The following is a 57,671-nucleotide window of genomic DNA, read 5'->3' as shown; positions in this document are numbered from 1 at the left end:
GACGCCATCGACACGGCGGATGTTTACGCCCGCTGGGCCGACGGTAATCAGGGCGGCGAGTCTGAGACCATTATCGGCCGCTGGTTACAGGCGCGGCCAGGCATGCGTGAGAAGGTGAAGATCTTCACCAAAGTGGGGGCCGATTTAGGCCTTCCTGGTCATAAAGGGCTGAAAAAGGCGTGGATCCAGCAGGCGGTAGAGGATTCATTGCGTCGCCTGAATACCGATTATATCGATCTTTACTTTGCTCATTGGCCAGACCCGGAAACGCCGGTAGCCGAAACCCTGGAAGCGTTCCACGCCTTACAGCAGGCAGGGAAGATTCGTGCGATGGGGGCGTCTAATCTTGATGCGCAACAGCTTTCCGCCGCTCTGGAGGTGTCGCGTAAAAGCGGCCTGCCGGCCTGGCAGGTGCTGCAACCGGAATATAATCTTTATCATCGTTCAGCCTTCGAAGGGGCGCTGGGCGATCTGTGCATCAGCCGTGATATTGGCGTGGTGACGTATTACAGTCTCGCGTCGGGCTTTCTGACCGGAAAATACCGCCAGCAGTCCGATCTGGCGCAAAGCCTGCGTGGCGCAGGTATCGCTAAATATCTCAATCCGCGTGGGTTGCGCATTGTTGATACGCTGGTTGACGTGGCGGAACAACTGGATGCCAAACCGGCGGAAGTGGCATTAGCCTGGCTGATGAGCCGTGAAGGCGTGACGGCGCCTGTCGCCAGCGCCACCAGCATTGCTCAGGTAGAAAGTTTTGCCCACGCTGCGACGTTGAGCCTGAACAGTAAACAACGGACGCAACTGGATATTGCCAGCGCGTAACCCTGTATGCCGGGGCCACCACGGTTCCGGCGTTTTTTATTCGTATTTTTTATTGGATATTTCCCGATTATTTTCCGCAAATCCCCGTCTTCTGACTGGCTATCCCCGAAAAATAAAATGTTTTCGTCCGGGACAACGCCGGGCTTGCTTATAACAATGTAATGCGTATAGTTCTCATTCTTCTTTTTGTTTGCAGGGTTTCAGGGAGCTACCTGCCTCAGTGGCGCGATCACAGGGAAACGGCGAAGGCACAGGGTGGGACTCGTTCGCGCAGGACCGAAAAGAGAATCTCGGCCGCGGAGTTACCATCGGATCATTGATTTTGTCCAGGATTGATCTATGAAACACACACTCCCGGCGTTGACGCTGGTTATTTCTGCCATCTTAAGCGGCTGTGCCGCCACCCACACCACTCCCGTTTCTCAACCTGTTGCCGCCAAAAGCGCGGAAACCACCGTACAGCCACTCAGGCGCGAGCTGGCGGACGGGCTGTATGAGATGGCGCTGAGTCCGAAAGGCGATGCGCTATACGTCGCCAGCGCCGATAGCTTTAAAGATGTGCAGGGCGGGGCGGTATATAAGCTGGATCCGACCACGTTGAAAACCACCGGTATGACCCATACCGATCTGAAAAACTTTGCTGTACAGCTTAGCCCGGACGGTAGCACCTTGTTCGTCACCAATTCGCTGGATGGCGGTATCAGCGCCATTGACACCGCGAGTGGCAAAGTAAAAAAACGCCTGCTGTTTAGCGAGCGTAATGAGAAAGATCGCCCCTACGGCGCACGGCAGATCCTGCTGGTTGATAACACCCTTTATGTTGGCGCTGTTGCCGATCCGGCGCTCATCTGGGTGGTCGATGCTAAAAACCTGAAGCTGAAAGCGCGCATCAAAAACGCGGGTAAATGGGTGACCGGCCTGCACTATTCCGCGCAAACCCAACGTCTGTATGCGGCAAACGGCAGCGGAGAGATCCTGGTGATTAACCCGCGTAATAACCGCATCGAACACCGCTGGAAGCCGCTGGGCGATAAACCGGCCTTGCTGCTGAATATCGCTGAAGATAGCGCCACCGGTCGTTTGTTCGTCACCGACAATTCAAAAGCTAAAACCACGCTGGTGCTTGATATCCACAGCGGCAAGGTGATTAAGCAACTGGATGTGGGCGATTCGCTGGCGGTGCTATTCAACCCTGAGCGCAACGAAATTTATATCTCCCGGCGTGAAGCAGGCAAGGTTATCAGCCTTGATGGCACCAGCTATGCGCTGAAAAAGACGTGGGATCTGCCGGTGAATCCCAACAGCTTGCTGATTTCTGCCGATGGTCAGACGCTGTATGTCACCGTTAAACAGGCGTTTAATAAAGATCACTCGACGAAAGGACCGGACAGCGTTGTCCGTATTGATCTGACTGCGAAATAAAAGCCAGCCTGGCGATGGGATAATGCTAATGGGTTTAGCGCCATTCGCCAGGCGGGTCAGTCACGCGCTACGCCCGGCGGCGTAAAGCTTTAAAGGCGACAAACAGAAACAGTATCCATATTGGCAGCAGAATCGCCGATGAACGCATACCGTCAATCGTGCACATCAGCGCCAGAATCAGCCCCAGAAAGGCGATACATAAATAGTTACTGGCCGGAGACAGCAGCGCTTTAAACTTCGGCTCGCGCCCTTCTCGCCGCTGAGCGGCACGGAATTTCAGGTGCGCCAGGCAAATCATAATCCAGTTCAACAGCAGCGTCGCCACCACCAGCGCCATTAACAGACCAAAGGCTTTCTGCGGCAGCAGGTAGTTAAGCAGCACCACCAGCGAGGTAATCACCCCGGAGAGCAGCAGGGAATTTACCGGCACGCCACGCTTGCTGACGCTGGCAAGGAACTTCGGCGCATTACCCTGCACCGACAGGCCGAACAACATGCGGCTATTGGAATAAACGCCGCTGTTATAGACCGATAGCGATGCTACCAGGATCACGAAGTTCAGCGCTGAAGCCACCGCGTTGCTGTCAAGATTATGGAAAATCATCACGAATGGGCTACTGTCGGACTTGATTTCCACCCACGGGTAGAGGGCCAGCAGAACCACCAGAGAGCCGATATAAAACAGCAGGATACGGTACACTACCTGGTTAACCGCTTTGGGAATGCTCTTCTCAGGGTTGTGGGCTTCCGCAGCGGTAATGCCGATAAGCTCCAGACCGCCAAAGGAGAACATGATCACCGCCAGCGACATCATCAGGCCGTGCCAGCCGGTGGCGAAAAAGCCGCCGTACTCCCACAGATTACCGAGCCCCGCCTTCCTGCCGCCGTGGCCGTTGAACAGCATCCACAGACCAAAGCCAATCATGCCGATAATTGCCAGCACTTTAATGAGCGCGAACCAGAATTCCGCTTCACCGTACAGGCGAACATTAACGAGGTTAACGGCGTTGATAATGATGAAGAATGCAGCGGCCCAGATCCATGTCGGAACATCCGGTAGCCAGTACTGCATATAGATACCCGCGGCGGTCAGCTCCGCCATTCCCACCAGCACGAACATGACCCAGTAGTTCCAGCCGGACAGAAAGCCGGCAAACGGCCCCCAGTACTTATACGCAAAATGGGCAAAAGAGCCAGATACCGGCTCTTCGACAACCATTTCGCCCAGTTGACGCATAATCAGAAAGGCGACGATCCCGGCGATGGCATAGCCGAGCAGGACTGCCGGTCCCGCCATTTGAATTGCCGGTCCAATACCGAGAAACAGGCCGGTTCCGATGGCGCCGCCGAGAGCGATAAGCTGGATATGTCGGTTCTGTAAACCACGATGAAGCGCCGGGCCGTTTCCCTCTACGACATCCGACGACGTTAGTGCGTTTTTCACGTCACTCCCCTGTGTGTTTTATGAAGGGCACCTTTTAACATTTATTTCACCCCAAGATAGCCGTCAAGATAGGCGCCAGCCAGTTCGTTACCGAGTAACACGGCATCTTTATTCTCCATCTCGTTTTCCCACTTATCGCTGGCGTTACCGTTGAACGTGTGCTGTATTCTGGTGCCCTGCGCCATTTGTTGCTTAATGCCGTCGGCGATACGGCGGGCGTCGCTTTCGCTTACGCCTGACTTTCTGTCCTGTTGGCCCCTGGCATAGATCCCGGTAAAGTTTGGCAGGTTTAAGCGGTAATTTTCCTGACGGTTAGTGGCGAAATTACCACCGACAAAATCAGAACGGTGCGAGACGAAATAGTACGCGTGGCGTTCCGGTGAGGATTTTGATGAACTGCAGCCGACGAGCGCGGCAAGAGCGCAACTGAGTGCGATAATTGCTATGTTTAATTTCATTGTTGATATCATCCCTAATCATTAATTTTAAAAATGAGCAGAGATGTATTTTGAGCATCCTGCTCGTATTTTTGCATTATGACGTGCTGACCAGATAAAGGGTCGATGCTGAAATGGACTGGCGCGTAATTTCTGCGCCAGTATCTCAGTCTACCTGATTAGCTCTCCCGCAGAGAACGAATATCGTTGCCGGTTGGCGACTGATGAATCCGCAGGCCAAATTCGTCAACCACGGCAAAGACATGGTCGAAGATATCCGCCTGGATGCCTTCATATTCCGCCCACACCACAGTATTCGTGAAGCAGTAAATCTCAAGCGGCAGGCCGTTGGCGTCTGGTGCCAGTTGACGCACCATCAGGGTCATATCTTGTCGAATGCGGGGATGGTTGCGTAAATACTCCTGTAAATAGGCACGGAAGGTGCCGATATTGGTCATTTTGCGCTGGTTCAGTATCGATTGGTCAGCGGCATTTTGCTGGTTCCACAAGCTGATTTCCTGATGACGCGAATCCATATACGGCTTTAACAGTCGGGCCTGAATCAAGCGCTGCTGCTCCTGCTCATCAAGAAAATGAATGCTGGTGGTATCGATATTCAGGCTGCGCTTGATTCGCCGACCGCCGGAGGCGGACATCCCGCTCCAGTTTTTAAACGAATCGGAAACCAGCGACCAGGTCGGAATGGTGGTGATGGTATTATCCCAGTTACGCACCTTTACCGTGGTCAGGCCGATATCAATCACCGCGCCGTCAGCGCCATATTTCGGCATCTCCAGCCAGTCACCGAGTTTTAGCATATCGTTGGCGGAGAGCTGAATACCGGCCACCAGGCCAAGGATCGGGTCTTTGAACACCAGCATCAGGACCGCCGCCATCGCGCCAAGGCCGCTAATCAGGATCGCCGGAGACTGGCCAATTAATAATGAGATAACCAAAATGCCGACAATAATCGCACAGACCAGCTTAATTCCCTGGAATATCCCTTTAAGCGGAAGCTGAGAGGCGGAGGCGAATTTTTGCGATAAGTTAAGCACGACATCCAGCAGCGAAAAGAAGGACATTAACGCGTATATCATCACCCACAGCTGTGCGCAGGTGGTGAGTATTTCTGCGGCCTCGCTACCTTTTTGTAGCCATAATACCGCCTGCACGTTGACGATTATCCCTTGCAGGGTAAAGGCCAGACGGTGAAAAAGTTTGTTCTGCGTAATAATTTGCAGCCACAAATGGCTACTGGCCTGCGCCCGTTTTTCGAACGTGCGCAGCACCACTTTATGCAAAATAAGGTGAACGACAGCCGCCGTCAGAAGAATAATGCCGAAGATAATAATAAGTGAGGTGGTTGGGGTTATTTCGATGCCTAACGCGGCGATTTCCGAGATTAATTCCTGCATAACGTCTCCTTTACATCCAGCGCTTATGATGACCGCTGGATGTCTATTATGCAAATCTCAGGTTACGCAGAGGTGAATTACGACGTTATCGCCGTCGGGCATGCGTTAAGGTGACGGCGGAAGCGCAACGCGATAATCCCCAGCAGCACCATCATCACCATCTCTACCGCTAAAAAATCAATAAAGGCGAGGGGATAACTTCCTCCGCTGCGTCGGGCGAAGCTTAAAAAGAGCGATCCCAGCAGTGCTGGCCCGAGGCCAAATGTTGCCTGTTGCAGAGTACTGAGGATTGCGCTCCCGGCCCCGGCATCATTCGCGCTAATGTCGCGCATGCCAATGCGGTAAAACGTATTCACAATCAGCGCCTGCCCGTAGCCAATAAGCGCTGTCGACGGTATCAGGCACAGCGTCGTGGTGTGGATACCGAAGCGATAAAACGTGACGCTCAATAGCAACAGACCGATAATCTGTACCGCAAGACCCGTCAGTAATATGCGCCCGATGCTGTAGCGGGCGATCAGCCTGGGGGCGTAAAGCGCAGAGAGGAAATAGGCGATGCCGAGAGCGATAAAGCTATTGCCTGACTGCCAGGGGGCCATTCCCAGCCCGGATTGCAGGGTTAGCGCCATGCAAAACATAAACGCCGACCAGGCGCTGAAAAAGAGCAGGGCAATCGCGATACCAAAACGCATACTGCCCGTTTTCAGCAGGCGCGGCGGTAGCAGCGGTTGTTCGCCTCGCTGTTGTTTACGCTGAGCGCTAACGCACATCCAGGCCAGCAGCGGGAATACCGCGATGAGGGAGAGACGCAGGGTTAAAGGCCAGTGCAGCTCTGGCCCCAGCGCCATCGGAAACAGCAGGCAACAGAGGATGAGCGCGAGGCTAAAGGTGCCCTGCCAGTCAACTGGCGAATGCTCGTCACGCCGGGTTTCCGGGATATAGCGGCGGCTAAAGGCCAGCACCAGCAGGCCAATTGGCACATTGATAAAAAAGGCGTTTCGCCAGCCTAAGCCGGCAATATCCGCCGACACCAGCCAGCCGCCGCACATTTGCCCGACGATAAAAGAGATACCGCCGATACCGCCATATAAGCTGATGGCCCTGGCATGCGCGGTACCTTTTAGCGTGACGTGCAGGGTGGCAAGGATTTGCGGCACGATCAGCGCCGCGCTGGCTCCTTGTAACGTTCGGGCGATCAGCAGCGTGGTCATCGATGTGGCCAGCCCGCACAACAGCGAGGCTACGCTAAAAACCGCCACGCCCCACATAAACAGACGGCGACGACCGTAGTTATCGCCAAGTTTACTCCCCATTGCCAGACACACGGCGAAGGCGACGCCGTACAGGGCGACAATCAGTTCCAGCTGCGTGGCGCTGGCTGCCAGCGACTGAGTGATGGAATCCAGGGCGACGTTCGTTATCGATGTATCGATTTGTGGCAACATCAGGCCAGTTAACAGGAGGAATAAACCGGCGTGACCGGGTGAAACAGCAGACGAATTCATCGGAGACTCTCCATTGCGTCATTCAGCGGATGGTCGTAGCATCACCGATAAATTAAACGGGTACCAGTTCCTGTCTATACTGGTATCAGCACTACCATGCTGGAGATGTTATGGCCACAATACCGCAACGTGAATCGGGGGGATTCATCACCGATGACAGTCGTAAACAGCTCGGGGCATTTTTGCGCGCCCGGCGCGAAAGCCTTGACCCGCAGCGCCTGGGGCTGCCTCGCGTCGGGCGGCGGCGCACGCCGGGGCTACGGCGGGAAGAGGTGGCGATGCTGGCGGATGTCGGTGTCACCTGGTATACCTGGCTGGAGCAGGGACGGGAAGTGAATCCGTCGGAGACGGTGCTGGCGGGGGTGGCGAATGCGCTACAGTGCAGTCAACTGGAAACCCGGCATCTGTTTGTGCTGGCCGGGCTGACGCCGCCGGAATCCACAGAGACCACGGTATGCGAAGGTATTAGCCCCGGCGCCAGACGAATGCTGGATAGCCTGATGCCGCAGCCCGCCAGCATTCAGACGCCGGGCTTTGATATTGTCGCCTGGAACGACAGCTTTTGCCGCCTGATGGGCATCGATTTCGCGACGATCCCGGAAGACGATCGCAACTGCATTTATCTGTATCTGACCAATGAAACCTGGCGAAGCCGCATCGAAAATCGCGATGTACTGGCGACATTTGCGTCTTATTTTCGTGCGGCAATGGCGGAGCACCGTGGTGACCCGGCGTGGGAGAATAAGCTGGCGCGTTTTTTCGCCGCGTCGGCGGAGTTTGAGGCGTTGTGGCACCAGCGCTATGAGGTGCGCGGCGTGGAGAATCAGGTTAAAAATTTTAAACATCCGCAGATTGGGCGATTTAGCTTACAGCAGATGTACTGGTATTCCGCCCCGCGTAATGGCTCGCGTCTGCTGGTCTATTTGCCGATGGACCCGGCGGGGGAGCAGGCGCTGGCGTGGCTGAATAAGCAATAATGACAAAGCGGGCTGATGAACGTTACCCGTCGGCAACAGCGTATTATTCCGCGCGCGCTGGGGGCGTGGCAGGCGCTGGCGGTCCCCGATATGCGGAGCGTATCTGGCATGCCGGAGAGCGGATCGGTAACCCGGGCGGGACGCATTCACGCCGCAGCCCGGGGGCAGAAGGAGAGGATTAAATCTCGGTGATGGTTGTCGCCTGCGGCAGGCGAGATTTCGGCAGGGCGGCGTTAAAATCTTCAACACTATGGTGGCCGACCGGCACGACGACCACACTGGTGTAGCCCTGTGCTTTCAGGTCAAATTCGGCGTCCAGAATGGCGAAATCGACGCCTTCAATCGGCACGGCGTCCAGGCCCATCGCCGCGACGCCAAGCAGGAAGTTGCCCACGTTCAGATAGACCTGCTTTGCCATCCACTGGTCGTCATCGTGCAGATCTTTGCGGTGCATATCAGCAAAGAACGTACGGCCTTTATGGTTTGCCGCTTTGGCTTCCGCATTGGCGAAGCGGCCATCGGCCTCTTCCTGGTCAACGACGCGATTCAGCCAGGCGTCATCCATCGCGGTTTTGGCACAAAAAACCACCACATGGGACGCGTCGAGAATTTTACGTTCGTTAAACACATAGGTGCCGCTGGCCGCTTTGGCGACGCGCGCTTTGCCTTCATCGGTGCTGGCAACGATAAAGTGCCACGGTTGGGAGTTGGTACTTGATGGGCTGTACTGAAGCAGCGTTTTCAGGTTTTCTGCCTGCCCGGCAGTCAGTTTTTTAGTGGCGTCAAATGCCTTGGTGGAGTAGCGCTTTAAGGCAACTGATATGATATCCATACTCTTCCTCACTATTTACAACCCCTTGCGGGTGCGTCTGGTGAGGGAAGAGTACAGCGATGCCGGGAAAATGATAAGGGGTAAAAATGCGATAACACTTATCGCGCTACGCTGAAAATCAGGCCGGGCGCAATCGTAACTGCTCTTTTTTGCTGAGTTTATTGACCACCAGATGCCACGAATCGCCAATAAGCTCAGCCAGCAGGTCCTCGCTGATATCACTGCCGGGTACCACGGTGATCCAGTGTTTTTTATTCATGTGATAGCCGGGCTTAATGCTGCGGTAAATCTCCTGATACAGCAGCGATTTTTGCGGATCGCATTTCAGGTTGACCAGCGCCCGGCCCCGTACCGTCATGGTCAGCATAAAAATCCGCCCGCCGACCTTAAACACATCGTACTCCGGGCCAAATGGCCAGCAGTGATCGGCAAAGGGAAGCGCCAGCGCGATACGGTGCGCATGGCGGTGGAGCGAGCGGGGATCCATCAGCGATTGTCCTCGGCAAGCGCCTGCCACATCGCCTCAAAACCCAGTTCAACAAAACGTACGGCGCGTTTCGGCTCGTGGCTGGCATATTCAATGGTGGTTTCAGCGAGCGAAAGGAATAACGCGTCGCCGAAGGTACGGTACTCGTCAGACTGGAAAACGGTCTTGATTGAACGCTGGCACAATTCGTTTAGCTCCGGGAACATCTCTTTGACGCGGTTGCGGGTTTCGTCAGTGATCCTTTCGCTGAGCGCCATCCGCCGAATCGCTTTATGCTCCATCGGATTACGCACGCCCCAGTCGATATAGCTGTTCCAGATATTGCGCGTGTTCTCTTTTGGCCGACGTTCGTCAGGATTGAGACCGGCAATCATTGACTTCACCAGGTCGGATTTTATTGTCAGGTACAGCTCATTGAGCAGATCGTCCTTGGTGGCGAAATAACGAAACAGCGTTCCCTCGGCGACGCCCGCGCTACGGGCAATGGCCGAGGTCGACGCCGCGATTCCCGATTGGGCAAAAGCGGCAGTTGCAGCCTCCAGTAACGCTTGTTTTTTATCTTCACTCTTAGGACGAGCCACTACACTTTACCTCACAGGTTATAAAACGACGATCTAAGCATGTCTGATACAGGCACTGCAACGGTGTCTGTCAAAATTTGAAAATCGTCTTGACGACTTTCAGCTTTCGCCCTAATAATGAGTGCTTACTCACTCATAATCAAGTCCTGCCGCGAAAACCGTCAGAAAAACGGTTTCCAGGGGGCAGGATATAAACCCTGTCATCTTTAGCGTGGTCGCCATCATGTTATTAGCGTCAGCAACAACTTTGCCGTTTGCGCTCAGTGCCGGATTTGGGCAGGCGCCGCATGGCGAGCAGCTCAGCCTGGTGGAACAGTCGCCTCACTATCATGACGGTCAGTTTCATAACGCGCTGCCAACGCCGGGGTTTACCGGGAAAAAGAGTATGCTGGCCGCGTGGTGGACATTTCTTGTCGCCAGGCGAGAAAACGCCAGGCCCGCCGGTCCGCTGCCGCTGGTGAAAACTGACCTGGCCCGCCTGCCGCCAGGTCAGGACGTTCTGGTCTGGCTGGGACACTCCTCCTGGTATCTGCAACTGGCGGGCCAGCGCATTCTGATTGACCCGGTGTTTAGTCACTATGCTGCACCATTCTCTTTTATTAATAAGGCGTTTCCTGGTGATTACCCGTGGCACGCTGAAGGGATGCCCGATATCGATCTGCTGATTATTTCGCACGATCACTACGACCATCTCGACTACGCCACCATCAAGGCGCTGATGCCGAAAATCAAGCGGGTGGTGACGCCGCTGGGCGTCGGGTCGCACCTGCGCTACTGGGGAATGAATAGCGCGATTATCAGCGAAGCGGACTGGAATCAGTCTTTGCCGGTGAGCGATGAGCTCACGGTGTACGTGTTACCTGCGCGCCACTTTTCCGGCCGCGGCCTGAAACGTAACCAGACCCTGTGGGCCAGCTTTATGCTGGTTACCTCGCAGCAGAAAATTTACTACAGCGGCGATAGCGGCTACGGGCCGCACTTTAACGCTATCGGCGAACAGTTTGGCGAAGTGGACCTCGCCATTATGGAAAATGGTCAGTATGACGAGGACTGGAAGTACATCCATATGACGCCGGAAGAGACGGCGCAAGCCGCTGACGATGTTCATGCACGAGCGGTGCTGCCGGGCCATGCCGGGCGCTTCGTGCTGGCAAAACACACATGGGATGATCCGTATAAAAGGCTGGCGGAGGCCAGTACAGGGCGACCATGGCGGCTGCTGACACCAGTGTTGGGTGAGCCGGTCTGGGTCGCTGATAAAACGCAATCATTTAACGCCTGGTGGCGGTAACGATGAGAGTGGTTCTGGAGGAGAGAGGACATATGACTATTTCCGCTCAGGTTATTGATACGATCGTCGAGTGGATTGATGATAATTTGCATCAGCCGCTACGTATTGACGATATTGCGCGCCATGCCGGTTACTCGAAATGGCATTTGCAACGACTGTTTTTACAGTACAAAGGGGAGAGTCTGGGGCGCTACATTCGCGCGCGTAAACTGCTGCTGGCGGCACGGGATCTGCGCGATACCGATCAGCGAGTCTATGATATTTGCCTGAAATACGGCTTTGACTCGCAGCAAACCTTTACCCGCATCTTCACCCGCACGTTTAATCAGCCGCCGGGTGCCTATCGTAAAGAGAATCACAGTCGTACTCACTGAAAACCCTCCGCCGGCCTTTTTGTCGGCGGATATTTACTCTTAGCGGGTATCTCGGGCGTCGTTTTCCGTCACCGATAGCGTCTTTGTTACCGCTATTCTTTTTAGCGGGGCGTCTGGATCGTCGGTGTGCTGCGACGAGTCTGCGTTGAGCGTTAACACCGTGAAATTCATGGCCATGATTCATCTATCGAAATGTTCTTATGACTATTCCTGGCCGGGCTGTCGCCAAAAACGCGCGCTGAGAGGGGATTACTGCGGTGGCGCCTGTTTACAGTGGTAACACCATTGTAAATGGTTATTATTTGCATTAACGTTATTGGCAAATTCTCACAGGGAGCTATCGGGCAATGAAGACGGCGTGGAGCGGCCTGCTGATTGGCATGAGTGCTTTACCGGCAGCGGCGATAAACTGCGAATCTCCTTCGTTACAGGGGGAACTACAGGGGAAGTTCGACGCCAGCGGCGAAGTCTGTTTTGACCTGCCCAGGCTGGGTGAGAACTACGTCGCGGCGATCATTTCCGGCGTCACCGATGCCCGGTTGCTGGATGAACATAACCGTCGTCTGCGCACACTATTGGCGGGGGGGCCACCGGACGGGGAGCAAACCTTACTGTTTTCTTTGCCGGTGAACCGTGCTTCCTCGCTGGTGCTGCATGGCGAAGAGGGGGCGCGCTGGCGCTTTCAGTGGCAGATGCGCGAAACCATCGCGCTGACGAAAATTCAGATGCAGGACCCGGCCAGCCCGCGCCTGCAGCAACTGATGCGCGAGCTGGCGTCGGGAGGGTCTACGGCACGTTTCTGGCTGGAACGCGCGCAGGAAGGCACGCCGATGGTGGAACCGGTTGATGCGACCCATAAGCGGGTTACTTTCCTGTGGCGCGGAGCGAGCCGGAATGTGTTTATTCTCGGCTCCCCCGCGGGAGAGCACGATGCGCTGTTTCGTCTTGGCGACTCTGATGTCTGGTTTCGTAGTTATGTTGTCCCTGCCGATACCTTAATGCAGTATAAGCTGGCTCCGGATGTGCCGCAGGTGACCGGCAGCGGGCATGAGCAGCGGCGAGCGATTCTGGTCAGCGCTCAGGCGGACCCGCTCAACCCGCATAGCATTAATGCGGCTCACGACCGCTGGAATCGCTACTCGCTGCTGGCGCTTAATCCCGTGCGTTTCTGCACGGCGCAGCGTATGGCACGGCCGTTGCGCCACGGAACCTTAACCCGTCATCAGATGCGCAGCGACTTTTTGCAGAATACGCGCGAAGTGATGATTTACCGTCCGCGTCTGCCCCATCCTGCACGCTGGACCCTGATGTTGTTCGATGGCAAAACTTACCAGGACGAATATCACTTCGCCAACGTGCTGGACAGCCTGATTGCCAGTCATCAGTTGCCGCCGATTAACGTGGTGTTTATCGATAGCCTCGATCATCCGCGTCGGGCGAAAGAGCTGCCGCCGAATCCCCATTTTGCCGATTTTATGGCTCATGAGCTGCTACCGTGGCTGAATCGGCAGGGGCTCCGCCTGAGTCGGCATAAAACGGTGGTGGCAGGCTCCAGCTATGGCGGCCTGGCCGCATCATGGGTGGCACTGCGTTATCCGCGGCATTTTGGCAATGTGTTGAGTCTGTCAGGCTCGTACTGGTGGGCGCCAACGGGGGAAGAGGCCAGTTGGTTGACGCGACAGTATCAGCAATCGCCACGCTATCCAGTACGCTTCTGGTTACAGGCGGGTAAATTCGAAACCCACGGGCCGGATGGCGGTATTTATGTCAATACGCGCGAATTTGAGCAGGTATTGAAGGATAAAGGCTATGCGGTGAGCTTCCATCCCTCTTCCAGCGGCCACGATTACGCCGCCTGGTGCGAAGCGCTGGTGGACGGCATGCGCGACTTTACCGGCTTAGCGCTCAAGGGAAAACCAGCGGCGCCAGATCCAGCGCAGCACCAGGTATTCAATTACGCCCAGCGCTAAGAACCACAGGCAGAAGATCAGCGTATAAAGTTGGTTGAGATCCATCAGGTGGAACGTCTCAACCAGCTTTTGCGCCAGCGTCAGTCCCGGGGACGGCACCGGTAGCAACAGGCAGGAGAGCAAAGCCAACAGGAGAATGCCGGCGGCACTCAGGAGCGTTTCTAGCGGATGTTTCATTATTTGTTAATCATCGGTTAAATACATATTGTCCGGTAAAAGGGAAATGAATGCAATATTGTTTCATACGAAATTAAATTTCGCCTTAAGATATTATATATGATCCCCTTCGTTAATTTCTTTGTTAATTAATTGAGGCTTATTTGTAATTAAGTTAATTGCGCTGAAATGTAAATTAGCGTCATTATTAAGCCAGCGATTTTACAAAAGTATAGGTGCTATATCCCACTAACGTGGCGATAATAATCGCCAGCAGGATATACAGCGCCAGACGGCGTCCGCGGTAGATTCCAAACATAGTCAACCTCGTTTAATTACTGTTTATTCATATTCTGCAATAGTTATTTCATAGAATTAACTTAGCATAGTTTTTGAATTTTGCGAGAGATTAAATATTGCGTTTGCTCAATTTTTCTCGCGCTTATTTGAATTTTCTCACTGCCCGGAATGACGCCAGGCTTTCCGACTCACGGAATTTTAAGGGAGAGATATTTTGACCAAAATGCTCAATACAAATAATACCACCCCCTCGGGAAATGCTGCGCCACGGCAGGTATATCAGCAGACGATTGATGTGGTGCTGGCGCAGAAACAGAGCCATCCCGGCGGGCTCAGCGCCGCCGAGGCGGCTGAGCGTTTGCGGACTTACGGCCCGAATGCGTTACCGGAGAAAAAGGGCAAGCCCGCCTGGCGGCGTTTTCTCGCCCATTTTAACGATGTTCTGATATATGTTCTGCTGGTTGCCGCGGCGCTCACTGCGGTGATGGGCCATTGGGTTGATACTCTGGTTATTCTTGGCGTCACGGTCATCAACGCCCTGATCGGCCATATCCAGGAGAGCAACGCTGAAAAATCGCTGGAGAGCATCCGCAATATGCTCTCCAGCGATGCGCGCGTACAGCGTAACGGTAAGCATGAAACCCTCCCGACGCGCGACCTGGTTCCTGGCGATATCGTGATTCTGCGCGCCGGCGACCGCGTGCCGGCCGATATGCGCCTGATTGAAACCCATAATCTGCGGGTTGAAGAAGCGATTTTGACCGGAGAATCGACGGTAGTGGATAAAACCACCGACGTGCTGGACGGGGAACTGCCGCTGGGCGACCGCACCAATATGCTCTTTTCCGGCACCACCATCAGCGCCGGTAGCGGCGTTGGCGTGGTGACCGCCACCGGCCAGGAGACAGAACTTGGCCACATCAACCAGATGATGGCGGGCATTGAGAAGCATCGCACACCGCTGTTGGTGCAAATGGATAAACTCGGCAAGGCGATTTTCGTCATCATCCTGGCGATGATGGCGGCGCTGTTTGTCTTCAGCCTTGCGCTGCGCGATATTCCTCTCGGCGAGCTGCTGCTCTCTCTGATTAGCCTGGCGGTTGCCGCCGTGCCGGAAGGCTTACCGGCGATTATCTCAATTATTCTCTCTCTTGGCGTCCAGGCGATGGCGCGGCAGCGGGCGATTATCCGCAAATTGCCGACGGTAGAAACCCTGGGCGCAATGACCGTGGTATGTTCGGATAAAACCGGCACCCTGACGATGAACGAGATGACCGTTAAAGCGGTTATCACCGCCGACTGTTGCTATCGCGTTGAAGGCGACAGCTACGAGCCGAAAGGCGGTATCTATCTGGAGGGCAGCGATGCGCCGGTGCAGATTAAAGCGGGCAGCGTGCTGGAAACGTACCTGCGCACTATCGACCTGTGTAACGACAGCCATATTATCCAGGATGAGCGCGGTCTGTGGGGCATTACCGGCGGGCCAACCGAAGGGGCACTGAAAGTGCTGGCGGCAAAAGCGCAACTGGAACCGGTTGACGCCCAACTGGTAGCGAAAATCCCCTTTGATTCGCAGTATAAATATATGGCGACCCGGCAGAAAATCGGCAATGAGGAGCGGGTGCTGATTACCGGCGCGCCGGACGTGATTTTCTCCCTGTGTCGTCAGCAGATGAGCAAACAGGGGCCGGTGGCGTTCGACGCTCACTACTGGGAAGAGGAGATGGCGCGCTTTGCCCGTCAGGGGCTGCGCATGGTCGCCGCCGCATACAAACCAGCCAACGTCGGCAGCACCACGCTGACCCATGACGATCTGCGCGAAGGCCTGGTGTTCCTCGGCATCGCCGGGATGATGGATCCGCCGCGTCCGGAAGCCATTGACGCGATTCACGCCTGTCAGAATGCAGGGATTCGCGTGAAGATGATTACCGGCGACCATCCGCAGACGGCCATGAGCATTGGCGGGATGTTGGGGATCGCCAACAGTCGCCAGGCGATGACCGGCTACCAGCTGGAGCACATGGATGATGCCGAACTGGCGAAAGCCGCCGTTGAGTACGATATTTTTGCCCGTACCAGCCCGGAGCATAAGCTGCGCCTGGTGAAAGCCCTGCAGGATAACGGTGAAGTGGTTGGTATGACTGGCGACGGCGTTAACGATGCACCGGCGCTGCGTCAGGCCGACGTCGGTATCGCCATGGGGATCAAAGGGACTGAGGTGACCAAAGAAGCGGCCGACATGGTGCTCACCGATGATAACTTTGCCACTATCGCCAGTTCGGTAAAAGAGGGGCGTCGGGTCTACGACAACCTGAAGAAGACCATTCTGTTCATTATGCCGACCAACCTCGCGCAGGGGCTGCTGATTATCATCGCCCTGCTGGCGGGGAACATTATTCCGCTGACGCCGGTACTGATTTTGTGGATGAACATGGCGACCTCCGCCACGCTCTCCTTCGGCCTCGCATTTGAAGCCGCCGAGCGTAATGTGATGCACCGTCCGCCGCGTAAAACCGGTCAGCATGTGATGGATGCTTTCGCTATCTGGCGCGTTGCTTTTGTCGGCACGATGATCGCCGTCGCCGCCTTTATTCTTGAAGCCTGGCTGGCACCGCGGGGCCACAGCCCGGAGTTTATCCGCACCGTGCTGTTGCAGATGCTGGTCACCGCGCAGTGGGTCTACATGATCAACTGCCGTAGCAGCGACAGCTTCTCGCTGAACATGGGGCTGCTGCGTAACAAAGGGATCTGGCTGGTGAGCGGCGTGCTGCTGCTGATGCAACTGGTCATCATCTACGTGCCGGTAATGCAGGCGATGTTTGGCACCGAAGGGCTGCCGCTGCGCTACTGGTTTATCACCCTGGCGAGCGGTATGGCGATGTTCCTGGTGGTGGAAGTGGAGAAACGCCTGACCCGTCGTTTTCGCAAAGCCGCCTAGTTCGTCCGCTCCGCCCGGCCTCCCTTCTCCCAGGGGAGGGAGGCCGGGCCATCGTAAGGAATTTCCCATGAACAAGATGATCCGCTCCGCCTTACTGGCCTGCGGCCTGGCGGGTTTTGCGCTAACGGTCGCAGCCGCTCCGGCGATTCCGGTCCGTATCGCCACCGTTGAACACGCGCCGCATGTCAATGAGCGGCAAATTTCCGGCCGCGTTGAGGCCATTCATGCCGTTGCTGTTCGCGCCCGCACCGAAGGGACAATCGTGCTGCGCCATTTTCAGGACGGGCAGTATGTAAAAAAAGGCGATGTACTGTTTACGCTTGATGATGCGCAACCAAAAGCCGAACTGGCGCTGGCGCAGGCGGAACTGAAAAGCGCGCAGGCGTCATTACGCCAGGCCCAACAGCTACTGAACCGTTATCAGCAATTAAAAAATAACCATTCGATTAGCCGCAACGATGTTGATACCGTGCGAATGCAACGCGATGTCGCCGCGGCTGCCGTGGACCAGGCACAGGCGCGGATTACCGCCCGGAAGATTACCCTCGGCTATACCCGCATAACGTCCCCGGTTACCGGCCGTGTCGGCCATAGCCAGTTTCATGTCGGTAGCCTGGTCAATCCCGCCAGCGGCGTGCTGGTCGATGTTGTGCAGCTTGACCCGATTCGCATTGCGTTCTCACTCGATGAGACGGCATTTTTTGCTAAAGCGGGACAATATCCCGATATTAGCGCGCTGAAACAGGCGTGGCTGGCGCAGGTTGATATTGATGGGCAACGTGAAGATGGCGTACTGACGTCCGTCGATAACCGTATTGATAGCCGTACCGCCAGCGTGGCGCTGCGCGCCGAATTTGCTAACCCGCAACACCGTCTGCTGCCCGGCGGCAACGTGATGATTTTCTTCCGGCCGCTGGCGGGTCAGGAAAAACCGATGATCCCTGTTTCTGCGGTACAGCAGGACGCGCAGGGCTTTTACTGCTGGATACTGACGGCAAACAATACCGTAACGATGCGGCGTATTATTCCTGGCGGCCAGCAGGGGCCGCGACTGGCAGTGACGGAAGGACTTCATGCGGGCGAACGTGTGGTGACGGAAGGCGCTCAACGCCTGCGTGACGGCGCCGCTGTGCAGTGGCTGAATGAATGAGGAAGAAAGGATGCTGACGTTTTTTATCCGTCGTCCGCGCTTTGCCATGGTGATTGCGTTGTTGATCACTTTTATCGGCGCGGTGTCGCTGAAGCTGATCCCGGTCGAACAATATCCGCAGATTACTCCGCCGGTTATTAATGTGAGCGCCAGTTGGCCGGGGGCCAGCGCGGCGGATGTGGCTGAGGCCATTGCCGCACCGCTGGAGACCCAACTCAATGGTGTTGACCATATGCTGTATATGGAATCCACCAGTTCTGATGAGGGAGCCTACAGCCTGAGCCTGACCTTTGCCGCCGGTACCCATGCCGATTTAGCCGCGGTTGATGTACAGAACCGGGTTTCGCAGGCGGTGGCGCAGCTTCCTGCGGAAGTGCAGCAGAACGGCGTGCAGGTGCGCAAACGGGCGACGAACCTGCTGATGGGCGTGAGTCTTTACTCGCCGCTCGGTACGCTATCGCCGTTGTTCGTCAGCAACTACGCCAGTACCCAGGTGCGCGAGGCGCTGGCGCGTCTGCCGGGCGTTGGTGACGTACAGATGTTTGGCGCCCGCGACTACAGTATGCGCATCTGGCTGCGGCCCGACCGTATGAATGCGCTTAATATTACCTCCGATGATATTTCCCGGGCGCTGTACGAACAAAACGTGCAGGGCGCGGCGGGGCAGGTGGGGACGCCGCCGGTATTTAACGGTCAGCAGCAGACCCTGACCATCAACGGTATTGGTCGATTGAGCGATGCCGCCAGTTTCGGACGGATTATTATTCGAAGCGGCGAGCGTGGGCAACTGGTGCGTCTGTCTGACGTGGCAACCATTGAGCTGGGCGCGCGCAGCTACCGTTCCGGCGCGCAGCTTAATGGCAAAGACTCCGCGTATCTTGGTATCTATCCGACGCCGACCGCCAACGCGCTGCAGGTCGCCAGCGCGGTGCGCGCCGAGTTGACCCGGCTGCACACGCGATTTCCGGCCGATCTCACCTGGGAAGTGAAGTTTGATACCACCCGCTTTGTGACGGCGACGATCAAAGAGATCGGCGTTTCGCTGATGCTAACCCTACTGGCGGTGGTGGTGGTGGTGTCGCTGTTTCTGCAAAGCTGGCGGGCGACGCTGATTGTTGCTCTCGCGATCCCGGTTTCGCTTATCGGTACTTTCGCCGTACTCTATTCGCTGGGCTATAGCGCCAATACCCTGAGCCTGTTCGCCATTATTCTTGCGCTGACCATGGTCGTGGATGACGCTATCGTGGTGGTGGAAAATGTTGAAAGCAAAATGGCGGAGGGGCTGGAGCGCGGGGAGGCCACCGCGCAAGCCCTGCGGCAAATTGCCGGACCGGTGATTGCCACGACCCTCGTGCTGCTGGCGGTATTTGTTCCGGTAGCCATGCTGTCCGGGATTGTCGGCGAACTGTATCGCCAGTTTGCCGTCACGTTGTCGACGGCGGTGACCCTGTCGAGCGTTGTGGCGTTGACCTTAACGCCTGCACTGTGCGCGCTGCTGTTGCGCCCGCGGCCGGCGCAGCCAGCCGCCATCTGGCGCGGTTTTAACCGCGGGCTGGAGCGCGTGCGAGACGGCTATGGCCGCCTGGTTGGCGGAATGAATCGCCATCCCTGGCTGGCGCTGGCCGCAACAGTTATGGCCGCCGGGCTGGTGGCGCTGAGCTTCACCAGCATGCCGAAGGGGTTTCTGCCGCAGGAAGATCAGGGCTATTTCTTCGCCAGCGTGCAGCTGCCTGAAGCCGCCTCGCTGGCGCGTACCGAAGCGGTGATGGCCCAGGCGCGGGAGTTGCTGTTGATGAATCCGGCGGTGGCGGATGTGATTCAGGTGTCCGGTTTTAATATTCTTAACGGCACCAGCGCCTCGAACGGCGGCTTTATTTCGGTGATGCTGAAAGACTGGCATCAGCGACCGCCGCTGGAGGCGGTGATGGAAAAACTACAAGGGCAGTTGATGGGGCTGCCGGAAGCGACGATTATGACCTTTGCGCCGCCGACGCTGCCGGGGCTGGGCAATGCTTCGGGGTTTAATTTACGTATTCTGGCGCAGGCCGGGCAATCTTCGGCGGCGCTGGAGCAGGTGACGCATCAGGTGCTGCGGATGGCCAATCAGCACCCGCAATTGAGCCGGGTCTTTACGACCTGGAGCAGCAATGTGCCACAACTGACGCTCAACGTTGACCGCGATCAGGCGGCGCGGCTGAATGTACCGACTTCAAGGATTTTCAGTAACTTGCAAACCGCGTTTGGCGGCACCCGCGCCGGGGATTTCAGCATAAATAACCGCGTTTACCCTGTCGTTATCCAAAATGAGATGCAGTGGCGTCAGCGGGCGGAGCAGATTAGCGAACTGTATGTGCGTAGCGACAACGGCGAGCGAGTCCGTTTGAGCAACCTGGTGACCATTACGCCGACGATCGGCGCGCCATTTATTCAGCAATATAATCAGTTCCCGTCGGTATCGGTGAGTGGTTCAGCCGCCGAAGGCGTTAGCAGTCGCACGGCGATGGCGGTGATGGAGCAGATTTTACAATCGCATTTACCGCAGGGGTATGACTATGCCTGGAGCGGAATTTCGTGGCAGGAGCAGCAGACCGGCAATCAGGCGATGTGGATCGTGCTGGCGGCGGTGGTGATGGCGTGGTTGTTCCTTGTCGCCCAGTACGAAAGCTGGACGCTCCCGGCGAGCGTGATGCTGTCGGTGCTGTTTGCCATTGGCGGAGCATTGCTGTGGCTATGGTGGGCCGGTTATGCCAACGATGTCTATGTGCAGATTGGTCTGGTATTGCTGATTGCGCTGGCGGCAAAAAACGCGATTTTGATTGTTGAGTTTGCGCGGGCGAAGCGCGAAGAGGGGATGTCGATAGTCGATGCGGCTCGTGAAGGCGCGACTCACCGTTTTCGTGCGGTGATGATGACGGCGGTCTCCTTCATTATTGGGATTGCGCCGATGATGCTTGCGACCGGCGCCGGGGCGCAGAGTCGGCGGATTATTGGCACCACCGTATTCAGCGGCATGCTGGTCGCTACGGCGATCGGGATTCTGTTTATTCCGTCGCTGTACGTGTTGTTCCAGCGTCTGCGTGAGTGGGGGCATCGCCGGATGTAGGTGCACTGCGGTTTTGTTCCCCAGCTCGCGCTAGGCTACAAAACCGCAGACGATGTTATGCCGACTACCTGCTCTCCACCGCGATCATGGTAACGAACGGATGGTACTGCCACGGCACGCTGCCGCCTTTCTGATACATCCTGGAAAAAGGGTGCCATCGAGATAGAGCATCTGGCGTATGTTGAGCGTTGACTGTGCGTAGCAGGCGAAATCATAGAAGTTGGTTTCGTGCGTGCTGAGCATAAACACGACTTTGCCATCGCTGGTAATACCCACTCCGTTACGCAGTTTGCGCGAGCTGGCGGATGGCTTCAGCCGCCAGTTTATCTTACCGTTTTCAATCAGCATCGGTCCGGATTGTACCGCGTACTCTATGGCTGGAGACGGTTTAAATTTATTGAGGCTGACAATCTCCACGTTTTGTCCTGCCACGTAAAATACCCCGCCAGGACGAATAAAAAAGTTGCCGCTGCCGGAGGCGCGGTTAAGTGGAGCCAACTGTCGTCCTTTTTCGATATACAGTCCCAGCGGCGTGTCGTTTTTTGCGTAAATGCCGCCGTTCATCGCCATCTGCACGCGCCCACGTTGGTTGATGTCCGCCAGCAGCGAGCGTAGCGATCCCCAGGCCTTGCCGTAATGCGGGTCAGTTAAGGGCTGTCAGTTGTGTTTATGGCTGGCTGAGCGGTTCCGTTAATCGGTGGTTTAAACGAAAACCTAATTCGGTTGATTCACTAACTGAGCTGATACGGGCTGAAATATAAAGGATATAACTTTTTTATGATTTTCAGCCTCTGAAAAGCCACTGACGAATAACGGACTCACCGCATGGGGGTTGGGCGCATCAAGGAAACCTGGCGAGAACGCAGGCGCGCATCCAGGACTGGCCGCCAGGACGGCGGCCAGAGGGCGGGTCGAGACAGGGACAAAATTGCCGGGAGCAATTTTGAACAGCGCTTGCGCTGGCCCTGGAAGGGCGAGTCCCAGGGATGGGACGAGTAGCGTCGAGTCCCGCCCGGTCCGCCAGATGAAGCCGGAGTGGAGCGGACCGCGCAGCGGCAGGTTTTCAGCGCAATGCCGGGGGTGCAGGGGGACAGGCGAAACGTCCCCCTGCCCGTTCACACGCTGTGGATATAACGAATATCCGCGAATTTATAGTGAACGGAACAGGCCACTAAGCCAAACCAGGTGAAAACGAAAAATGTCATTTTCGCCAGAACCACCGATAATGCGTTTGCCACAGGCAAATAAAACAAAAGACAACACCGATAATTTGCTTAAGTGAACGGCATTGAGGCCTTGCCGTCCTTTTTTTCCAGTACATAACGATACGCTCCCGCTGCGGATTTACCGTATAGCTTTGCAGCGTCAACGATGGATCGGTGAGGGAGCATTTTCCGCTGGCAAACGCGGGCAGAGATAAAAGCAACAGCGGCAGGAGGGAGCAAAAGCGCACGACGTCAGGATTCCAGGCAAACCACGAGAGCCTGCAGTATACCGTTTATCGCCGCTAGGTCGCCCAGATCTCACACTGCTTTTGTACCAGACCGATTAATGAACCGCCGTTGGCGACAAACTCTCGCATTTGCTGTGGTTCACTGTGAGACTGCTTCGCCTGGCGCGCAATCGCTTCCAGCGCATTGCTGGCATTCAGTTGACGGGCGCTGAGCGCCAGTTTTTCCGTCAGTTGTAAAATCTCTTCGCGAAATGTTCGCTGCTCGCCGCTGTGAACATGGGTATTGATACCGTCCAGGCCATAGCGGCAGGCCTGATAACGATTGAACGGATAGAGTAAATAGTCATCGGGTTGATGTTTAAACGGACGTTCCGTCAGCAGCCAGCAGGCAATAATCTGAATAAACCCGGCAATATTCACCGCCTGATTTATCGTCAACGGCGTATCCATCACCCGGACTTCGACGGTACCAAACTGCGGGCTGGGGCGAATATCCCAGTGCAGGTCCTTCATGCTGTCGATCATGCCGCTATAGCTCAGACGGCGGAACAGCCCGCGAAAAGCCTGCCAGTTATTCACCCACGGCATCGGGCCGTTATCAGGATAAGCGGCAAAAAGGTTTAACCGCGAGCAGGCAAAACCGCTATCGGCACCGTCAAGCCAGGGAGAGGCCGCGCTTAACGCGATAAAATGCGGGACAAAGCGCGACAGACCATGCAGAAGATAAATCGCATCATCCCCGTTTTGACAACCGACATGCACGTGCTGGCCAAATATTGTCGCCTGTTGCGCCAGATAGCCAAAGTGCTCGACGGTTTGCTGGTAACGTGGGTTGTCGCTAATTTGCTGGCGTTGCCAGGTTTGAAACGGATGCGTTCCACCGCCGCATATTTGCAGATGATGGCGGGCGGCGGCGCGCAGAACCGCCTGTTGAATCGCGCTCAGTTGTACCGTGGCCTGATGGATATCGCGGCATATCCCCGTGGCTATCTCCAGCATGCTTTCGGTAATGTCATGCTTGGCTTCGCCCGCTTTCAGCGTGTTTTGCACATCATTAATCAGCGCGGAGGCGTTCTGGCTCAGATCGTAGCCCGGCGGGGTGACGACCTGCAGCTCCAGTTCAATACCGAGGGTAAAAGGCTCGGAACGGCGAAAATCGGGTAAAGGCATAGCGACTCCCTCTTTGGCACAGTCCCTGAAGTATAGAAGGTATGAATTGATTACTGATAAGTTGCATGCAGGGTGACGTTGATTTATAAAATGACGCCGGACGATCATTTTTTTACCGTTGGAAATAGGTTAGTGCAATTGTGCAACAACATTCCCGCTGGTGGTGCAAGAAGATAGGTTTAATTTATTTTTCCATTTAAATCATGATAATAAAATAAGTTTATCTTATTTTATCGGCCGTTTTATCTCTATTTCCCACAAATCCAGAACTGGTATGCATCTTGCCTGTTAAATAGTGACTTATATTTAACAGGGACAATGTGATGCTGAATAAAAAATTACTTTCGCGTAAATGCCATCTCGCCGTTGCTGTTAGCGGGGCATTGGCGTTGTTTGCCTCTTTGTCGACCTATGCCTCAACGTTACGGATCGCCATGACCGCCGCCGACATCCCGCTGACCCTCGGGCAGCCTGACCAGGGCTTCGAGGGGAACCGTTTCACCGGTATTCCACTGTATGATGCGCTGGTTGAGTGGGATCTGTCGCAAGGTGAAAAGCCCAGTGGCCTGGTACCGGGACTGGCGACCGAATGGCACGTTGATCCGCAAAATCAAAGTCGCTGGATTTTCACGCTGCGCCAGGGGGGTAAGTTTCATGATGGCACTGAGGTTAATGCCGATGCCATCGTCTGGAACGTCGATAAGGTGCTGAATAAAAGCGCGCCGCAGTATGCTCCTGGCCAGATTGGCAATACGCTCTCGCGGATGCCGACCCTGAGCGGCGCGGAAAAGATTGATGACCACACCGTGGCGCTTACCACTTCCGAACCGGATGCGTTGCTGCCGTATAACATTACCAACCTGTTTATCGTCTCGCCGACGGCGTGGCAAAAACGGTATGACGCGGTACCGGCCAGCACTGGCGATACCGCCGCCCGGAGTAAGCAAGCATGGACTGAGTTCGCCGCCCATGCGGTGGGCAGCGGTCCGTTCAAAATGGAAAAACTGGTGCCTCGCCAGCAGTTGATCCTCGATAAAAACCCTGATTACTGGAACAAAGATCGCATTCCGCGTGTGGATAAAGTGGTGCTGATTCCTCTTCCTGAGGCTAACGCCCGCACCGCGGCGCTGCTTTCGAAGCAGGTGGACTGGATTGAAGCCCCGGCCCCGGACGCGGTCGATCAAATTAAAGCCCAGGGCTTCAAAATCTACGCAAATAGCCAGCCGCACCTCTGGCCGTGGCAGTTTTCCTTCGAAAAAGGTTCGCCGTGGCGGGATATTCGTGTGCGTAAAGCCGCCAACCTGTGTCTTAACCGCGCGGAACTTAAAAGCTATCTCGGTGGCTATATGACTGAGGCGACCGGCGTCTACGAGGCGAATAGCCCGTGGCATGGTAAACCCACTTTTCAGATCAAATATGACCCGGACACCGCTCGTAAGCTGATGACCGAGGCCGGGTTTAGCGCCAGTAAACCGCTGCATGTTACGGTCGCGACTTCAGCATCTGGCTCCGGGCAGATGCAGCCGCTGCCAATGAACGAGTACATCCAGCAGAGCCTGAAAAGCTGCTTCTTTAATGTCGATATCAAAGTCAATGAGTGGAACACGCTGTTTACCAACTGGCGTCTCGGGGCGAAAGATCCCTCGTCGAAAGGCATCGACGCGATCAACGTCAGCGCTGCAGTGAATGACCCTTATTTCGGCATGATCCGTTTCTCTACCGCCAAAGCCTTCCCGCCGGTAGCCACCAACTGGGGCTATTTCTCTACCCCGGAGACCGAAAAGCTGGCGACGGCGGTGAAACATGCCTTTACCCCGGAGGCCATGGATAAAGCCGCCGCCGAGTTGCATACCGCATTGGTCGATCAGGTGCCGTTCCTGTTTGTCGCCCACGATGTGGGGCCGCGGGCGATATCGCCCGCCGTCACCGGGGTGGTTCAGCCGCAAAGCTGGTTTATCGATTTGAGTCTGGTGAGCAAAAAAGAGTGATCGTAACGGGAGCAAGAGATGATCAATACGCTGCTATATCGCATCCTGCTGGCCGTCCCTACCATGCTCGGGGTCGCGGTGATCTGTTTTATGTTGGTGCAGATAGCACCAGGCGACCCGTTGGTGTCGGTGATGCCGCCGGACGCCTCGGAGGCGCTGCGTCAGACGTTAATGCAAGCCTACGGTTTTGATAAACCGTTGCCGCTGCAGTTTGTTCACTGGCTGTGGCGCGCGCTGCACGGCGATTTGGGTATGTCGGTCGCCACCGGACGCCCGGTTATCGACGAGGTGATGACAGCAGTTGTTTACTCTCTGCGCCTGGCGCTGCTGGCGACGGTTATCGGTTTTGTGCTGGGTAGTTTGTTTGGTTTTGTCGCCGGTTACTTTCGTAACAGCGCAATTGATCGTCTGGCATCGGTACTGTCGGTATTTGGCGTCAGCGTGCCGCACTACTGGCTGGGAATGTTGTTGGTCATCGTTTTTAGCGTCAAATTAGCGCTGCTACCCGCGACCGGCGGCGGGCCGATCGGCGAAGTGGGCTGGCAGTGGGACCGGGAGCATTTGCAATTTATGCTGCTGCCGGCCATTACGCTGTCGGTGATCCCTACCGGAATTATCGCCCGCACTGTCCGCTCACAGGTGGCGGACATTCTCAGTCAGGAATTTATTGTCGGACTGCGAGCCAGGGGGCTCAATGAGTCGCGGATCTTTCTGCATGTGGTGAAAAACGCTGCTCCGACCGCTCTGGCAGTGATGGGCCTGCAGGTTGGCTATCTGATGGGGGGCTCAATTCTGGTGGAGACGGTCTTCTCCTGGCCCGGTACGGGTCTGTTGTTGAATACCGCTATTTTCCAGCGCGATCTGCCGCTATTGCAGGGCACTATCTGGGTGCTGGCGCTGTTCTTTGTGCTGCTTAACCTGCTGGTGGATCTTCTGCAAACCAGCCTCGATCCGCGAATTAAGAGGAACTGACGATGGTGGATACCGCAACGGGCAAAGAGATCCCCGTCTCTTCGACGGCGGTCGCCAGACAAGGTTACTGGCGCGGTGTGTTCGGTCGTTTGCTGCGTGACCCTGGTGGCGTCTTCGTTGGGGCGATCATTTGTATTCTGCTGGCGCTTGCACTATTTGGCCCCTGGCTGATCGTCAAGGATCCCTATCAGACGTCGATGTTTTTACGCCTTAAGCCGATTGGCACCGACGGCTTCCCGCTGGGATCCGATGAGCTTGGGCGCGATATGCTATCAAGGCTCATTCTCGGCACCCGCTTGTCATTATTTATGGGGATTGTTCCGGTGGTGTTCGCTTTTTTTATTGGCGGGGCGATCGGCATTATCGCCGGCTATGCGGGTGGAAAAACCAACACTATTATTATGCGTACCGTGGACGTCTTTTACGCTTTCCCTTCGGTTTTGCTGGCGATAGCGCTCTCCGGCGCGTTAGGTGCCGGGATCGGTAATGCGCTGCTCTCGCTGACGCTGGTGTTTGTCCCACAGGTGGCGCGTATTGCAGAAAGCGTCACCGCGCAGGTGCGGCATATGGATTATATCGATGCCGCCCGGGCCACTGGGGCCAGTGCGTTCACTATCATTCGCGTACAGGTGCTGGGCAATGTGCTGGGGCCCATTTTCGTCTTCTCCACCGGGCTGATTTCGGTGTGCATGATCCTCGCCTCCGGGCTTTCATTCCTCGGGCTCGGCGTTCGCCCGCCGGAGCCGGAGTGGGGGCTAATGCTTAATACCTTGCGCACGGCGATTTATACCCAGCCGTGGGTGGCGGCGCTGCCCGGCCTGATGATTTTTATTACCTCCATTTCGTTCAATATCCTCGCGGACCGCCTGCGCGCGGCAATGGCGATTAAGGAGTAAGCGATGCAACCCTTTATCAATATCGACCTTGGCGGACCGGCTCAACCGCTACTGAAAGTTAATAATCTACTGAAACACTTTCCCGTCAGCGGTAAAGCGCGAGAAGTGGTACAGGCGGTGGACGACGTCAGTTTTTCGGTGATCAAGGGCGAAACACTTGGCGTTGTGGGGGAGTCGGGCTGCGGTAAATCAACCACCGCACGACTGCTGATGCAGTTACTTAAACAGGATAGCGGTGAATTAATCTTTGATGGTCTGGAAGTCGGTTCATCGCGTCTGCCAATGAAAGAGTACCGCCGCCAGGTACAGATGGTTTTCCAGGATAGTTACGCCTCGCTGAACCCGCGCATGACCATGGAAGAGAGTATCGCGTTCGGTCAGCGGGTACACGGCGTCAGCGCCAGAGCAGCCAGTGAATATTCCCGCTATCTGCTGGCGCATGTTGGCCTGGAACCGGAGCGATTTGCCCACCGCTATCCGCATGCGCTCTCCGGCGGTCAGCGGCAGCGCGTCAATATCGCCCGCGCGCTGGCGATGAAGCCCCGACTGGTGATCCTGGATGAAGCCGTCTCGGCGCTGGATAAATCGGTTGAAGCGCAGGTGCTGCAGTTGCTACAGGAATTGAAACGCACACTGGAGTTGACCTATGTGTTTATCAGCCACGATTTGCACGTGGTGCGTTGGTTATCCGATCGTATTCTGGTGATGTATCTCGGTGAAGTCGTGGAGATTGGCCCTGCGGAGCGACTGTTTACCGCATCGGCACATCCTTATACCCGCGCGTTGCTAAGCTCGATGCCGTCGATGGATCCACATAACCGCACGCTGACTTCGCCGTTGAGCGGCGATCCGCCCAGCCCGATTTCCCCTCCTTCCGGTTGCCGGTTTCATACCCGCTGTCCGCACGCCAGAGCTGTCTGCTCCCAGATAAAACCAGTACTGGAAAACGTCGGCGAAGAGCATCAAAGCGCCTGTTTGATGTCGCAGCCGGCATCACCCTGGCATCAGAACATTACAGTACTGGAGGTGGGTCATGTCGCATGAAGCTTATGTCCATATTCGTGATCTGCGGGTTGCGTTTCGTCGCGATGGTCAGACGATCAACGCGGTTAACGGCGTTTCCTTTGATGTGCAAAAAGGTGAAGTGATGGCGTTGATCGGTGAGTCAGGGTCCGGGAAAAGCGTTACGCTGCGCGCTTTGATGCGCCTGCATCCGCCAAAAAGCAGCGTGCTTTCCGGTACGATGCGAGTGGGAGAAGAAGAGGTGCTGACCATGAGCGCCTCGCAACTGCGGCGCTACCGCGGCGCGCGCTGTGCGATGATTTTTCAGGAACCTCTGCTGGCCTTCGATCCGGTTTATACCATAGGCCAGCAGATTGTCGAAGGCCTGCGTCGCCACGAAGGTCTGTCGCGTCAGGCGGCGCGGGAGCGGGCGCTGGAGGCGTTGCGCCAGGTGCGTATTCCGAGTCCCGAGCGGCGACTGGATGCTTATCCGCACGAGATGTCCGGCGGTATGCGTCAGCGGGCGATGATTGCCCTGGCGCTCTCCTGCAATCCGCAACTACTGCTGGCGGATGAACCAACCACCGCCCTCGATGCCACGGTACAAATCCAGATCCTGATCCTGCTGCGCGAGCTGCAAAAGCAGCGCGATGTGTCGATTATCTTCGTGACTCACGATATCGGGGCAGCGGCGGAGATCGCTGACCGGGTGGCGGTGATGTACGCCGGACGCATTGTTGAAGAGGCGTCGATTGAGGATATTTTATACCGTCCTCGGCATCCCTATACCAAGGTGTTGTTAGGCAGTCGTCCGAAAGAGGGGCTGAAAAAGGGCGATGCGTTGTACTGTATCCCGGGGGCACCGCCTGACTTATCTCGTCTGCCGCCCGGCTGCGCGTTTGCCGAACGCTGTCCGCACGCACAACCCGCCTGCGCGCAAAATCAGCCAGCCACGGAACAGGTCGAGGCGCGTCATGTGGTGAGCTGCCACCGCTGGCGGGAGCTGAGTACATCCGTTGAAAACCGGGCGCTTTATGCCTGAAGCCAGGAGAAAACCACTATGCAGGATGATCTACGCGCCTTTATGCCGTATCCGGCTCACCCGGTGGTGCATGCGTTAAACGGCCCGCTGAGCGGCATGACCTTTGCGGTAAAAGATTTGTTCGATGTGGCGGGCTACCCGACCGGCGGTGGCAATCCGCATCTGCTGGCGCTGTCCGGGATAAAAAATCGCACCGCGCCGGTAGTGCAAACGTTATTAGATAACGGCGCGCGCTTTATTGGCAAAACCCATACCAGCGAGCTGGCGTACTCAATGAGCGGGCACAACGTACATTATGGCACGCCGCGCAACGGCGCTGCGCCGAATCATATTCCCGGCGGCTCGTCGTCCGGTTCGGCGTCGGCGGTATCGAACGAGGTGTGTGATTTCGCTCTTGGTACCGATACTGGTGGCTCGGTACGCACTCCCGCCAGCTACTGCGGATTGTTCGGCCTGCGCCCGACCCACGGTCGCCTTTCCCTTGAGGGGTGCCAGCCGCTGTGCGCCAGCATGGATACCTGCGGCTTCTTTGCGCGCTCACCGGAGGTCTTTTCTGCCGTTGCCGCGTGTTTATTCAATGATGCGCGGCCGGATATCGCAAAGGTGCCGCTGGCCAGCCACGATGGGCTGTTTTCCTGCCTGCCGCTGCGCAGTCAGCAGGCTCTGTTACCGGTCCGTCAACGGCTTGGGCGCGTTTTCGGCGCAATAACGCCGCTGAGTGCGCCGCTGCCGGATGGCGATGATATCTATCTCGCCTTCCGCCAGATTCAGGGTTACGAAGCGTGGCAGGCGCAGGGGGAAACCATTGAGCACTACGATCTGCAGTTGGGGCCGGATGTACGCGAGCGATTTTTTTGGGGCAAAGGGGTCACTCGCGCGCAGTTTGAAGCCGCCTGTCAGCAGCGCGAGCGTTTCACTGCCTGGTGGGACGTGCAACTGGGAGAGGCGGTACTGGTGATGCCGACCGTTCCCGACGGCGCGCCGCTGCTGACGGCGCAGGCGGAAGAGATTGAGGCCGTGCGCCGTCTTTCTCACGATTTGCTGTTAATTTCCGTGATGACCCGCCGTCCGCAAGTCACGCTGCCGGTCGCCCGGACGGGGGGACTGCCGCTGGGGATTTCATTTTTAGGGCCACGGGGCAGCGATCGTCTGCTGGTTGAGCTGGCCGCTGCGTTTATGCAGGGAGAGCGAAATGAGCCGTGATCGCCTTATTACTCCGCAGGTGACCCCATAGAGAGAAAACGATTAACTCGGCTGCGGCGGGCGTCTCTGATACCGCGAGGCCCCAGGCCCCGATAGCCCTGCCTGGCCGGGAGATGACCAGCGGAGCCCACAAGGGAGGCGCATAGGATTCCGCTGATAACATTGTGTTCGCACCCGACTCTTAACCCATCTGCGCCAGCTGGCCGCGCAGCACCTCCACGCCTTGTTCAATGGCGTCAGGGTTAATGGCATGAAAGCCCATCCGGAAGAAGTTATCCGGCGGCGCATCGCTGAGAAAATGCCGTGCGCCGGGCTCGATCAGTACCCCGGCATGGGCGGCGCGCCAGGTGAGTTGCTGGGTGTTGATTTGCGCCGGCGTGGCCAGCCAGAAGGCGTTGGCATGTTCGCTACCGGGAATGATCCGGCACTCAGGGAGATGGTGCTGCAGAGCGTTATTGAGGCGATCCCAGCGCTGGGCAGAGTCGTAATGGTAGCGCCGCAGATGCGTTTCATAGTGGCCCTGGGCAAGGAAATGGGCCATTTGATACTGAATATTGGTTGGCGGGTGGCGGTACGCCAGTCGCCGCAGCGCCCGAGCCTCATCGATCAGGTCCGGATCGGCAACCATAAAGCCCAACCGCAGACCCGGCGATAGCGCTTTTGACAGGCTGCTGACGTAGACCACTCTGCCGCTGCGATCGCTGGCTTTGAGGGCCGGAAGCGGATTAAGCATAAAGTTACTTTCTGAGTCGTAATCGTCCTCAATAATGACCGCATCATGGCGAACGGCATGTTCCAGCAACTGATTGCGTCGCGCCTTGCTCATCGCTACCCCGGTGGGAACCTGGTGGCCGGGCGTCACATAGTAATAATCGCAGGGCGTGTCATTAAGGACGATCCCCTGTTCATCCACCGGATGCGGCACAATATCGGTATCGGCGAGCAGGAAGGTATTAATCGCTTCGCGAAAACAGGGATTTTCCACACCGACCCGTGTCGTCGATGACATCAGCAGGCGGGTCAGCAGATAGAGCGCGTTTTGCGAACCGAGGGTAATCAGAATCTCATCCGGTGCGGCGACGATGCCGCGCTTGGGCAGCACCCGGGTGCGGATTTGCTCAATCAGCATCGGGACATCCTGATCGATATGGTCCACTACCCACGCCGGATCGCGCACGCCGCCGTGCAGCCAGTTCGCCGCCGAGCGCCAGGTCGCCAGCGGAAACTGACGGGTATCCGGTTGGCCGTAGATAAACGGATAACGGTAGTTCATCCAGCCAGCCGGTTTAAGAATCGACTCCTGCTGGCTGGGCGTGATTTGCAGCCGGGCGCCCCAGCATGGTGCAGAACATTCGCGCTGCGGTGCAGCCTCCACGGTGGCGGAAGGCGGATGCTGATAATGCGGATGCAGATAATAGCCGCTACGCGGGCGGCTGATCAGGTATCCCTCGTTCACCAGGCTTTCAAAAACCAGGGCGGTGGTGTTGCGCGATACCCGCAACTGGTTGGCCAACTGACGGCAGGAGGGGAGCGGCATATCGGCGGAAAAAATACCGCCCAGAATGGCGTTAATCAGCGTCTCGCGCACCTGCTCCTGCAAACCGCGGCGCGGGTCGAAATCAACATGTAACAGGTGGCGGATCATATTTAGCTCCTTACGCAAACGCACGATGTATAAACCGGAGCAAATTCCATACCACCCTGAGAATGACTGACACATCCACGCAACGGATCTGGCTCTATCCGGAAATTTAAAACGCTCCCTACAGTAAGAACCAGTCCCATCTGGCTATTTTATTTGCCATTTTGGCCCCGGACAGTGCCCGTATCCTCATGTACTGCATGTACATTCTGGGTGTATTACGCCGTCCGTGTCCAAACCGGCTGTAGCGATGGGCGGGTTTTGACAACGCATCCATCAGTCGCGGACCGGAGTTTCCGTCGGCACATATTTTGCAAACCTTTTCATGTTCTGGAATGAACACGTCTGGCGAATTAATTAGGGGTGGATTGATGAAAAAATCATTAGGTTCAATTTGTCTGGGCGCCATTATGGCGATGGCCTTTTCTTATCATGCGGTAGCCGCAGATCTCCCGGAAATCGAAAAATCCGGCACCCTGAAAGTCGCGACCGAAGATGATTACGCGCCTTTTAACTTTATGAATAACGGCCAGGCAGATGGCTTTAACAAAGATATGCTCGATGAATTACGCAAATACGCGAAATTCCATGTCGACCAGAGCATTCTGCCGTGGACCGGATTATTAGCGGCGGTCTCTACGGGCCAGTACGATATGGCTTTAACCGGGGCGGTAATTACCGATGATCGCCTGAAAGTCTTTAATTTTACGCCGCCGTGGGCGTCCGCCCAGCACTATTTTGTTAAACGCGCCGGCGATAATTCACTGAATACGATTGCCGAACTCAGCGGTAAAAAAGTGGGCGTTCAGGCGGGCAGCGCGCTGTTGGCTCGTCTGCCGGAACTGAAAGCGATGCTGGAGAAAACCGGTGGCAAGCTGGGACCGGTGGTGGAGTATCCCTCCTACCCTGAAGCCTATGCCGACCTCGCCAATAAACGCCTGGATTACGTGATTAACGTGGTTATCTCAGTCAACGATCTGGTGAAGAGCAAGCCGAAGGTGTTCGCCAAAGGTCTGGCGGTGTCCGGGCCGGGCTATATGGCATGGCCAATCCCCAAAAGCTCGCCGCAGCTGCTGGCTTATATGACCAAATTTATGAACCACATGAAGGAGACCGGCAAGCTTGCGGAACTACAGAAAAAGTGGTTTGGCGAAACCTATGACGATCTGCCGACGGAGCCGATCACCAGTCCGGAACAGTTCCATAAATTAGCGGGTCTGTAATGTGTTTCGCGGCGGGTAACCGCCGCCTGTTAAGCAGAAGGAGGGTTTCATGGATGCAATTTCCTGGCAGTTACTGATTGAAGGCGCATGGACGACCCTCTGGATTTCGGTCATCGCTATCGCTTTTGGGGTGGCGATCGGCCTGCTGATCGCACTGGTACGGATGTTACGCATACCGGTTATCGACCAACTGCTGGTGGTTTATATCAGCCTTGCCCGCGCCACGCCGCTAGTGACGCTGGTGCTGTTTTTGTTTCTCTCTTTGCCGACGATGGGAATTCATCTCGATAAAAACATCGCGGCGATTGTGGCGCTGACGCTGAATACTTCCGCGTTTAATGCGGAAATCTGGCGCAATGCCTTTCGCACCTTTCCCCGCGAACAGCGAGAAGCGGCGGAATCGGTGGGGATGCGTCGTTGGGCCTATTTCCGCTATATCATGTTGCCGCAAATGTGGATTGAAAGCCTGCCTGCACTGGTTAACGAAATGTCATTCCTGATTAAAGGCAGTCCGGCGATTGCGGTGATTGGCGTCGTGGATCTGACCCGTGTGACCAACCGAATTTCCTCGGTCACCTATGAACCGCTTTCGCCGATTCTGGCGGCAGGGCTGCTGTATGTGGTGATTATTGGCCTGCTGCTAAAACTGCAGGGGATGGCGGAACGTAAAGCGAAACGCCTGGCGCGATAAAAACAGGAGGAGCTATGAATCAGTGGGCCGTTATCTGGTCGGTGCGCGACAGCTTTATTGCCGGTTTATTCGCCACCCTTGAATTATTTATTATTGCAGCGATTAGCGGATTAATTATCGGCATTGTGCTGTGTTATTTCACCGAATATCAAAAGAAAACCCTTAACAGGATCATTATTGGTTTTGTCAGTTTAATGCGGGCGATTCCATTTTTGATTCTGGCCTATTTGCTCTATTACGGTCTGCCGGAAGTCGGTATCAGTATGGAGCCCTGGACCGCCGGATTACTGGCTTTAATTATCTACCATGGCGCCTATTTTTTCGAAATATTACGCAGCCAGCGGCGGGTATTTTCCGGCGGCTACATTGAAGCGGCGGTCGCGCAGGGTTTTTCGCGATATAAAATATTCCGTCGCATTATTCTGCCTAATATTCTGTCTTCCGCGTTACCGCTAATGGGGAATCAACTGATTATTTGCCTGAAAGATACCGCTTTCCTGAGCATTATTACCGTTCAGGAGATCACCGCCGCGGCCAATAGCGTCCAGGCCACTTATTTTATCCCGTTTAACGCTTTTATCGTCGCGATTGGGCTCTATTGGGCGATCAGCATCCTGCTGGAGCTGCTGATTAAACGCCTGAGCGCCTGGGGAGCCAGAAGAGGAATGAGTCATGCATGATACGACTGCTGTAAGCGTCAAAAACGTTTCTAAACAGTTCGATAACGTTGAGGTTCTTCGTGATATCAACCTGACGGTGGAAAAGGGAACCGTGGTGAGCATCCTTGGTTCGTCGGGGTCGGGTAAATCGACGCTATTGCGTTGTATGAACTGGCTGGAGCAGCCGGATCGCGGCGAAATCCACATTAGCGGTCAACGCCTGGGTATTGATGAACAGAATGGCCGGGCGATGTCCCATCGTCAGCTGTCGAAAATCCGCGAGCGGGTAGGAATGGTGTTTCAGAGCTTTAACCTGTGGCCGCACCTGACGGTGCAGCAGAACGTCAGTGAGGCGCTGCTGCACGTGAAGGGGATGAAACGTGACGAAGCGAAAGCTATCGCCATGCAGCAACTGGAAAAAGTAGGGATGGCGCATAAAGCGGACGTGTACCCCATTACGCTCTCTGGCGGCCAGAAGCAGCGGGTGGCGATAGCCCGTTCGCTGGCGATGTCGCCGGAGGTGATCCTGTTTGATGAACCGACATCGGCGCTGGATCCCGAGCTGGTAAATGAGGTGCTGGGGGTAATGAAAGCGCTGGCCGCCGAAGGTTATACCATGGTAGTGGTGACCCATGAGATGGATTTCGCGCGCCAGGTGTCGGATGAGGTGGTGTTTCTCGAGAAGGGCTTGTTGATTGAGAAAGCGCCGCCGGAGAAGTTTTTCACCAACCCGGATTCCGAACGTGTCAGGCAGTTTTTGCAGAGTAGCCGGTAATAAGACGCCGGGCCCCATCCTCTGCGGCCGATCTCCCCGGTGGCGCTGCGCACCGGGGCTACGGATTGGCATGGTCTGCGGTTTTGTCGTCCGGACAGAACCTTAATCCCGATCGATTGCAAACGGCTGCCAGGCCTGACGCACCGGCATCACTTCCACGCGGTTGATATTCATATGATCCGGTAGCGTGGCGATGTAAAACATCTGCTCAGCAATATCCCGTGCGCTCAGCGGGGTGGTACCGCGATAGAGATTATCCGATGCCGCCTGGTCGCCTTTGGTGCGCACCAGGGTAAATTCCGTTTCGGCAATTCCCGGCGCAAGGTCAGTGACCCGCACGCCGGTACCGAGCAGGTCGCAGCGCAGATTGTAGCTAAACTGCTTCACGAACGCCTTGCTGGCACCGTAGACGTGGCTGCCCGGATAGGGCCATTGTCCGGCGATAGAGCCGATATTGATGATACTTGCGCCCGCACCGTGGTTAATCAGCGTCGGCAGCAGGGCGTGGGTCACGTTGACCAGACCGGTGACGTTGGTGTCGATCATCGTTTTCCAGTCTTCCAGCTCTACTTTTTGCGCTGGCAGCGGCGACAACGCCAGCCCGGCGTTATTAATCAGGGTGGTAATATCGGCGAATTCAGCGGGAAGCGCCGCTACGGCGGCGGCGACCGCGTTGCTGTCACGCACATCGAGTTCGATGATATGCACCGGCACCTGAGACGAGAGTTTATCCTGTAACGCTTTTAACCGCGCGAAACGGCGCCCGCTTAATACCAGCGACCAGCCGGCATCGGCGAAAACCTGCGCCGCCGCTTCACCAAACCCCGAAGTCGCCCCGGTAATAAATACTACTTTACTTGTTGCCATTTCATTCTCCTGTGCAGGTTGTCGTGACCACTATAAAAACGCCGCTCTGCGGGGCACAGGGCCAGTCGGGACGTGGAGATGTGACACCGTGTCACATCATTTTCCACGCACTGGCTCTATCGGTTTTGCTTTGACGCGGCCAATGATGAAGCCAACAACAACGACATGAGAGAGGGCAGGGTATGAAGCTGGCAATACAGAACGAGGTCGCGATAAGTAATGATGAAGTTCGGCAGCTGGATCGCGCCTATGTGTTTCATTCATGGTCGATGCAGGGCAATTTACATCCGCTGGTGATCGCCGGGGCCAAAGGCTGTGAGCTGTGGGATTACGAAGGCAACACTTATCTTGATTTCAGCAGCCAACTGGTGAACGTCAATATTGGCTATCAGCATCCTCGCGTGCTGGCGGCCATGAAGGCGCAGCTGGAAGAACTGGTCACCATCGCGCCAGCGACCGCCAACCTCGCCCGTGGCGAAGCGGCGAAGCGTATTGTCGAACTGGCGCCGGAAGGCTTTAGTAAAGTGTTTTTCACCAACGCCGGCGCGGATGCCAACGAGAACGCTATCCGCATGGCGCGGCTGTATACCGGCCGCGATAAAGTGCTCTCCGCCTATCGTTCCTATCACGGCAACACCGGTAGCGCGATTGCCGCCACCGGCGACTGGCGTCGCGTGCCGAACGAGTATTCCCGCGGTCATGTACACTTTTTCAACCCTTACCTCTATCGCAGCGAATTTAACGCCACGACGGAAGAGGAGGAGTGCCAGCGCGCGCTGGCGCATCTGCGGCGGATGATTGAATGCGAAGGTCCGAGCGCGATTGCCGCGATTTTGCTGGAGTCCATTCCGGGCACCGCCGGGATTCTGGTGCCGCCTGATGGTTATATGCAGGGCGTGCGGGCGCTGGCCGATGAGTTTGGCATTGTACTGATCCTCGATGAAGTGATGGCCGGTTTTGGCCGTACCGGTAGCTGGTTCGCATTTGAGCAGGATGGCGTGGTGCCGGATCTGGTCACTTTCGCGAAAGGGGTTAACGCCGGTTATGTTCCGGCTGGCGGGGTACTGATTAGTGAGCCGATCGCCCGTTACTTTGATGATCACTTTTTTGCCGGTGGCTTGACCTACTCCGGCCATCCGCTGGCGATGGCGGCGATTGTCGCCACCATTGATGCGATGAAAGACGAGAAAGTGGTGGAGAACGCGGCGACTATCGGTAATGAGGTGCTACGTCCTGGGCTGGACGCGCTGGCGGAAAAACATGCGATTATCGGTAACGTGCGCGGTCGCGGGTTGTTCCAGGCGCTGGAACTGGTCAGCAGCCGACAGGATAAAACACCGCTGACCGCGGCGGATATGGCGGCGATTAAAGGCGCGTTAACTGAAGCCGGTCTGCTGGCGTTTGTGGTGGAAAACCGTATTCACGTGGTGCCGCCATGCACTATCAGCGCCGAACAGGTGGCGAAAGGACTGGCGATTTTTGACGCGGTATTTGCCCGTTTCGCGAATCTGGCGAAGTAGGGCGTCAGCGCGGGGTGTTTCGCCGGAGGCAATACTGCGCACCTGTTCAGGTTCCCCGATTCCCGGAAGAAGCGCACCCTCTCTCTGTGGAGAGGGTGAGGGGAGTCGGTTAGCCCATCCGGTGTTCGCCATTTACCAGCGCGTTGCGATCAAAGAAGCGCTGAATTACGCCCTCTGCCATAAACGCCGCCCGGTCCGACATATGGGCAATCACATCGGCATCATGGCTGACCAGCAGATAGGTCATCCCATGCTCCTGTTTTAACCGATTGAGCAGATTAAGTATTTCCGCCTGAACCGACATATCCAGCGCCGAGGTCGGCTCATCCAGCAGCAGGATTTTTGGATGCAGTAGCAGGGCGCGGGCGATCGCCACCCGCTGGCGCTGGCCGCCGGAGAGCTGGTGCGGATAACGGCGCGCGGCGTCGGCGGGGAGTCCCACTTGCTCCAGCGCGGTGCTAACCCGCTGCGCAATCTCGTCGAGACCGTGAATTTTCAACGGCTCCGCCAGCGTACGCCACAGCGTGTGATTCGGGTGCAGCGAGGCGTAGGGATCCTGAAATACCATCTGCACGTTGCGCCGTAGTTCGCCCTGAAAACGCGCGCCGGGCGTAATGGCTTGACCAAACAGTTCGACGCTGCCGCGCCAGTCGCGCTGTAGCCCCGCTAACACTCGTAAAATGGTTGACTTTCCGCAGCCGGATGCGCCGATCAGGCTGAAGGTTTCTCCCGCATCAACGGCAAAACGGGCGGCAGACACCGCCGTTTTTTCAGCGAAAACGACCTGGAGATCGTTAAGATTAACGATTGCCATGCGCCACCTCCGTAAAGTCCAGGGTTCTGTCGAGCGTGGGGAGCATCCGGCCATAGGTTTGCGCGTCCGGGCGGCAGGTCCACAGCGTGCGGGTATAGGGATGGGTTGCCGCAGGCAGATCCCGCGCCGCCATTTCATCGACCTTTGTCCCCTGATACATCACCAGCACCCGATGGCAGTGTTCCGCCACCAATGGCAGGTCGTGGCTAATCAAAAGCATTGCCATCTGCCGTTGTTCGCATTGTTCCACCAGCAGTTCGAGGATCTGATTGCGCAGACGGGCATCAAGGGCTGACGTGGGTTCATCGGCAATCAGCACTTGCGGATTGTTGAGCAAGGCGATGGCGATCATCACCCGCTGACCCATGCCGCCGGAGAGCTCTCCCGGATAGCGGTTCAGTACCGGTAAATCGAGGCCGACAGCGGCCACGGCGGCTTTGACCGCATCCAGTCGCCCGCGACGGTTAAGGCGCTGATGTAGCGTTAGCGCTTCCTCCAGTTGGGCCTGAATGCTTTTTACCGGATTGAGCGCATAGCGCGGGTCCTGCAGCACCATGGCGATATCGTTGCCGCGCAGGTTGCGCCAGCCGCGATCGTTGAGGGTTAAGACGTTGCGCCCCAGCACGTTGAGCGTATCGGCGCTTACCACGCCGGGTTTGCGCACCAGCCCCATCAGCGCCCGGGCGGTCATGGACTTGCCGGAGCCGGATTCGCCGACCAGCGCCAGCCGCTCGTTGCCGAGAGTAAAACTTAAATCGTTCACCACCCGTGCGCCAGGATAGTCGATGGCGAGTCCCTTAACGTTCAGTCGGATATCAGTCATGTTGTGGCTCCAGTACGTCGCGCAGGCCATCGCCGAGCAGATTAAACGCCAGGCTGGCGATCAGAATGACGGCGCCAGGAGCGGCCGCGATCCACCACTGGTCGAAAATCACCTGCATGCCGTCGGCAATCATCGCGCCCCATTCCGCCATTGGCGGACGTGCGCCGAGGCCGAGAAAGCCAAGACCGGCGGCGGCCAGAATAATACCGGCTAAGTCCAGCGCCAGGCGGACGATAGCCGATGGCAGGCAGAGCGGCAGAATATGGCCGATCAGCAGTCGCCAGCCGCGAATGCCCATCATCTCCGCCGCCGCCAGATAATCACTGTGGCGCAGGCGCTGAATTTCGCTGCGTGCCTGGCGGGCGTAGGCGGGCCAGGTGGTGAGCGCCAGCGCCAGCGCGCCGTTGACCAGCCCAGGGCCGAGCATGGCGACAAAGGCGAAAGCCAGAATCAGCCTTGGCATCGACATGACAACATCGGTAAAACGCATCAATACCCGTTCGAGCCAGCCGCCGTAATAACCGGAGAGAATCCCCACCAGCAGACCCACGGGCAGAGTAATGACGGTGACCAGCGCCACCAGGCCCAGAGCGGGGCGGGCACCGAAAATCAGCCTTGAAAGCAGGTCGCGGCCATAGCTATCGGTGCCGAGCCAGTGCTGGGCGCCGGGCCCTTGCAGACGCGCGGCGGCATCCTGCCAGTTTGGGTCGAGCGGGGCCAGCCACGGGGCGAAGAGGGCGACCAGCAGGAGCAAGGTAATAATGATCAGGCCGCAAAAGGCGGCAGGCGAGCGGCGCAGACGGTGTAAAAACAGAGTAGTCGGCATCAGCGCACCCTCGGGTCGGTCAACCGCACCAGCAGGTCGGTGAGGTTATTAATCAACACAAAGCTCGCGCCGATCAGCAGCGTGCCGCCCATAATCGCCGTAGTATCCCCGGCAAACAGCGCGGTGGTCAGATAGCGGCCAATTCCCGGCCAGGAGAAGACGGTTTCGGTCAGCACCGCGCCTTCCAGCATCGAGGTATACGCCAGGGCGATCACCGTTAACAGGGTACCGCGTATATTCGGCAGCACATGGCGCAGCAGGATGGTCATCTCGCTGGCCCCTTTGGCGCGCGCCAGCAGGATATATTCTTTGTTCATTTCGCTCAGGCAGGCGGAGCGGGTTAAGCGAGTGATACTGGCCAGCGAGTAATAAGCCAGCAGTAGCACCGGTAGCAGCAGGTGTCCGGCGGCATTTTTGAATGCCGCTTTGTCGCCTGAGAGCCAGGTATCGATCAGCGCAAAGCCGGTGCGTGGCTCGACGGTATACTGATAAATATCGTCCAGTCGCCCCGGTCCTGGCGTCCACTGTAATTTGGCGTAAAACAGCGCCAGCATCAGCAGACCAAGCCAGAAAATTGGCACCGAATTGCCGAGCAGAGTAAAGGTCCGCATCGCCAGATCCCACGGCGAGCCGACGTAGCGGGCGCACAGGACGCCCGCGATGACGCCAAGCAGCGCGCCGATAATTAGCGCCAGGGTGGCCAGTTCCAGCGTGGCAGGGAAGGCGGTGAGCAGATCGTGGAGTACCGGTTGACCGGTGGAACTGGCGATGCCGAGATCGCCATGGGCGAGATTCACCAGATAGTGCCAGAACTGTAGCGGCAGCGGCTGGTCGAGGCCGAGCTGGTGGCGCACCTGGTCATAGGTGGACTGGCTGGCGTGGTCGCCGACGATTTGCAACACCCGGTCAACCGGCGACAGCGCCGAGAGGGCGAAAGTGACCAGCAGGAGGCCGAGCAGGGTCAGCGCCAGCGTCAGCAGTCCCTGAAACAACGCGAGCAGAGAGCGTTTTGCGCGCCGCTCTGCTCTGGTAGGTAAAACAGCAGACATGGTTATTCCGTTGGTAAAAAAGCCGAATTTCCGTGGCCGGGATGTTTCCCCGGATGGCGGCGAACCGATGGCCGCTATCCGGGGTATTTCGGCCAGGACGAAAAGAGTACGTCGCTACTTGGTTACCCGATCATACCAGACCATATCGGCGTTAAGGCCTTGCTGATAGCCCTTCACGTTATCCCGGACCACAATCTGCGTTTTCCCCTGGTCAATAAAGACATAAGGAGAGCTGCGCTGTAGCTCTTCTTGCATTTTTTTATACCGATCCAGGCGTTTAGTCGGATCGGGTTCGGCAACTGCCGCCAGGGTCTCTTTATTCAGCGCCGGGATCTGCCAGCCGTTCAGTCCGGCCACGGTGCTGGATTTACCGTCGTTGTAAGCAAAAGCGCTGGCGTTAGAGTGAGCGTCGAAATAGTCCGGTATCCACAGACGAATCGCCGCCTGATGCTGTCTGGCACGCACGCGGGCATACACCTGGCTACCGGCCGCCGGGAGCAGATCCACCTTCACGCCGCCCTGGGCAAAGCTGGCCTGCATCGACTGTGCGATGGTGATAAATGGCGGTTTGTTCTCGACGTCAAGGGTGAAATGCGCATCCTTGATCCCCGCTTTGGCGAGGATCGCTTTGGCTTTCGCCGGGTCGAATTTAAACGGGTTATTATCCAGCGCGCCCGGCAGACCGACCGGCAGGAAGCTCTGGTGGATGAAATACTGGCCCTTCAGCAGATCTTTGGTAATGCCCTCGTAATCCACCAGCCAGCGTGCCGCTTGCCAGAAAGCCGGGTTTTTTAGCAGCGGGTTGGCGCTGTTGCCGGTGTTAAAGACCAGATAGTTCTGTTCGGCGGAGGGGATGCTGAGAACCTTGACGCCCGCTTTACCTTGCTGAGCGGCAATCTGATCGGCGCCGAGGTCACGCGCCACGTCGGCATCGCCCTGCTGGATCAGCAGGCGACGGGAAGCCGGATCGGGCACATTTTTAATAATGATGCTTTTTAGCTTCGGTGCGCCGGTCGGCGTGCTGTCATTGGCTTCCAGTACGATGGCCTGGTGCGGCTGATAGACCCGCATTTTATAAGCGCCGCTGCCCGCAGAGTGCATTTTCAGCCAGCCGTTGCCGAAGTCGTTGTTTTTAGCGTTCGGCGCGACCCGTTTCTCATCCACAATAGAGGCAATTGGCGTGGAGAGAATATTCAGCGCCACCGCCGGGCTGACGTCGGCGGTCCAGTGTACCTCCAGGGTGTGGTCATCCACTTTTTTTAACTGACTGGCGATATTATCCGGCTGCCAGCCGAGCACATTAAGAATAAATGCCGGAGACTTGTTAAGGGTCACCGCCCGGGTGTATGAGAAAATGACATCTTCCGGGCGCAGCGGGTTGCCGGAGGCAAACTTAGCGTCGGGCTTCAGCCTGAAGGTCAGCGTTTTCGCTGCCGGATCTGCCTGCCAGCTTTCGGCCAGAATTGGGGTGATTTTTTCCGGGTTATCGCGATCCGGCTGCACCAGGCGCTGATAGAGGCTCGGTACTGTCTGGATGCTGGAAAGCTCGTTGGCCTCCGCCGGATCGAGGCTGACAATATCATCGAGTCCCTGGGCGACCACAAGGGTATTCGGCGGCGTGGCGGCGTGGACGGCGGCTGATAATGCGGTCAGTACCAGCAGCGGCAGCAGTTTTTTAGTCATGAACGCTTCCTGAAAAGAGTGATTACGATTCTTGATGTTTCGCTACGTTAGGCCGCTTAATCAAAGGCGTAAAGTCAAAATACGGATAAATTTATGCATAAAAGGCATAAACAAGGCCAATACGTTATTAAGGAGAATTGCGCCAGCTGTCTTCCGGCGACTCTTGCTGCCTGAGATAACAAATTAAAACACGCGCGGGAGATAGACGTGTGCCGGAGATTAATGCATTTGATCAGCAGGTCAACGATGGCGTCTCTGGCTGGTGGTAGGAAATGGCTGATGGCGATGGCGGGCCAATGACAGGCCTGACCCGGGTTACCAAACCCGCAGAGGGATAATGCCCTCTCCCCATCCGGGAGAGGGGGGCAGCCTTTTAACGCCGTACCGGCGCGCCGTTCGCCACATAATACGCCGCCGTGCTTCTCGGCAGCGGCTGACGGCCGCGAATGGCATCGGCGATTTTTTCGCCAATCATAATGGTGGTGGCGTTCAGATTGCCGGTAATAATTTGCGGCATAATCGAAGCATCGACCACGCGCAGGCCTTCCAGACCATGTACCCGGCCTTCGCCGTCGACCACCGCCATTTCGTCGTAGCCCATTTTACAGGTGCCGCAGGGGTGGAAGGCGGTTTCGGCGTGATTACGTACGAACTCATCCAGTTCGGCATCGCTCTGGCATTCCAGACCGGGACTGATCTCCCGTCCGCGATAGTTATCCAGCGCTGGTTGATTGATGATTTCGCGGGTAATGCGAATCGCATCGCGGAACTCCTGCCAGTCCTGTTCGCAGGACATGTAGTTAAACAGGATGGCCGGATGCTCATGCGGATCGCGCGATTTCAGGCGTACGTGGCCGCGGCTCGGTGAGCGCATGGAGCCTACATGGCACTGGAAACCGTGCTCTTTCACCGCGTTGGAACCGTTGTAGTTAATCGCCACCGGCAGGAAGTGGTACTGAATATTTGGCCACGCAAACTCTTCGCGGCTGCGGATAAAACCGCCCGCTTCGAACTGGTTGCTGGCGCCGATGCCGGTGCCGCCGAACAGCCATTCGGCGCCGATTTTCGGCTGATTCCACCACTGTAACGCCGGGTAGAGTGACACCGGCTCTTTGCATTCATACTGCAGATACATCTCCAGATGATCCTGCAAATTCTCGCCAACGCCGGGCAGCGCGTGAACCAGCGGAATATCGAACTGGCGCAGCAGTTCCGGGTTGCCGACGCCGGAGCGTTGCAGGATCTGCGGCGATGCAATGGCCCCCGCGCAGAGCAGCACCTCTTTATTGGCGGTGGCTTTGGACGGTGCGGCGCTGTCGCCCTCCAGCCACTCCACGCCCACTGCGCGCTTGCCGTCGAAAATAATATGATCGGTCAGCGCGTGGGTGCGGATGGTCAGATTGGGGCGCTTGCGGGCCTGGTCGAGGTAGCCGCGAGCGGTACTGGCGCGGCGGCCCTGCGGCGTCACGGTTCGATCCATCGGACCAAACCCCTCCTGCTGATAGCCGTTAAGGTCATCGGTGCGTGGATAACCGGCCTGCACGCCGGCTTCCACCATCGCGTGGAACAGCGGGTTATTGCCCTGCTTTGGCGTGGCGACGCTCACCGGGCCATCGCCGCCGTGGTAGTCGTTCGCACCGATATCGCGAGTTTCCGCTTTGCGGTAGTAGGGCAGGCAGTCAAGATAGCTCCACTGCTCCAGTCCAGGCGCGCTGGCCCAGTTGTCGAGATCCATGGCGTTGCCGCGGATATAGCACATGCCGTTAATCAACGAGGAACCGCCAAGGCCTTTACCGCGCCCGCACTCCATGCGGCGGTTGTTCATATACGGCTCGGGTTCGGTCTCGTAGGCCCAGTTATAGCGTCGTCCCTGCAGCGGAAAGGCCAGCGCGGCAGGCATCTGGGTGCGGAAGTCGAAACGATAATCCGGCCCGCCCGCTTCCAGCAGCAGAACGCTGGTGTGGGGATCTTCTGTTAATCGTGTCGCCAGTACGTTGCCGGCGGAACCGGCACCGATAATGATGTAGTCAAATTGCAAAAATGGCCTCCTGGTTAAAATATGGATTGAAACTGACCCATCTCAACCTGGATGGATTTTACCTGGGTGTAGCTGTGGAGCGTCTGGACGCCGTTCTCGCGGCCTATGCCGGAGTGTTTGTAGCCGCCGACCGGCATTTCCGCCGGGGATTCGCCCCAGCTGTTGATCCAGCAGATCCCGGCTTCAAGCTGATGAATCAGACGGTGGGCGCGGTTTAAGTCCGGGGTGACGACACCGGCGGCAAGACCATATTCGGTGGCGTTGGCGCGGCGGATCACTTCTGCCTCATCGTCGTAGGTCAGAATTGACATCACCGGGCCGAAAATCTCTTCACGGACGATGGTCATCTGGTCATGGCAGTCGGTAAATACCGTCGGCGCGACCCACGCGCCGTGGTCAAATCCTTCGCCTTTCAGCACATCTCCGCCGCACAGCAGGCGCGCGCCTTCTTGTTTGCCGCTCTCGATATAGCGCAGCACGTTGTCGCGATGCGGGAAGCTTACCAGCGGGCCGAAGTTGGTGTTTTCATCAAACAGATCGCCGGGGCGAATACGCGCCACGCGGGCCTGGATTTTCTCTTCAAAAGCCGCTTTAAAGCGCGCCGGAATAAACACGCGGGTGCCGTTGGTGCAGACCTGACCTGAGCTGTAGAAATTAGCCATCATCGCGATGTCGGCGGCGAGGTCGAGGTCGGCATCTTCACAAACGATCAGCGGTGATTTGCCGCCCAGCTCCATAGTCACTTCCTTCAATGATGACGAGGCGGAGTTAGCCATTACTTTTTTGCCGCTGGCGACGCCGCCGGTGAAGGAGATTTTGGCGATATCCGGATGTTCGGTGAGATACTGACCGGTTTCGGCGCCGAGGCCCGGCAGAACATTAAACACGCCCTCCGGAAGTCCTGCTTCGCGGTAGATTTCCGCCAGCTTCAGGGCGCTGAGCGGGGTGACTTCGCTCGGCTTAAAGATCATCGCGTTACCGGCCGCCAGCGCCGGGGCTGATTTCCATAAGGCTATCTGGATCGGGTAGTTCCAGGCGCCGATCCCGGCGACCACGCCCAGCGGTTCGCGACGGGTGTAGACGAATGCGCTGTCGCGCAGCGGGATCTGGCTGCCTTCCAGCGCCGGAATAAGGCCCGCGTAATACTCCAGGACGTCAGCGCCGGTGGCGATATCCACGGCGGCGGTTTCGCTCAGCGGTTTCCCGGTATCGAGGGTTTCCAGACGCGCCAGTTCATCGTTACGATCGCGCAGGATATCGACCGCTTTACGCAGAATGCGCGAGCGTTCCATCGCGCTCATTGCTGCCCAGATTTTTTGCCCTTTTTGGGCGCTTTTTACCGCCCGATCGACATCTTCGCGCCCAGCGGCCTGGACGGTTGCCAGAACTTCCCCGCTGGCGGGGTTGATGGTCTCGAAGGTTTTACCGCTGGTGGCGGAGACATAACCACCATGGATATAAAGCTGCTGTTCGGCCATTCGGGACATGGGTCCTCCATTATTGAGAAGTCAGTGGCAAATATTGGCTGATGAAGTGTCCGGCGAGCGTTTCGGCGCGGGCTTTATCCAGCGGTTTACCGCTCAGCGCCGCGCGTAGCCACAGCCCGTCGATCAGTGCGGCAAGGCCATAACCTGCTTCTTGTGCCGCTTCGCGCGGCAAAACGCGCTGAAATTCATAAACGATGTTCGACAGCAGACGCCTGCTGCTGACCTGCTGCAGGCGATAGAGCATCGGTTGATGCATGCTGCTGGCCCAGAAGGCAAGCCAGGTTTTCATCGCCGCGCCGCTTATCTGGCTGTCGTCGAAATTTCCGGCCACGATGGCGCGCAGTCGTTCAGAGGGGGCGGCGTCGGGCAGGGCGCGCAGGCGGCTTAGTACCGCCTGACGTAGCTGACCGGTGATATCACGCATCGTTGCTTCCAGTAGCCCGTTCTTATCCTTGAAATAGTGGCTGATGATGCCGGTCGATACGCCAGCCCGCCGGGCAATCTGTGCGATGGTGGCATCATGCATACCCACTTCATTGATTGCGGCCAGGGTGGCGTCAATTAATTGCCGCTGCCGTATCGGTTGCATCCCCAGTTTGGGCATTTCTCAGACTCCATTCATCAGATTTGTTTATCTATTAAAGCGGTTTTTGATTGGACGTTCAATATAAAATGTGTCTTAATTGTTGCGGATTTTGATTCTAATAGTTGCAAAAATAGTAAGGAGAATGGATGACAGACCTTTCGCCGAGCAGAGAAAAGGACAAAATCAATCCGGTGGTTTTTTACACTTCCGCTGGACTGATTTTGTTGTTTTCCCTGATGACTCTCTTCTTCAGTGATTTTTCCGCGGCCTGGATTAGTCGTACCCTAAACTGGGTGTCGAAGACCTTTGGCTGGTACTACTTGCTGGCCGCGACGCTGTATATTGTGTTTGTCGTATGCATCGCCTGTTCGCGCTTCGGTTCGGTGAAACTTGGGCCGGAGCACTCAAAGCCGGAGTTTAGCGTATTAAGCTGGGCGGCGATGCTGTTCGCCGCCGGTATCGGTATCGATCTGATGTTTTTCTCCGTTGCCGAGCCGGTGACCCAGTATATGCAGCCGCCGGAAGGGGCGGGGCAGACCATGGAAGCGGCACGCCAGGCGATGGTGTGGACGCTGTTTCACTACGGGTTAACCGGCTGGGCGATGTACGCCCTGATGGGGATGGCGCTGGGATACTTTAGCTATCGTTATAATTTGCCGCTCACCATTCGCTCCGCGCTCTATCCTATCTTCGGCAAAAAGATTAATGGCCCTGTCGGTCACAGCGTGGATATCGCCGCCGTCATCGGCACAATTTTTGGTATCGCCACCACTCTCGGGATTGGCGTGGTACAACTTAACTACGGCCTGAACGTGCTGTTTGATATTCCGGATTCGCTGGGAGCGAAAGCGGCGCTGATCGTGCTGTCGGTCATTATCGCGACCATTTCAGTGACCTCCGGGGTCGACAGAGGCATTCGTATTCTTTCCGAGCTTAACGTGGTGCTGGCGCTGGGGCTGATTCTGTTCATTCTGTTTATGGGCGATACCGAGTTTTTGCTCAATGCGCTGGTCCTTAACGTGGGCGACTATGTGAATCGTTTTATGGGCATGACCCTGAACAGCTTCGCTTTCGACCGCCCGGTGGAGTGGATGAACAACTGGACGTTGTTCTTCTGGGCGTGGTGGGTGGCGTGGTCGCCGTTTGTTGGCCTGTTCCTGGCGCGTATTTCCCGCGGGCGCACCATTCGCCAGTTTGTGATGGGCACGTTGATTATTCCGTTCACCTTTACCCTGCTGTGGCTGTCGGTGTTCGGCAACAGCGCACTGTATGAAATTATCCACGGCAATGTGGATTTTGCCGCAGAGGCAATCGCTCATCCGGAGCGTGGCTTCTATAACCTGCTGGCGCAGTATCCGGCGTTTACCTTTAGCGCATCGGTGGCGACTATTACCGGCCTGCTGTTTTATGTCACTTCCGCCGATTCCGGGGCGCTGGTGCTGGGCAATTTCACTTCCAGGCTGAAGGATATCAACAGCGATGCGCCAAACTGGCTGCGGATTTTCTGGTCGATGGCCATCGGCTTGCTGACTCTGGGCATGTTGATGACCAACGGGATTTCTGCCCTGCAGAACGCGACCGTGATTATGGGGCTGCCGTTTAGTTTCGTGATCTTCTTTGTGATGGCGGGTTTGTATAAGTCGCTGAAGGTGGAGGATTATCGCCGTGAGAGCGCTAACCGCGACACCGCTCCGCGTCCGCTGGGCGTGCAGGATCGTCTGAGCTGGAAGAAACGCCTGTCGCGCCTGATGAACTATCCCGGCACTCGCTATACCCGACAGATGATGGAGACGGTCTGTTTCCCGGCGATGGAAGAGGTGGCGCAGGAACTTAAGCTGCGCGGCGCTTACGTCGAGCTGAAAAGCCTGCCGCCGGAAGAGGGCGATAATCTCGGCCATCTCGATCTGCTGGTGCATATGGGCGATGAGCAGAACTTTGTTTATCAGATCTGGCCGCAACAGTATTCCATTCCGGGCTTCACCTACCGGGCGCGCAGCGGGAAGTCGACCTACTATCGTCTGGAGACTTTCCTGCTGGAGGGGAGCCAGGGTAATGATCTGATGGATTACAGCAAAGAGCAGGTGATCACCGATATTCTTGACCAGTACGAGCGCCATCTTAACTTTATCCACCTGCATCGCGAAGCGCCGGGCAACAGCGTGACCTTCCCTGGAATGTAGGTAGGCTAAATTTTTTCTGAAAGTACTACTGTACTGGCTAAATAAACAGTGGGATACGCAGGGAAGCGTATGATGGCGGTGGGTGCCTGAGGCTTTCTGCGTTCAGGCTTTAGGTGAGGATTCAGAAAGACGAAGCCCCAGGAGATGTTACCATCAACCTGAGGCCGACAATCCAAACCCATCACGCTGGATAGTAGCCTCTTCTTCGCATGGAGGCAACGAGATGCTGACAAAATACGCCCTGGCGGCGGTCATCGTGTTGTGTTTGACAGCGCTGGGGTTGACGTTAATGGTGCGCAACTCGCTGTGTGAGCTGAGTATCAAAGAACGTCGTATGGAGTTTAAGGCGGTTCTCGCTTACGAAACGAAGAAGTAGCCGGTATGCGGGGAGCGATCCCCGCTTATCCGCAGGCTGGGTAAGGAACCTTAAGGGACCTTTTTTATTCGCTAATTTTTTGCTGTCGAGCCATTTCAACCGCGGATTGCCATTCATGCCAGCGTTTTTGCAGTCTGTTGTGGCGAACCATATCGGGCTGGAAGCTGATATGTTCCGGGAGAAACTGCCGGAGCGCCGGTGTGGCAATGTTTAGCAGGGCTTTGCGCGCCAGCAGAGCCGCTCCCATGGCAGAGAGCTCCGCCACATCGCTGCGCATTACCGGACAGCCCAATAGATCCGCCTGATACTGCATAAGCCAGTCATTTTTTGTTGGCCCTCCATCTACCATTAATGCGCTCAGGGTAAAATCGGAATGCTGGCGCATCGCCATAGTCACATCTGCAATCTGATAAGCAATAGATTCCAGCGCAGCTCTGACAAGATGAGCGCGTTTAACGCCACGACTGAGCCCACGAATTACACCGCGTGCGTTTTCATCCCACCATGGCGCACCAAGCCCGGTTAACGCAGGAACAAAATAGACCCCCAGCGTCGAGTCAATTGAACGGGGGAGCAGGTTTAACTGCTGCGTCAGGTCGTCGGAAGATAGCTGATCCAGGCCTGTGCTCTCCACCATCCAGGCGACGGCATCCCCGGTATGCGGGATATTCCCTTCGAGCCCGTATACCAGACGATCGCCGTCGTGCCAGGCCACCGTAGTCGCCAGGGCATTAACGTCACATTGCGCAGAGTTGACGGGAGCCATCACTGAAGAACCGGTACCGTAGGTCGCTTTCACACAGCCCTCGGAACCAAGACCGTGGGCAAACAAAGCCGCATGGGAATCACCGATCATCGCCATCAGAGGAATACCATCCGGGATCCCAGGGCATCCGCATGTGTGGCCGAATAACCCGCTGGAGGGGCGAATGGTAGGAAGCGCACAGCCCGGGATTGAGAACAAGGCAAGCATACCGTTATCCCAGTCTGCGGTATGGAGATTGAAGAGTTGGGTTCGCGAGGCGTTAGAAAAATCACAGCTGAAGGCGTGCCCTCCGCTCAGATTCCATAACAGCCAACTATCGACCGTTCCCAGACAGATCTCCCCTTTTTCGGCTAATTCGAAACCGTTTGGGACAGATTCCAGTAACCAGCGCATTTTAGAGGCAGAGAACAGAGGCGCAATCGGGAGACCGGTTACTGCTTTGATTTGCGCCTCTGCACCCTGTTGGCGGAGCGACTGACAAAAGGCGGCGGTACGTGAACACTGCCAGGTAAGAGCCGCCGCGAGAGGGCGTCCGTTGCAGCGATACCAGCCAACAACGGTCTCGCGTTGGTTACTGATAGCCAGCGCCGCGACATTATCCGCCCCGACGGCGGCGATCGCCTGCGATATAACATCAATAGAGGCGTCAATCAACAATTCTGCAGGTTGTTCCACCCATCCTTCCTGGGGAGTACTGATTGTCAACCCTCGGGAGAACGATGCCAGTACTTTGCCATGCGCATCCAGTGCAACGGCTTTAGCATTGGTTGTACCCTCATCAAGGGCGATGATGATCTCTTTGCTGGCCATATTCGCCTCACTGATGCCAATAGGTATTAACCCCAAGGTAGCGGGTAAAGGCTTCATGCAGAATTTCCGCGCTCGCTGAATGATTCATTGCCACATGATGCTCAAAACCGTTGCGGCAAATCCACGACAGTAGTTTTTCAAGCTGTGGAACCTGGATTACCGCACGGCAGCCAACGGTATCCAGAGGATCGTCAACTGACTGACCTTCACCAACATAGGCTTTGATCTCGCCCGTCAGATCATCTGTACTCATACGGAAATAAGTCAGTGCGCCGCTCTTCATTCGGCCATGTACCGCACCGCAGGTGTTCTCTTTACCCACCGTGGTGCCAATAATATCGGCGGTACCCATGTGTGGCGATTCGAGGCTGGCGGCAGCAAAGTTACCGCAGTGGAACAGGACGCATTTGTCGCGATCGTCGCCAAAATTATTGTTCCAGTCGGCAATAGAAGCAGGACTCAAATTGCTGCTGGCTAGCGCATACATCGACAGCGCCCCCATTACGTCAACCTCACAGGCGCTTGGCATCAGTTGCCCGGACATGACGCTCATTATTGAACAGACGTTAATACCTAAGTTTTCCTGCAGGGAAGTCCAGCACTGGATGGCGGTGGTGTCGATATCGTTGGTGACGACCCATTCACTGATAACGACGAAAAGTTTTGCCATCATAACCAGTTTATCGGCTGAGATTGTGCTGGCGTCAGCGTTATCCAGCAGCAGGCGGCGTTTCTCATCAACGCGAATATCGTCATCCCGCAAAAGTTTGATGCGGGTGAAGACTTCAGATAAATCCAGAGTTTCAACGGCGATACCCAGGCGTTCCAGCAATTTTTCGCTATAGCGAACGGTATTGAAACCCGCAGGACGCGCACCGATTGCACCGACACGTACTGTGCGCATGCTATTTACTACACGGCAAATTTGTTCAAAGCGTTTAAGGTCTTTTTCAAACACTTCACCGCTGAGGGCGCAAACATGCTGGCTTGTCAGAGTGAATGGGATACCGTACTGGCGTAGGTTATTACAGAGAGAAATTTTTCCACAGAAACTGTCACGGCGGGTTGCCAGCCCCATTTTGTCGAGATTATCCTCTTCCGCCTGAATCAGAACAGGAACATTGAGTCCGGAAAGGCGCAAGGATTCTGCCACTGCTTTTTCGTCGCCAAAATTGGGAAGCAGTACGACAACGCCATGGATCTCATCGCGATGGGCACGGAATAACGCCGCACAAATTTTGGCATCCTGGCGAGTCTCGACGCCGCCTAATTCTGTCTGGGTGTCATTAAGCATAATTGTATTAATGCCCAGTCGTTCAAAAAGAACCGTTGCGTGTTGGCGCGCCTCTGCAACCAGATAACTCGGGAAAAAGCCCCGGTTACCAATAATGACGCCCATAGTCAGTTTCTGCGGAATTCGGGACATTGTTCATTCTCCAGTAAGATATTCAGTCTTGTTATTTTTTGTCGGTCTGTGTGAGGTACAGATCTGTTGCATTCTTTACGATGCCGGCGGCATCAATTTCATGATATGCGCGTGTGGCTGTACGGTCGGCAGCAATTGCATACCCGCCATTCGGGATCCCGAGACGACGCAGAGGAATTGAGCAACCGGCTTCGGCGAGGACTTCCGCGACCAGACTGCCAATACCTCCGTTGATGTTATGCTCTTCTACACTCACCACGGCCTGATGCGGTTTAAGGATTTCCAGCAGCTGGACAGTATCGCAAGGTCGAATAGACGGGACATTGATAACCGTGGCATCGATTCCGTTTTCTGCCAACTGAGCTGCAGCAGCGACGATTTCATGAACGGTTGAACCCATTGCCACCAGCGCGACATCACTGCCTTGCCGCAGGACGTTAATTTTTCCGGGTACGAACTGATAGTTGCCATCATGTAATTCCGGCAGAGCTTTACCATCCAGACGGATATACACCGGACCGACATGTGCCAACGCATAATCAATAATTTGCCGACACTCAATTGGGCTGGATGGTGCATAAATTTCAATGTTGCCGAAACCACGCATAACAGAGATGTCATCAATACTGTGGTGCGTACTGGCTAATGGACCGTAGCTGGCCCCGGCGTTGAGGCCAAATAATTTTACGTTGGTATTGTTGTAACAAATATCGACTTTAATCTGTTCGTTGGCGCGAGAGATTAAGAACGGCGCAGCATTACAGGTGACGGCGACTTTTCCGCCCAGCGCCAGGCCAGCGGCTGCGCCAACCAGCGTTTGTTCCGCGATGCCCACGTTAACAAGACGGCCCGGAAACCTTTTCATAAAGGGTGAAATTTTTGCTGTTGAAGTCGAATCAGCGACAACAGGCGTCAGGTCCACGCCGCGATCTACTGCATCAATAAAGGCATTCACCATTACGGTGGCGAGATGTTCGCTATTACTCATCTTTCAGTTCCTCCAGCGCCAGTTCAATTTCTTCGCCTTTAGGCACGCGATGGTGCCACTCCGGGCGTCCCTGTATAAAGGAAACCCCTGCGCCTTTGGTCGTATGCGCAATAATAACGTGCGGTTTACCGTGAGGATGAAGGCTTTCCAGCGTGCTCACGACATCGGCCATGTCATTACCTTTACATTCCGTTACTTCCATACCAAAAGCCCGCCATTTTTCGTCCAGCGGGTCGGTATTCATAATGTCTCTGGTTGCTCCTGCCAACTGAAGGTTATTTTTATCGTTAATAATAAAAAGATTATCCAGTTGATAGTGGGCTGCGACCAGTGCGGCTTCCCAGTTGCTGCCTTCGGCCAGTTCGCCATCGCCGGTTACGACGAATACCCGACGATGGCTGTTATTGCGTTTTGCCGCCAGCGCGATGCCGACAGCGACGGGTAAACCATGCCCCAGAGCACCGGTATTGAGTTCAATACCGGGCGTTTTGTGACGCACGGGGTGGCCAGGAAGGTGAGATTCAGCGTGCTGATAAGTGGCGAGCCACTCTGTCGGGATAAAACCTGCTTCAGCCAGTACGCAGTAGTAGCCTCCTGCCGCATGCCCTTTGGACTGGATATATATGTCCCGCTCTTCGCTATCTTTGAGTTCAGGAGAGCAGTTCAGAATACGGAAATATAAAGCGGTAAGTAGCTCAACCTGTGAAAGGTCTGCTCCGGTATGGCCGCCTGCCGGGCTTTCAGCATTTAACACAATGATACGGCGACGGATAGATCGTGCTTTCTTTTCTAACTCCTTAATGGAGAGCGAAAACGGATTCATAGGATACCTCTTGAATTTAAATTCTATAATGAATAAATATTCAATCAGGATGAAAAAGAGCATAGGATGTTTTGATTGAGCTAAACATCAGGCAAAACAAACGATTATTTATTGCTCTGAATATATATTCATAACTGATTTATTATTCATATGTGTAAGATATGCCCTGTTAAAGGGTTTGTCTACGACTTGTACAGGCTATTTTCTAAAAAAAGAGAAAATGATCACATTTGCGGGAAAGATGTTGAAGTTGAGCGAGCTTGTTATCTATTCAACTATGAATAAAAATAACAGACAGGAATTCAAGGGGAATGCTATGTCGAAACAGGATGAACAGCGTTTACTGGTGAAAATTGCCACGCTTTACTATAGCGAAAACAAAAAACAGTCTGAAATTGCTTCATTGCTGCATCTGTCACAATCGTTTGTTTCACGAGCGCTGACGCGTTGTCAGAAAGAAGGGCTGGTGAAGATCACCGTTGTACAACCAACCAACATCTTTGTTGAACTGGAAAAGGCTATTGAACAGCGCTTCGGTATCCGTCAGGCGATAGTGGTGGATGCAGGTGAAAATGCTGATAGCGGACAGATAAAGCGCGCCATTGGTAGCGCAGCTGCTCATTATGTCGAAACGCGTTTACGTGCGGAAGACCTGGTGGGTATCTCTTCATGGAGTGGGACAATACGTTGCATGGTTGATGAAATGCATCCGCAAAATATTCGTGCAGCGGGCGTGATTCAGCTTTTAGGCGGCGTTGGTCCAAACGGTAACGTGCAGGCAACGATTCTCACCCAGCAACTGGCGGCGCATCTCGGATGTCCGGTATGGTTACTCCCTTCACAGAGTATTGAACATTCTGTTGAAGAGCGTTCTCGTCTGGTGAATAGCCCGGACGTAGCAACAGTTGTGGAAAAATTTTCTGCAGTTGACGTCGCAATCGTTGGGATCGGTGTGCTTGAACCATCACAATTATTGAAAAACTCGGGCAACTATTATAACGAAGAAATGCTTCAGCTTTTGGCTTCTCGTGGGGCTGTAGGGGATATTTGTTTACATTATTACGATGCCTCGGGTAAGCCGGTGCTAAGCCATGATGAGGACCCGGTTATTGGTATGGAACTGGAGCAAATTCGCCGTTGTCAGCACGTGATTGCGTTAGCGGGAGGGGTGGAAAAAAGCAATGCCATTCGTGGAGCGTTGCAGGGTGAATATATTGATGTACTGATTACTGATTACCCTACTGCACGCGCTTTGCTCAAAGGGTGATATTGCTCATGGTGAAAAGTCGATATTAACTCATATTGGTCAGGGCGAGCGTTATGAAAAAAGTCCTGCATACCTTACGGGCGGGCATAGCTGTGATCTCATTAGTTTATTAGTACAATCAAAGAGATCATCAAAATCTATGCCTGTCCTGCGTTCCGGGCATAACAAGTGGCCGGGTTAAAGCCACTTGTTATGCTGGTGGGGCGTTGACTGAGTCAGCCGTTTTACTGACCTTCCATAACGGCTTTTTGCGCGACTACTGCTGCCTTCTGCTGCATACGGTTTTGCATCTGATCGATAATCACTGCGACGATAATTACGATGCCTTTAATCACCATTTGCCAGAATTCGCTGACGCCCATCATCACCAGCCCGTCGGCGAGAAAGCCGATAACAAAGGCACCGATTAGGGTACCCAGAATGGTCCCGCGTCCTCCTGCCAGAGATGTCCCGCCGAGGACAACGGCAGCAATGGCGTTCATTTCAAAGGCTGTACCATTAGCTGGATGACTGGCCAGAAGCTGAGCGGAAACGACAATCCCGGCGATAGCGGCGCAAAAACCGGAGAGAGTATAAACCAGCACTTTAACCTGTTTGACTTTTACCCCTGAGAGTTCTGCGGCTCTCTCGTTATCGCCAATAGCATAAACATGGCGACCAAATGGTAACCGGCGTGCGATATAGGCAATAACTAACGCCAGTACGATCATCATCCAGATCGCCCACGGAATACCAAATAGCGAACCTGAGCCAATTTCATCAAAGCCTGTATTTCCGAGCTGGGGATTGCCCGCCAGACCGGGAAAAGTCTGACCATCTGATGTCAACATCGCCGCGCCGCGCAGAACATACATGGTGCCGAGAGTGCAGATAAAAGGGGCCACATTATAGCGGGTGATAATCCAGCCATTCACGGCGCCAATGAATGCCCCAATAAGTAACACGACAGGAACAATCAACCACACGCTGGGGAAAATGGCGATACCGAACATCGGCAATACGATCCCTTTAGTAATCAACCATCCGGCGATCATCCCGCATAAACCCAGCGTTGCGCCGATTGAAAGGTCGATACCTGCGGTAATGATGACGAAAGTAATCCCTAGTGCCAGGAAAGCATTAATGGCGATATGCTTAATCATGATAACCATACTACCCGCGGATAAAAATCCGGGAACCGTCATGGTAAAGAAACCCACAATTAAAAACAGTGCGATAAAGGTACGCAGTTTAAGTAAAAGCAGGAAAATGTTTTCGCGGGACAGTGAAGCCCCGCGGCGCGGAGCTAAGGCCGCGGTTTGTGTCGTTTTCATCTCAAAACCCCTGAGCGCTAGCTGTAACCAGTGCGGATTCTTCTGCCCGTTCGCGGGCAATATCGGCGGTTAACTTGCCGCCGGACATCACCAAAATACGGTCAGAAAC

47 protein-coding genes and 2 pseudogenes (1 of these 49 running past the window's edge) are annotated in these 57,671 nt (G+C 55.7%); 23 read left to right on the top strand and 26 right to left on the bottom strand.

Going from position 1 to position 57,671, the window contains the following annotated elements:
• Both FE839_RS03310 and FE839_RS03305 read left to right on the top strand, forming a co-directional pair.
• Positions 1–822, top strand: the 3' portion of a protein-coding gene (locus FE839_RS03310; protein WP_138359122.1) for an aldo/keto reductase. 132 nt of this gene lie to the left of the window's left edge; only the last 822 of its 954 coding nucleotides appear in the window; its start codon lies beyond the left edge, outside the window; its stop codon occupies positions 820–822.
• Between the two features lie 339 nt (positions 823–1,161).
• Positions 1,162–2,244 carry a YncE family protein gene (locus FE839_RS03305; RefSeq protein WP_138359120.1) on the top strand — a complete coding sequence of 361 codons (1,083 nt, stop codon included), beginning with the start codon at positions 1,162–1,164 and terminating at the stop codon, positions 2,242–2,244.
• Between the two features lie 67 nt (positions 2,245–2,311).
• Here the strand turns inward: FE839_RS03305 and pheP are convergent, their stop codons facing one another.
• From pheP to FE839_RS03285, 4 genes are all read right to left on the bottom strand, one after another.
• Positions 2,312–3,688, bottom strand: coding sequence for a phenylalanine transporter (pheP, locus tag FE839_RS03300; protein WP_138359118.1), 1,377 nt, complete (start codon positions 3,686–3,688; stop codon positions 2,312–2,314).
• Between the two features lie 41 nt (positions 3,689–3,729).
• Positions 3,730–4,146 carry an Exc2 family lipoprotein gene (locus FE839_RS03295; RefSeq protein WP_138359116.1) on the bottom strand — a complete coding sequence of 139 codons (417 nt, stop codon included), beginning with the start codon at positions 4,144–4,146 and terminating at the stop codon, positions 3,730–3,732.
• Between the two features lie 158 nt (positions 4,147–4,304).
• A complete protein-coding gene (locus tag FE839_RS03290; protein ID WP_138359114.1) occupies positions 4,305–5,540 on the bottom strand; it encodes a mechanosensitive ion channel family protein in 1,236 nt (411 codons plus the stop codon).
• 77 nt (positions 5,541–5,617) lie between these two features.
• Positions 5,618–7,045: an MFS transporter gene (locus tag FE839_RS03285; RefSeq protein ID WP_138359112.1), complete on the bottom strand. Its 1,428-nt coding sequence runs from the start codon at positions 7,043–7,045 to the stop codon at positions 5,618–5,620.
• Between the two features lie 110 nt (positions 7,046–7,155).
• On the opposite strand from FE839_RS03285, the gene FE839_RS03280 reads away from it, so the two are divergent.
• Positions 7,156–8,022, top strand: a complete 867-nt coding sequence (locus tag FE839_RS03280) for a helix-turn-helix transcriptional regulator (protein ID WP_138359110.1) — start codon at positions 7,156–7,158, stop codon at positions 8,020–8,022.
• A 178-nt stretch (positions 8,023–8,200) separates the two neighbouring features.
• Here FE839_RS03280 and nfsB read toward each other — a convergent pair whose 3' ends face one another.
• The 3 genes from nfsB to FE839_RS03265 form a co-directional block, all read right to left on the bottom strand.
• Complete coding sequence (gene nfsB, locus FE839_RS03275) at positions 8,201–8,854, bottom strand: oxygen-insensitive NAD(P)H nitroreductase (protein WP_138359108.1); 654 nt, start codon at positions 8,852–8,854, stop codon at positions 8,201–8,203.
• Positions 8,855–8,972: 118 nt separating this feature from the next.
• Entirely contained in the window at positions 8,973–9,341 is a 369-nt protein-coding gene (locus FE839_RS03270) for an MmcQ/YjbR family DNA-binding protein (protein WP_138359106.1), read from the bottom strand.
• Positions 9,341–9,922: a TetR/AcrR family transcriptional regulator gene (locus FE839_RS03265; protein WP_138359104.1), complete on the bottom strand. Its 582-nt coding sequence runs from the start codon at positions 9,920–9,922 to the stop codon at positions 9,341–9,343. The genes FE839_RS03270 and FE839_RS03265 overlap by 1 nt, the downstream gene beginning before the upstream one ends.
• Positions 9,923–10,145: 223 nt before the next feature.
• Between FE839_RS03265 and FE839_RS03260 the strand changes: the two genes are divergently transcribed.
• The 3 genes from FE839_RS03260 (at position 10,146) to FE839_RS03250 (ending at position 13,557) form a co-directional block, all read left to right on the top strand.
• Complete coding sequence (locus tag FE839_RS03260) at positions 10,146–11,213, top strand: MBL fold metallo-hydrolase (protein WP_138359102.1); 1,068 nt, start codon at positions 10,146–10,148, stop codon at positions 11,211–11,213.
• Between the two features lie 32 nt (positions 11,214–11,245).
• Positions 11,246–11,587, top strand: a complete 342-nt coding sequence (locus tag FE839_RS03255) for a RamA family antibiotic efflux transcriptional regulator (RefSeq protein WP_138359100.1) — start codon at positions 11,246–11,248, stop codon at positions 11,585–11,587.
• Positions 11,588–11,934: 347 nt separating this feature from the next.
• Complete coding sequence (locus tag FE839_RS03250) at positions 11,935–13,557, top strand: alpha/beta hydrolase-fold protein (RefSeq protein ID WP_138359098.1); 1,623 nt, start codon at positions 11,935–11,937, stop codon at positions 13,555–13,557.
• On the opposite strand, the gene FE839_RS03245 is transcribed toward FE839_RS03250, so the two are convergent.
• Positions 13,486–13,734 carry a DUF1158 domain-containing protein gene (locus FE839_RS03245; protein WP_138359096.1) on the bottom strand — a complete coding sequence of 83 codons (249 nt, stop codon included), beginning with the start codon at positions 13,732–13,734 and terminating at the stop codon, positions 13,486–13,488. The two genes, FE839_RS03250 and FE839_RS03245, sit on opposite strands and share 72 nt — an antisense overlap.
• A 493-nt stretch (positions 13,735–14,227) precedes the next feature.
• On the opposite strand from FE839_RS03245, the gene FE839_RS03240 reads away from it, so the two are divergent.
• The 3 genes from FE839_RS03240 (at position 14,228) to FE839_RS03230 (ending at position 21,204) form a co-directional block, all read left to right on the top strand.
• A complete protein-coding gene (locus FE839_RS03240) occupies positions 14,228–16,951 on the top strand; it encodes a cation-transporting P-type ATPase (RefSeq protein ID WP_171034810.1) in 2,724 nt (907 codons plus the stop codon).
• A gap of 67 nt (positions 16,952–17,018) precedes the next feature.
• Positions 17,019–18,101, top strand: coding sequence for an efflux RND transporter periplasmic adaptor subunit (locus FE839_RS03235; protein ID WP_138359094.1), 1,083 nt, complete (start codon positions 17,019–17,021; stop codon positions 18,099–18,101).
• Positions 18,102–18,111: 10 nt separating this feature from the next.
• Positions 18,112–21,204, top strand: a complete 3,093-nt coding sequence (locus tag FE839_RS03230) for an efflux RND transporter permease subunit (protein WP_138359092.1) — start codon at positions 18,112–18,114, stop codon at positions 21,202–21,204.
• A 64-nt stretch (positions 21,205–21,268) separates the two neighbouring features.
• Here the strand turns inward: FE839_RS03230 and FE839_RS03225 are convergent.
• The 3 genes and pseudogenes from FE839_RS03225 to FE839_RS03210 form a co-directional block, all read right to left on the bottom strand.
• A pseudogene (locus FE839_RS03225) lies at positions 21,269–21,840 on the bottom strand (phosphodiester glycosidase family protein); the annotation flags it as partial.
• Positions 21,841–22,507: 667 nt separating this feature from the next.
• Positions 22,508–22,657, bottom strand: a pseudogene (locus FE839_RS24815) (phosphodiester glycosidase family protein); the annotation flags it as partial.
• 54 nt (positions 22,658–22,711) lie between these two features.
• On the bottom strand, positions 22,712–23,827 hold the full coding sequence (locus FE839_RS03210; RefSeq protein WP_138359086.1) for a YbdK family carboxylate-amine ligase: 1,116 nt from the start codon (positions 23,825–23,827) through the stop codon (positions 22,712–22,714).
• Between the two features lie 323 nt (positions 23,828–24,150).
• Between FE839_RS03210 and FE839_RS03205 the strand changes: the two genes are divergently transcribed.
• Genes FE839_RS03205 through FE839_RS03180 form a run of 6 tightly spaced genes read left to right on the top strand, consistent with a single transcriptional unit; the run spans position 24,151 to position 30,930 of the window.
• On the top strand, positions 24,151–25,815 hold the full coding sequence (locus FE839_RS03205; RefSeq protein ID WP_138359084.1) for an ABC transporter substrate-binding protein: 1,665 nt from the start codon (positions 24,151–24,153) through the stop codon (positions 25,813–25,815).
• Positions 25,816–25,833: 18 nt separating this feature from the next.
• Positions 25,834–26,787, top strand: a complete 954-nt coding sequence (locus FE839_RS03200) for an ABC transporter permease (protein ID WP_138359082.1) — start codon at positions 25,834–25,836, stop codon at positions 26,785–26,787.
• Between the two features lie 2 nt (positions 26,788–26,789).
• On the top strand, positions 26,790–27,683 hold the full coding sequence (locus FE839_RS03195) for an ABC transporter permease (protein ID WP_138359080.1): 894 nt from the start codon (positions 26,790–26,792) through the stop codon (positions 27,681–27,683).
• A gap of 3 nt (positions 27,684–27,686) precedes the next feature.
• On the top strand, positions 27,687–28,727 hold the full coding sequence (locus FE839_RS03190) for an ABC transporter ATP-binding protein (RefSeq protein ID WP_138359078.1): 1,041 nt from the start codon (positions 27,687–27,689) through the stop codon (positions 28,725–28,727).
• Entirely contained in the window at positions 28,717–29,727 is a 1,011-nt protein-coding gene (locus FE839_RS03185; protein WP_138359076.1) for an ABC transporter ATP-binding protein, read from the top strand. Before FE839_RS03190 ends, FE839_RS03185 begins: the two co-directional genes overlap by 11 nt.
• An 18-nt stretch (positions 29,728–29,745) precedes the next feature.
• Complete coding sequence (locus FE839_RS03180; protein ID WP_138359074.1) at positions 29,746–30,930, top strand: amidase; 1,185 nt, start codon at positions 29,746–29,748, stop codon at positions 30,928–30,930.
• Between the two features lie 181 nt (positions 30,931–31,111).
• On the opposite strand, the gene pdxR is transcribed toward FE839_RS03180, so the two are convergent.
• The gene (pdxR, locus tag FE839_RS03175) at positions 31,112–32,575 is read right to left on the bottom strand and encodes a MocR-like pyridoxine biosynthesis transcription factor PdxR (RefSeq protein WP_138359072.1); all 1,464 of its coding nucleotides are present in this window, start codon (positions 32,573–32,575) and stop codon (positions 31,112–31,114) included.
• A gap of 368 nt (positions 32,576–32,943) precedes the next feature.
• On the opposite strand from pdxR, the gene FE839_RS03170 reads away from it, so the two are divergent.
• From FE839_RS03170 to FE839_RS03155, 4 genes are read left to right on the top strand one after another with little or no spacing between them, the layout of a single operon-like run.
• The gene (locus FE839_RS03170; RefSeq protein WP_138359070.1) at positions 32,944–33,795 is read left to right on the top strand and encodes a transporter substrate-binding domain-containing protein; all 852 of its coding nucleotides are present in this window, start codon (positions 32,944–32,946) and stop codon (positions 33,793–33,795) included.
• Positions 33,796–33,844: 49 nt separating this feature from the next.
• Positions 33,845–34,486 (top strand): amino acid ABC transporter permease, encoded by a 642-nt coding sequence (locus FE839_RS03165; protein WP_138359068.1) that lies wholly within the window; start codon positions 33,845–33,847, stop codon positions 34,484–34,486.
• Between the two features lie 14 nt (positions 34,487–34,500).
• Positions 34,501–35,166, top strand: a complete 666-nt coding sequence (locus FE839_RS03160; protein ID WP_138359066.1) for an amino acid ABC transporter permease — start codon at positions 34,501–34,503, stop codon at positions 35,164–35,166.
• Positions 35,159–35,920, top strand: a complete 762-nt coding sequence (locus FE839_RS03155; protein WP_138359064.1) for an amino acid ABC transporter ATP-binding protein — start codon at positions 35,159–35,161, stop codon at positions 35,918–35,920. The genes FE839_RS03160 and FE839_RS03155 overlap by 8 nt, the downstream gene beginning before the upstream one ends.
• Positions 35,921–36,022: 102 nt before the next feature.
• Here the strand turns inward: FE839_RS03155 and FE839_RS03150 are convergent, their stop codons facing one another.
• The gene (locus FE839_RS03150) at positions 36,023–36,787 is read right to left on the bottom strand and encodes an SDR family NAD(P)-dependent oxidoreductase (protein WP_138359062.1); all 765 of its coding nucleotides are present in this window, start codon (positions 36,785–36,787) and stop codon (positions 36,023–36,025) included.
• A gap of 182 nt (positions 36,788–36,969) precedes the next feature.
• Between FE839_RS03150 and FE839_RS03145 the strand changes: the two genes are divergently transcribed.
• Positions 36,970–38,307 (top strand): aspartate aminotransferase family protein, encoded by a 1,338-nt coding sequence (locus tag FE839_RS03145; RefSeq protein ID WP_138359060.1) that lies wholly within the window; start codon positions 36,970–36,972, stop codon positions 38,305–38,307.
• Positions 38,308–38,416: 109 nt separating this feature from the next.
• On the opposite strand, the gene FE839_RS03140 is transcribed toward FE839_RS03145, so the two are convergent.
• The 8 genes from FE839_RS03140 to betI form a co-directional block, all read right to left on the bottom strand.
• On the bottom strand, positions 38,417–39,121 hold the full coding sequence (locus tag FE839_RS03140) for an ABC transporter ATP-binding protein (protein ID WP_138359058.1): 705 nt from the start codon (positions 39,119–39,121) through the stop codon (positions 38,417–38,419).
• The gene (locus tag FE839_RS03135) at positions 39,108–39,944 is read right to left on the bottom strand and encodes an ABC transporter ATP-binding protein (RefSeq protein ID WP_138359056.1); all 837 of its coding nucleotides are present in this window, start codon (positions 39,942–39,944) and stop codon (positions 39,108–39,110) included. Before FE839_RS03135 ends, FE839_RS03140 begins: the two co-directional genes overlap by 14 nt.
• Complete coding sequence (locus tag FE839_RS03130; protein ID WP_138359054.1) at positions 39,937–40,770, bottom strand: ABC transporter permease; 834 nt, start codon at positions 40,768–40,770, stop codon at positions 39,937–39,939. Before FE839_RS03130 ends, FE839_RS03135 begins: the two co-directional genes overlap by 8 nt.
• The gene (locus FE839_RS03125; RefSeq protein ID WP_241675606.1) at positions 40,770–41,819 is read right to left on the bottom strand and encodes an ABC transporter permease; all 1,050 of its coding nucleotides are present in this window, start codon (positions 41,817–41,819) and stop codon (positions 40,770–40,772) included. Before FE839_RS03125 ends, FE839_RS03130 begins: the two co-directional genes overlap by 1 nt.
• Positions 41,820–41,933: 114 nt before the next feature.
• Positions 41,934–43,502, bottom strand: a complete 1,569-nt coding sequence (locus tag FE839_RS03120; protein WP_138359052.1) for an ABC transporter substrate-binding protein — start codon at positions 43,500–43,502, stop codon at positions 41,934–41,936.
• Positions 43,503–43,875: 373 nt separating this feature from the next.
• Positions 43,876–45,540 carry a choline dehydrogenase gene (gene betA / locus FE839_RS03115; RefSeq protein WP_138359050.1) on the bottom strand — a complete coding sequence of 555 codons (1,665 nt, stop codon included), beginning with the start codon at positions 45,538–45,540 and terminating at the stop codon, positions 43,876–43,878.
• A 14-nt stretch (positions 45,541–45,554) separates the two neighbouring features.
• Positions 45,555–47,027: a betaine-aldehyde dehydrogenase gene (gene betB, locus FE839_RS03110; RefSeq protein ID WP_138359048.1), complete on the bottom strand. Its 1,473-nt coding sequence runs from the start codon at positions 47,025–47,027 to the stop codon at positions 45,555–45,557.
• Between the two features lie 10 nt (positions 47,028–47,037).
• The gene (gene betI / locus FE839_RS03105) at positions 47,038–47,631 is read right to left on the bottom strand and encodes a transcriptional regulator BetI (RefSeq protein ID WP_138359046.1); all 594 of its coding nucleotides are present in this window, start codon (positions 47,629–47,631) and stop codon (positions 47,038–47,040) included.
• Positions 47,632–47,759: 128 nt separating this feature from the next.
• Here betI and FE839_RS03100 point away from each other — a divergent pair, with 128 nt between their 5' ends.
• Positions 47,760–49,793, top strand: coding sequence for a choline transporter (locus FE839_RS03100; RefSeq protein ID WP_138359044.1), 2,034 nt, complete (start codon positions 47,760–47,762; stop codon positions 49,791–49,793).
• Between the two features lie 223 nt (positions 49,794–50,016).
• Entirely contained in the window at positions 50,017–50,169 is a 153-nt protein-coding gene (locus FE839_RS03095) for a Hok/Gef family protein (RefSeq protein ID WP_138359042.1), read from the top strand.
• Between the two features lie 64 nt (positions 50,170–50,233).
• Here the strand turns inward: FE839_RS03095 and FE839_RS03090 are convergent, their stop codons facing one another.
• Genes FE839_RS03090 through FE839_RS03075 form a run of 4 tightly spaced genes read right to left on the bottom strand, consistent with a single transcriptional unit; the run spans position 50,234 to position 54,982 of the window.
• On the bottom strand, positions 50,234–51,745 hold the full coding sequence (locus tag FE839_RS03090; RefSeq protein ID WP_138359176.1) for an FGGY family carbohydrate kinase: 1,512 nt from the start codon (positions 51,743–51,745) through the stop codon (positions 50,234–50,236).
• 7 nt (positions 51,746–51,752) lie between these two features.
• Positions 51,753–53,171 (bottom strand): L-fucose/L-arabinose isomerase family protein, encoded by a 1,419-nt coding sequence (locus tag FE839_RS03085; RefSeq protein ID WP_138359040.1) that lies wholly within the window; start codon positions 53,169–53,171, stop codon positions 51,753–51,755.
• A gap of 31 nt (positions 53,172–53,202) precedes the next feature.
• Positions 53,203–54,159 (bottom strand): transketolase family protein, encoded by a 957-nt coding sequence (locus FE839_RS03080; RefSeq protein ID WP_138359038.1) that lies wholly within the window; start codon positions 54,157–54,159, stop codon positions 53,203–53,205.
• A complete protein-coding gene (locus tag FE839_RS03075) occupies positions 54,152–54,982 on the bottom strand; it encodes a transketolase (protein WP_138359036.1) in 831 nt (276 codons plus the stop codon). The genes FE839_RS03080 and FE839_RS03075 overlap by 8 nt, the downstream gene beginning before the upstream one ends.
• 316 nt (positions 54,983–55,298) lie before the next feature.
• On the opposite strand from FE839_RS03075, the gene FE839_RS03070 reads away from it, so the two are divergent.
• A complete protein-coding gene (locus FE839_RS03070; RefSeq protein WP_138359174.1) occupies positions 55,299–56,249 on the top strand; it encodes a sugar-binding transcriptional regulator in 951 nt (316 codons plus the stop codon).
• Positions 56,250–56,473: 224 nt separating this feature from the next.
• On the opposite strand, the gene FE839_RS03065 is transcribed toward FE839_RS03070, so the two are convergent.
• Positions 56,474–57,562 (bottom strand): ABC transporter permease, encoded by a 1,089-nt coding sequence (locus FE839_RS03065; protein ID WP_138359034.1) that lies wholly within the window; start codon positions 57,560–57,562, stop codon positions 56,474–56,476.
• Positions 57,563–57,671: the final 109 nt, after the last annotated feature.

Source organism: Klebsiella indica (assembly GCF_005860775.1).
Lineage (GTDB): Bacteria > Pseudomonadota > Gammaproteobacteria > Enterobacterales > Enterobacteriaceae > Klebsiella > Klebsiella indica.
This window is presented reverse-complemented; position numbering and strand designations above follow the sequence as displayed.

Excerpts from the sequence above, each read along its gene's own strand:
- FE839_RS03305 (WP_138359120.1), top strand. The coding sequence starts at position 1,162 with ATGAAACACACACTCCCGGCGTTGACGCTGGTTATTTCTGCCATCTTA.
- FE839_RS03295 (WP_138359116.1), bottom strand. The coding sequence starts at position 4,146 with ATGAAATTAAACATAGCAATTATCGCACTCAGTTGCGCTCTTGCCGCG.
- FE839_RS03290 (WP_138359114.1), bottom strand. The coding sequence starts at position 5,540 with ATGCAGGAATTAATCTCGGAAATCGCCGCGTTAGGCATCGAAATAACC.
- FE839_RS03285 (WP_138359112.1), bottom strand. The coding sequence starts at position 7,045 with ATGAATTCGTCTGCTGTTTCACCCGGTCACGCCGGTTTATTCCTCCTG.
- FE839_RS03280 (WP_138359110.1), top strand. The coding sequence starts at position 7,156 with ATGGCCACAATACCGCAACGTGAATCGGGGGGATTCATCACCGATGAC.
- nfsB (WP_138359108.1), bottom strand. The coding sequence starts at position 8,854 with ATGGATATCATATCAGTTGCCTTAAAGCGCTACTCCACCAAGGCATTT.
- FE839_RS03270 (WP_138359106.1), bottom strand. The coding sequence starts at position 9,341 with ATGGATCCCCGCTCGCTCCACCGCCATGCGCACCGTATCGCGCTGGCG.
- FE839_RS03260 (WP_138359102.1), top strand. The coding sequence starts at position 10,146 with ATGTTATTAGCGTCAGCAACAACTTTGCCGTTTGCGCTCAGTGCCGGA.
- FE839_RS03255 (WP_138359100.1), top strand. The coding sequence starts at position 11,246 with ATGACTATTTCCGCTCAGGTTATTGATACGATCGTCGAGTGGATTGAT.
- FE839_RS03250 (WP_138359098.1), top strand. The coding sequence starts at position 11,935 with ATGAAGACGGCGTGGAGCGGCCTGCTGATTGGCATGAGTGCTTTACCG.
- FE839_RS03245 (WP_138359096.1), bottom strand. The coding sequence starts at position 13,734 with ATGAAACATCCGCTAGAAACGCTCCTGAGTGCCGCCGGCATTCTCCTG.
- FE839_RS03235 (WP_138359094.1), top strand. The coding sequence starts at position 17,019 with ATGAACAAGATGATCCGCTCCGCCTTACTGGCCTGCGGCCTGGCGGGT.
- FE839_RS03230 (WP_138359092.1), top strand. The coding sequence starts at position 18,112 with ATGCTGACGTTTTTTATCCGTCGTCCGCGCTTTGCCATGGTGATTGCG.
- FE839_RS03210 (WP_138359086.1), bottom strand. The coding sequence starts at position 23,827 with ATGCCTTTACCCGATTTTCGCCGTTCCGAGCCTTTTACCCTCGGTATT.
- FE839_RS03205 (WP_138359084.1), top strand. The coding sequence starts at position 24,151 with ATGCTGAATAAAAAATTACTTTCGCGTAAATGCCATCTCGCCGTTGCT.
- FE839_RS03200 (WP_138359082.1), top strand. The coding sequence starts at position 25,834 with ATGATCAATACGCTGCTATATCGCATCCTGCTGGCCGTCCCTACCATG.
- FE839_RS03195 (WP_138359080.1), top strand. The coding sequence starts at position 26,790 with ATGGTGGATACCGCAACGGGCAAAGAGATCCCCGTCTCTTCGACGGCG.
- FE839_RS03190 (WP_138359078.1), top strand. The coding sequence starts at position 27,687 with ATGCAACCCTTTATCAATATCGACCTTGGCGGACCGGCTCAACCGCTA.
- FE839_RS03185 (WP_138359076.1), top strand. The coding sequence starts at position 28,717 with ATGTCGCATGAAGCTTATGTCCATATTCGTGATCTGCGGGTTGCGTTT.
- FE839_RS03180 (WP_138359074.1), top strand. The coding sequence starts at position 29,746 with ATGCAGGATGATCTACGCGCCTTTATGCCGTATCCGGCTCACCCGGTG.
- pdxR (WP_138359072.1), bottom strand. The coding sequence starts at position 32,575 with ATGATCCGCCACCTGTTACATGTTGATTTCGACCCGCGCCGCGGTTTG.
- FE839_RS03170 (WP_138359070.1), top strand. The coding sequence starts at position 32,944 with ATGAAAAAATCATTAGGTTCAATTTGTCTGGGCGCCATTATGGCGATG.
- FE839_RS03165 (WP_138359068.1), top strand. The coding sequence starts at position 33,845 with ATGGATGCAATTTCCTGGCAGTTACTGATTGAAGGCGCATGGACGACC.
- FE839_RS03160 (WP_138359066.1), top strand. The coding sequence starts at position 34,501 with ATGAATCAGTGGGCCGTTATCTGGTCGGTGCGCGACAGCTTTATTGCC.
- FE839_RS03155 (WP_138359064.1), top strand. The coding sequence starts at position 35,159 with ATGCATGATACGACTGCTGTAAGCGTCAAAAACGTTTCTAAACAGTTC.
- FE839_RS03150 (WP_138359062.1), bottom strand. The coding sequence starts at position 36,787 with ATGGCAACAAGTAAAGTAGTATTTATTACCGGGGCGACTTCGGGGTTT.
- FE839_RS03145 (WP_138359060.1), top strand. The coding sequence starts at position 36,970 with ATGAAGCTGGCAATACAGAACGAGGTCGCGATAAGTAATGATGAAGTT.
- FE839_RS03140 (WP_138359058.1), bottom strand. The coding sequence starts at position 39,121 with ATGGCAATCGTTAATCTTAACGATCTCCAGGTCGTTTTCGCTGAAAAA.
- FE839_RS03135 (WP_138359056.1), bottom strand. The coding sequence starts at position 39,944 with ATGACTGATATCCGACTGAACGTTAAGGGACTCGCCATCGACTATCCT.
- FE839_RS03130 (WP_138359054.1), bottom strand. The coding sequence starts at position 40,770 with ATGCCGACTACTCTGTTTTTACACCGTCTGCGCCGCTCGCCTGCCGCC.
- FE839_RS03125 (WP_241675606.1), bottom strand. The coding sequence starts at position 41,819 with ATGTCTGCTGTTTTACCTACCAGAGCAGAGCGGCGCGCAAAACGCTCT.
- FE839_RS03120 (WP_138359052.1), bottom strand. The coding sequence starts at position 43,502 with ATGACTAAAAAACTGCTGCCGCTGCTGGTACTGACCGCATTATCAGCC.
- betB (WP_138359048.1), bottom strand. The coding sequence starts at position 47,027 with ATGTCCCGAATGGCCGAACAGCAGCTTTATATCCATGGTGGTTATGTC.
- betI (WP_138359046.1), bottom strand. The coding sequence starts at position 47,631 with ATGCCCAAACTGGGGATGCAACCGATACGGCAGCGGCAATTAATTGAC.
- FE839_RS03100 (WP_138359044.1), top strand. The coding sequence starts at position 47,760 with ATGACAGACCTTTCGCCGAGCAGAGAAAAGGACAAAATCAATCCGGTG.
- FE839_RS03095 (WP_138359042.1), top strand. The coding sequence starts at position 50,017 with ATGCTGACAAAATACGCCCTGGCGGCGGTCATCGTGTTGTGTTTGACA.
- FE839_RS03090 (WP_138359176.1), bottom strand. The coding sequence starts at position 51,745 with ATGGCCAGCAAAGAGATCATCATCGCCCTTGATGAGGGTACAACCAAT.
- FE839_RS03085 (WP_138359040.1), bottom strand. The coding sequence starts at position 53,171 with ATGTCCCGAATTCCGCAGAAACTGACTATGGGCGTCATTATTGGTAAC.
- FE839_RS03080 (WP_138359038.1), bottom strand. The coding sequence starts at position 54,159 with ATGAGTAATAGCGAACATCTCGCCACCGTAATGGTGAATGCCTTTATT.
- FE839_RS03075 (WP_138359036.1), bottom strand. The coding sequence starts at position 54,982 with ATGAATCCGTTTTCGCTCTCCATTAAGGAGTTAGAAAAGAAAGCACGA.
- FE839_RS03070 (WP_138359174.1), top strand. The coding sequence starts at position 55,299 with ATGTCGAAACAGGATGAACAGCGTTTACTGGTGAAAATTGCCACGCTT.
- FE839_RS03065 (WP_138359034.1), bottom strand. The coding sequence starts at position 57,562 with ATGAAAACGACACAAACCGCGGCCTTAGCTCCGCGCCGCGGGGCTTCA.